This is a genomic window from Paenibacillus sp. KS1 (genome assembly GCF_001680695.1).
GTDB classification, from domain to species: domain Bacteria; phylum Bacillota; class Bacilli; order Paenibacillales; family Paenibacillaceae; genus Paenibacillus_B; species Paenibacillus_B suaedae.
Window position 1 is genome coordinate 1 of the sequence record NZ_MAIS01000043.1, and the last position, 49128, is coordinate 49128.

A 49128-nucleotide genomic window follows, 5' to 3' on the forward strand; every position below is an offset into this window, starting at 1 on the left:
ATAGGTTACTTCCGCCTTCTCAGGCGTGTAGCCTGGGATATCCAGAGCTTTCAACGTAATGGACTCGCCAATTTTACCTGAATGAGAAGTGTCATCGTTAGCGATGGACTTGCCCGTATCCTTATCGACGAACTTGATCGTGATAGGGAGTGCTGTCTTCTTGTAGAAGAAGGTATACTCGTTGTCCTTGGCCTTAAATGTGTATTGAACTTCGGCGTTCTCAGGCGTGTATCCCGGGATGTCGAGTGCCTTCAACGTAATCGTCTGTCCGTCGGTGCCGGAGAGCGAAGTATCGTCGTCAGCGATGGATTTGCCAGAGTCCTTATCCACATACTTAATTGTTAGCTTTTGTGGAGCTAGCATATATCCGAACCATACTGTTTTGTTAGGTTCCTGCAGTGTTAACGTTTCTTCTGTAGGGTCGGTGCCCTTTTTCAACACATAGTTATCAAGCTTCGGAGCAGGAACCTTGTACTTCGGCCCTATATCCAGCGCATCCTTCCCATTGACAGCGAAAGACTCGCTGTACAACTGCTCTGCAAGATCCACACGTTCGACAACCTTGCCGTCTGCGTTAATAGGCTCGCCTTGTTCATTAACCTTGTAGCCTTTAACAAGAATGGAGCCTTTGCCGAAGCTGACTTGAGGCACTTCAAAATCTTTTGTTGTACGTTGATGATTCACATCTGTATATTCCATGGTGGTTCGTCCGTTTGTCGGGTAATTGACATCAGCACTCGGATTTTTAGAAGAGTCCATTTTGATGGTATATGTCAGGGTTGCCGGACTTCCCTCTACGATGTTGCCAACGTCCCATACAAACGTTTCCGAAACTGAATCCCATTTCACCGTGCCTTGAGATGCTGTATAGTCTTGCTTTTCAACAGGTGCATTACCTTTGAAAATAAGGTTAAACATTTCACCCATCGGATCCTTGACTATAGCATTTTCAGCCGCGTAAGAAATTTTCCCTGCCAGTTCAGAGAAGACCTTCTCCAGCTCTGCGCTGTCAGACGGGTAATAGTTGTTTGCTGAAGCGCTGTTCTTTAAGACATATACAGCGTTAGCATCACTGCCGACCTCGAGCCCGATCGAATAAATGGTGATTCCTGCATCCTTGGATGTTTTGGCTTGAGATATCGTAGGAATTCCATTGTCCTTAACCGTATATTTATCTATCTTGTATCGATCTCCGAACAAGCCAGAGGATAAATCATAGCTGTTGCCGGAACCGATAGTCTTGGTGTAGTCAAAGTTGGAAAGTACAAAGTTATACTTGTTATTGGGCCATGAATAAGGAGCGGCTTTTTTTGCAGGAGAACTGAACGTTGGCGCACCGTCACTAAGCAGCACAATAAATTTATTTTTAGCTGAACTCTTTGTAGTTAGTAACTGATGTGCTGTGTTGAGAGCGCCTTGTATGTTTGTCCCTCCGGAAGCCGAGATACCCTTAATATTGTTCAGGAGCTTTTGTTTGTCATTCTGGCCAAGAAATCCGGATGATGTGTCCTCTGCGCTGGTGCTAAACGTGACAAGAGCAATTCTTGTTTTGACGTTGGACAAAAGCAGTGTGTTTACAAATTTCTCCGCTGCTTTTTTGGCATTGTCTAACCGTTTGTAGTTTTTCATACTGTCTGACTTGTCTAAGACAAGTACGACATCGGTGTCACCGGCTTCAACGTTCTTCCCTTCGGCGGTCAGAGTAATCTGCCACTCTCCTGGCGTCCCGGTTGGCTTCGCTGTCTTGCTTAATTTCACAGCACCTGGCTCTGGCCAAATTGGATCACGTGCGGCTGCATCTGCACTTTGCAGTGTGTGAGGAATAAACCCGAAGAACACGGCAAATACGCACAGCCATGTTACGGCCAACTTTACTCTACGTTTCATTCAATTCGCCACCTCATTTTTTCATTTTATTCCTCCCCTACCGAAGTGAGTCCATGCCTCCTCATTCTTATTTATATAGCTCAACGGACAGTTAATTCCGCCAGAACTTCATATAAATAAAAAAAGTCCAGCTGCAAGTAACAGAATTGTTAGTTGCAGCCGGACTATCATAGGTCGTACGACCGTTAGACTCCGAAGCTTTGCGGCCTAATCTTTCGATTAGTGTGCCCTATGTGATTGATCAATCATAACACTTCTTATTCAAGCGAAGATGACTGTAATCATAGGCATAGGGAACTATCAAGCTCAATATAGGTTACGAGGAACAATTTGTCAATGATAAGAAAATACTAGTTTGTATACATACTACAAGTATTAACCTACTAGAGTTGATTCATACCTGATAATAGATAATCAATCTATATGCCTCCAACTTTATAACTATTCATTGCTATCAGAATGGAAATAACGGATTGAATTGCTCCAATGCCCGTACGATAATGAGTAGAGCAGATAATCTAGCAATCGGCTTCAGGAATACCAAGGTGTGTCGAGTGAGACTGAATGAAGAGCAAATAGAGCTTAAGATTTTTGTAAGGATTGAGTAAGGAATTAGAGAGGAATGCCTCATACAATAAAGTCATCGGGAAGCACGCATTGAGCGGGAGGAGATACTGGCATGACGTATTTATTACGTACACATCATTTAACGAAGACGTTCCAAGGTAAAGAGGTCGTCTCGAATGTGAATATGAACATCCGTCAAGGAGAGATATATGGATTTTTGGGTCCGAATGGGGCCGGTAAGACAACAATTATGAAAATGATTACGAACTTAATTAAGCCTACAATGGGTCAAATTGAAGTATTTGGGGAAGCGCTAGCCCCCAAGTCGTATCATCTGCTGGCTCGGATGGGGACAATTATCGAATATCCTGTATTTTATGACAAGCTGTCGGCACGAGAGAATATGGAGCTGCACTGCGAGTACATGGGATATCACAACATGAAGGCCATAGATGAGGCATTGGAGCTGGTGAAGCTCAACCATGTGGGTGATAAAGCAGTTAAAGATTTCTCGCTTGGAATGAAGCAGCGGCTAGGGATCGCCAGAGCGATCACAACGAAGCCGGAGCTGCTTCTATTGGATGAACCTATTAATGGGCTGGATCCGATAGGGATTAAGGAAATACGCGATTTGCTTCTTATGCTGAGCAGACAATATGGTACAACGATATTGATATCAAGTCATCTGCTGGGTGAAATTGAGCTAGTTGCAGATACGATTGGTGTCATTAATAATGGTCGATTAATTGCAGAAGTGTCTATGGACGAGGTTCGTATGAAAAATAGCGAATATATTGAGATTGTGACGAATGATTGCACGCGAGCTGCGTTCCTGCTCGAAGATAAACTAGGCATACACAATCTACGAGTCATGGACGAGCGCATAATTCGAGTATATGATCCGAATATCCAGCAGGGTATGCTGACGAAGGAACTGGTCATGAACGATATCTTAATCGAATCGATCCATAAGAAAAACAGCTCCCTAGAGGAATACTTCTTATCATTGTTGGAAGGGGGCGATCATGTTGCGTAATTTGATAGGTTTGGAGCTTCGCAAGCATCGCATAGGAGGGTATATCCGAAACGCGATTATTGCAAATATTGTCGCGATTGCCATCTTATTCTTGATGTTATACAGTCCTAACATGATGGAAGAAGTTGTTTTCGCGGATTACACTGCCCTTTTTGTGGGTGTGGATTCATTTGTACGAATGATCTTTATCGTCTTTGCAGCAGTATTGATATCTCGGTTCATTATTGATGAATATAAATCAAAGACAATAAACATCCTATTTATGTATCCAATAAGTCGGAAAAAGATCCTCCTCAGCAAGTTGGCCATTATCGCCATCTTCACATTTAGCAATATTATTGTGTCTGAAATTGTGCTCAACGCGATCTTGTTGACAGCAAATGCAATTGTACCCATTATACAAGAGCCCCTGACTTTGTCGATAATTGGGGGAGGGGCATTGAAGTTGATCATGAATGCAATGGCTGCAAGCATTATGAGCCTCATTCCGCTATATTTTGGCATGAAAAAATATTCGACACCGACGACGATCATGTCTTCCTTGCTCATTGTTTCCATCGTGTGCTCGAATAATGGGGGAGTCTCGCTGAATTCAATCATTATCGTTCCGATCATCTTGGCACTGATCGGTGCATTCGTAATGTACATGACAATAAAGAAGGTTGAGCACGTAGATGTGGTTAATTAGTTGAATACGCTGACGTTGTCTGAGCCTGAGAAGACTTGGACAACGGGAAATTAAAACAAATTAAAAAACAGGAATTGCTATTTGGGTAACCATGTGGTAAGATGACTATATTCAAATTTGACCTGATTCACATATTGCAGAGGGTTATTTTGAAGCTAGAATAACCTTGTCCAATATGTGAATTTTATTTATTTATGTAAATAAGAGGTCATGTAAATTTTAGGAGGTATTTGTTCATGCAAACAGGTACAGTTAAATGGTTCAACGCAGAAAAAGGTTTCGGTTTTATCGAAGTTGAAGGCGGCAACGATGTATTCGTACACTTCTCCGCAATCACTGGCGACGGCTTCAAAACGTTGGACGAAGGCCAACGCGTTGAGTTCAACGTAGTTGAAGGCAACCGTGGACCACAAGCTGAGAACGTTGTAAAGCTGTAAGACACGAAATTACAATGCCCCAGACCTAAGGTTTGGGGCATTTATTAATTTTATGCGGCAGGGATGCCGTATGAATAGCAAAGAGCCGTCCTCAGGGGCGGCTCTTTGTGTTTCTGCTTCGCTTTTGTTATATTCGCAGCCACGCCATTTATTTGTCGATCTTTTTTGTTGTAGAGGCAGTATAGCGGGGATGAAGTATGTTATGCTATTGTTCGAAGCGAGCTTATGGCGGCTTCCTCTCGTATGACAATGGCAATCATATTGAGCCATTTCGGACAGATAAATATAGAGGCTGGTGGATACGTACAACATGGAACTATCCGAGATAACTTCTTATTTTACCGAAGAGCATTTGAAGGCGTTGTTGGAGCAATTCCGTTCCTTCGGGCCGCTGCCGGGCATATTACTGACGTTCATGAAGTCCTTTATCCCGCCGCTGCCTACCCTCGTTATTGTAGGTGTGAATGCTGCAGTATATGGGTTGTGGCTCGGATTTCTCTATTCATGGATTGGAATCGTGAGCGGCTGCATGCTGACGTTCCTCATTGTGCGCAAGGCAGCAGGCCACCCGTTGCTCGCTCGCTGGGCTGAGAAGCCGAAGGTGAAGAAGAGCATGCTGTGGGTGCGTCATAATGCATTCAGTTATGTCTTCTTGCTTAGTATTTTCCCAGTAGGTCCCTTCGTTCTTATTAATATGGTCGCGGCTGTTGCGCGCATGCGAATCCGCTCCTTCTTCATTGCGATTCTCTTTGGCAAGGCGCTCATGGTATTCTCCGTATCCTATATTGGTCACGATATACAACGATTTATTGATCATCCGCTGCAACTTATTTTTGTCGTCCTATTTATAGGCCTGTCTCTGTTGATTAGCAAAAAAATTGAAGCACGCTTCACGCGGCATACTTCTGATGAAGAAGGGCATATAGACGCTGCCTTAGAACAGCATAAGCAGTCAGTGTAGAAGGGCGATTAGGGTCTCGGCTGGAGGTAGAATGATTGCGCCCTTCCGTCTAGTCAACGTCGCAGCTGCATGTGAATGATGATCCCCGGATAACTCCGGGGATTTTTATTTGCGACCATCTGCAGTTGGCGTGAACCGTAGAGCCTGTATTATGTCATGAAGTGAAGGTGCCTTTTGCTTTGTTTACAATTTCCGTAATACGTGACTCGTGCTGCTCTAGCTTCTTTTTGGACTGATCGATTTGACGAATTAGGGAGACGAGGGATGTTAGCGACTGAAGTGAACTTTTGGCGTCTCCCTTCTTAATTGCTTGATTGAGCGATGACCATAGTGGCGTAGTGCGTTTCTGTAACTCACTAACCGTGCTTCGTTCTGATTTCATTTGGGCATTCACGGTATTGATGCCTGCCAGAATATCACGTACGCGTTTTACGAATTTCGATTTGCTCTCACGTGCCTTCTTTACTGCTTCTACCTTTGTTTTAATGTCCATTCTTGCTAATTGCACTGCGGCCTTCACAATATCGCGCTGCTTGCGCAGTATTTCTTTTTTGTCGTCTTTTTTGGAGCCCATGCGGGATAGCTGATCGTTCAGGAGCTGGTATGAAGCGAATAGCGGTTCGTAGCGTTGTCTTGTTTGCTTTAGAGAGGCTTCCAGTTTATTAATCTTGTCGGTATCCCAGTGTTGAAGCTTACTGCGTACATTAGTCAGGTTTTCTTTATTTTTTGCTTGCACCTGCTTCAGGGTGTTGTCTCGTTGCAGGCTCTGATTTTGCAAGGAAATGAGCTCGCTGTACATGGAGTCTATGGAGCTGGCTTGGGTTGGGGTAGCGGATTCAGCTATCTTGGTCAATGCGGTCTTCGCTGTGGGGGATAATTCCTTGTTTGCTGCATGCGATACAGCGGATAGCAATGGCTGTAGAAGCAACGCGGCGAGCAGTACTGCTGAGACTTGCCAACCTCTCTGTTTCATTTGTAAACCTCCTCTTGGTCGTTAACTTCAGGACAACAAAAAAACCCGCAAGAAGGGCATGATTGCCCATTCCTACGGGTGCTTCCGTCGCAAGAAATTACGATATATTATTTACATGTAAAATATAACCAAATGAATAGGGTCTTGTCAAGGTAGTCTGGATATCTGATTGGACAGAGAAGAGGCATCAACAGATGCATGTTGCAAAAATGTAAGTAAATGAGGGTGGATTGTCATATTAATCAATAGGTACTGTGAATGGCTCGTTGTATACTGGATACTATAGAAAACAGTGAATGTATGAAGAACTTCAAGTTACCCTACCCTTAGGAGGAATGAAATGATGATCGTAACGACAACACCATCGATTCAAGGCAGAGAAATTGTAGAATATATAGATATTGTAACGGGAGAGACAATCATGGGCGCCAACGTCGTACGGGACTTCCTTGCCTCTGTGCGTGATGTAGTAGGCGGTCGCTCTGGTGCATATGAGAGCAAATTGAAGGAAGCGCGTGTCATTGCGATGGAAGAAATGAAGGATGCGGCAAGACGACTTGGCGCCAACGCAATTGTCGGCATTGACGTGGATTATGAAGTGGTGCGAGAAGGCATGTTGATGGTTGCAGTAAGCGGTACGGCAGTCGTTGTTCGTTAGTACAAGCGCTAGAACATAATAAGAATAAATAAGAGGTCTGTGTCTCATTGTGAGCGCACAGACCTTTCGCTGTAAAAAAATGCGGCCAGCCTCAGTCCATAGACGGATGAAGCCAGCCGCGGACGTCGAAGCTGAGCGATTCTACTTCGTGTGGGCATAATTGGTGTTGTTCGTTAGTGTAGGGAGCATACGCGACGATTCAACCATTGTAGACTGGCAGATCGGGCAAATGGGGGTGTCGTCGAATGTGAAGTTCTCCCGCATCCAACAGGAGCAGCCGTCCTGACTGCATTGCCAGATGGATGTTTGCTCCTCGGGAACTGGCTCGGGTTGTTTTTTTGCATAGTACATGGTAGAACCCTCCTTTTATTTGTGCGCGCTGATGAGATGGGATAAATAAAAGCGCGGGCTGAATGAAAAGAACTGCCCCTATGGACAGCCCTTCTATTCACGGTTGACTCGGCAAGTTCCAAGTATGTCTGCAAGCGCAGTCGGTACAGTGAAAACGAATGTTATGCAGCTCACGAGCGTTTTCGCATGTTGCCGCTCTTCTATTATGTGAGTCGACTTCGAAAAATATGCGAAATTTTCTAATTTCTCATGATGTTGTAAATGAGTGAAGGAGGTCATGTCGATGGATTTCATTCCCGATCATCTTGCCCCGCATCTGCGTATTGTGTTCGTTGGTTTCAATCCAAGCTTGAGATCAGGGGCAACGGGGCATCATTATGCGAATCCACGCAATCGATTCTGGCAGATCATTTATCGAGCAGGTCTGACTCCGAGGTTGTTCCAGGCGGAGGAAGATGGCGATCTGATTGAATTAGGCTATGGATTTACGAATATTGTTGCCCGTCCGACTCGAGCGGCTGCGGAGATAACGGCAGAGGAGTATGCGGAAGGGCGCCAGCAGCTTCGTCAGAAAATTGAGATGTATAAGCCGAGGATCGTATGTTTTGTCGGAAAGGGTGTGTATGAGAAGTACAGTGGGCGTGCGGGCATCAATTGGGGTGTACAGGCAGATCCGGTTGTAGAGGGCGTATATGAGTTCGTCGCCCCTTCATCCAGTGGACTTGTCCGTATGAAGCTGGATGAGATTGTAAGCATCTATGCAAGACTAACAGAGGCACTTGATCCCGGTGGCGAATGATGAAGAATGGGCTTATATTTGATGCAGGGGACTAACAGGGAGTAAAAGCGAGCATTATTACAAGCGAACCGTTCTGTTTCATGAAGATGATGCTTCTTGCGGTCAGATGCGGCAGGAAGAGGGAACACCACATTTTTCTAACAAGAGTCTACTCCTTATACTTAAATAGGCTTAAATTGTGCACGTACAACAAGCGAGGAGTGACTTCTGTTTGAGTTACGAACAAATGTTAGATAGACGAAATGAACTGTTAAAGCGGAATATCCAGCAATACATTGCACAGGACAATCAGCACGGACTGAATTCACAAGAGCAATATTTGATGAATCATATGATTAAGGAGCTTCATCAGAACATGCATGATCTGCATGCTAGCCATAAATAAGGCAGTATGTAGGACTGTTGATGATATACGGGAATCGGGAAGAGAGCGTCTGCGTGAGCAGATGCTTTTTTTTGTGCAGGCTACGTACGGTTGAGGGGGTTGTCTGCTGCTTGAATCCGATTCAGCTCTGTGGTAGACTACTGTCACAAAATAAGTAGTCGGCTAAATAAATGAATGGGAGTTTATAGACAATGGAAGATACGTATTTGGATTCGTTAGAGGTGTTGCTGTCACAGGTTGTGCGGGCATACAACAATGAAATGATGAAGAAGGTGCAGGATGTGGGCATCCATCCTGGGCAGCTGCCGATGCTGTTTCTGCTTAGTGATCAAGATGGGCGGAGCCAGAAGGAATTAGTGGAGAAGGCGAAGATTAAGCCAGCAACGGTTACGGTGATGCTGAATCGTTTGGAGAAAGCGGGGCTCATCGAACGCCGTGCGGATGAGGAGGACTTGCGGGTTTCCCGCGTATATTTGCTGCCAAGAGGCAAGGATGCCGTAGGGCATGTGCAGGAGGCCGTGAAGGAAGTGGAACAGCAATGCTTCCAAGGATTCCGCGAGGAGGAGAAAATCCTGCTGCGTCGTTTCCTGCTGCATATGCATCACAATCTGTCTGCTCATGATGAAGAGAGGGTAGGCGAATAGAATAGCAGCCGCTGTTTGCTGTTAAAGGGTTTCTGCAATAAGGCTACGAGCCGTCCCCTCCTGCAGTTTGTATCATTAGTTGCCAAACTAACGTGAAAGGTGCGCTGTATTCATGAAACAGTTATTTGCTTATATCTTGCCTTATCGAAAAGCGGCTTTATGCGCGATGCTCCTCATGCTCGTTGAGGTCATATGTGATCTGATGCAGCCGACGCTAATGTCCCATATTGTAGATTATGGTGTAGTGAATCGGGATATGGGATATATCGCAAGAACAGGGCTCATGATGGTCGGCATCGCCTTTGTCGGTATTGCGGGTGGAATGGGCTGCGTTTATTTTGCGAGTATTGCTTCACAGCATGTTGGCGCAGATATCCGCTTAGCCATGTTCAAGAACATTCAGACCTTTTCCTTCGACAAGTTGGATCAATTCCATACTTCCTCTCTGATTACGCGCTTAACGAATGATGTCGTACAGGTGCAGAACGTCGTGCTGATGATGCTGCGCATGATGACTCGCTTTCCGCTATTGTTCATGGGAGGGATCGCGATGGCGTTCGCGCTGAACGCGCAGATGGCTCTTATATTCGTTGTAACGGTTCCTTTGTTGTTCGGGGCACTTATTCTTATTTTCCGCAAAGGTATTCCTCTATTCAAAAACGTCCAAACCAAACTCGATCGATTAAATGGTGTAGTGCGCGAAAATTTAGCAGGCATCCGTGTTATTAAAGCGTTTGTTCGCTCTTCGTATGAGCAGGAACGATTTGAGAAGAGGAACGCTGACTTGTCAGAAGTAACGGTGAAGGCTGCTCGAATTATGGCGCTTATGATGCCTGTTATGATGCTGGTTATGAATTTCAGTATTGTAGCTGTTCTATGGTTCGGTGGAATCAAGGTAGACGGCGGCAGTATGCAGGTGGGAGAAGTCATCGCCTTTACGAACTATATGATGCAAATTCTGTTCGCGCTTATGATGGTGGGGATGATGCTTATGATGCTGTCTCGGGCTAAGGTGTCTGCAGACAGAATATCTGAAGTGCTGAATACACAGACGGACATTTCAGATATCGCTGCTGTTCGTAACGTTGGACTGGAAGTGGAGCATGGGTCAGAGCATGCAATGGAACATCTAACAGAACATGAATCAGAACTAGCAACGGATTCAGCGGAGCACACCACAGCTTATTCTAAGGCATATGGCCAGCTTGTCTTCGATCAAGTTTCTTTCAGCTATACAGGTGGAGGAGGGCAGCCTGTCCTGAAGCGGATTTCTTTCACGGCGATGCCAGGGGAACGGATTGCGATTCTTGGCTCCACCGGTGCAGGCAAATCCACACTGGTGAACTTAATTCCACGATTTTATGATGTAACAGAAGGGCATATTCTGTTGGGTGGGACAGATGTTCGACATATCCCACTGCACAAGCTGCGGCAGCGGGTTGGTATGGTGCTTCAGGAATCGATCCTGTTCTCCGGGACAATTCGGGATAATATTCGCTGGGGGAATGCAGCAGCTTCCGATCAGGAAGTGCAGGCAGCTGCCGAAGCTGCACAAGCGGCTGAGTTCATTCAGAAGCTGCCGGAAGGTTACGACACGATGATCGGACAACGAGGCGTCAATCTGTCCGGTGGGCAGAAGCAACGCCTGTCCATTGCGCGAGCGTTGTTGAAGCGGCCGTCCATACTTATTCTGGATGATAGTACAAGTGCAGTGGATACGGGTACGGAGGCTCGCATGCAGAAGGCGTTCCGAGAGCAGGTGGAGGGCACGACCTGCCTCATAGTAGCCCAGCGAATCAGTTCCGTGCTGGACGCGGATCGCATCATGGTGCTTGATGACGGATGTGTGGTTGGCATAGGTACCCATGCAGAGCTGCTGGATAGCTGTGAAGTGTATCAGGATATTTATCGTTCCCAAATCGGAGAGGAGGCGGTATAGCGTGTCAGAGCAGAATTCCCGTATAGGACGGGAGCAAGAACGCAGTTCCGCTGACCATTCTGTCAAAATGATGGGTCACAAAGGGCCTGGATCAGGGGGCATGCACCTTATGGGCCCTCCTAAGCAGCCTAAGCAATCCAAGGCGACTATCATTCGACTGTGGCAGTATTTGCGTGCGGAACGCATGCCGCTGCTGGGAGTCTTCCTGCTTGTCGTCGCCAGCTCCGTGTGTGCACTGATTGGTCCTTATTTGATCGGCAAGTCTATTGACAGTCTAGGCATCGACTCAGGGACAACCGACTTCGCCTTGCTCGGATCACTTGTGTCTTGGCTGCTTATTGTGTATGCCCTAGGTGCATTAACCTCATGGATGCACACATATATGATGGCAAGCATCTCGCAGCGAACCGTTCAGGCGATTCGCAAGGATGTGTTCGTCAAGGTGCAGACACTTCCGCTCAAGTTCTTTGATGAGCGGCCGCGCGGAGATGTGATGAGTCGTCTGACCAATGATGTCGAGAATATCAACAACTCTCTGTCACAGAGTACGATTCAGATTTTCACCAGTGTCATAACGGTAACTGGCGCTATCGGCATGATGATTGCACTAAGTCCTGTACTGACATTGATTAGCTTAATTGTCGTACCGCTGGGGCTGTTTGTGACCCGCAGCATAGCGAAGCGAACGCGTCGATTTTTTACGGATCAACAGCGTGAGCTGGGAGAACTGAATGGATATATTGAAGAGATGATCTCGGGCCAGCGGGTCATCAAGGCATTTGGCCGCGAGGAAGAAGCAATTGCTGCGTTTGAGAAGAAGAATATTCAGCTGAGACATGTGGGTATCCACGCACAAGCCTTCTCTGGCTTCGTTCCTCCTCTCATGAATGCAATTAACAATATTAGCTTCGCATTAGTTGCGGCGGTTGGCGGCTATATGGCAGTTCAAGGCGCCATTACGATTGGAATTATTACAGCATTTCTCAATTATTCGAAGCAGTTTGCTCGTCCGATTAACGAATTGGCGAATCAGTATAACATGCTGCAGGCAGCGATTGCTGGTGCTGAGCGTATTTTTGAGATCATGGATGAACAGCCGGAGTATGCTGATCAGCAGACGACATTGCCATTAGAAGGCATGAAGGGGGAAGTTATTTTCCAAGATGTATCCTTCGGATATAAGCCGGATGTGCCGGTGTTGAAGGGGGTTATGCTAACTGCACGACCCGGTCAGACAATTGCACTTGTTGGTCCAACTGGGTCTGGTAAGACAACGGTCGTGAACTTGCTCATGCGCTTCTATGATGTTGATCAAGGCTCAATCCTTATTGATGGGCAAGATATTAGAGACATGGACAAGGAGGAGCTGCGTACCTCGATTGGCATGGTGCTGCAGGATACCTATTTGTTTGCCGGAACGGTTAGGGACAATATTCGTTATGGAAGATTAGAGGCAACGGATGAAGAGGTGGAGCAGGCTGCCAGACTTGCCAATGCACATTCGTTTATCGTGCGCCTACCTGATGGATATGACGCTGTGCTTACGGAAGACGGAAGCAACCTGAGTCAAGGGCAGCGTCAGCTGCTGACGATTGCGCGGGCTATCTTGGCGGATCCAGCCATTCTTATATTGGATGAAGCGACGAGCAGTATTGATACGAGAACAGAGATGCATATTCAGAAGGCGCTTCAGACCTTGATGAAGGGACGTACGAGCTTCGTTATCGCACATCGGTTAAGCACGATTCGAGACGCAGACCAAATTCTTGTTATCGAGCAAGGCCGTATTATTGAGCGCGGAACCCATGGAGAATTGCTGCAGCAGGAAGGGTTCTACTATCGATTGTATATGAACCCCCTTATTCAGGAAGTATCCTGATGCCCGTGATATCGAATGAATGACAGCAAATGAAAACTAAAGTGAGTTATGATAAAAGAGTTAGCAAATGCAGTACAGATAGTCAAGATAACTCAATCATTTGGGAGGGCTTCCTGATCCATCCAGGAGGCTCTTGTTTGTATACATATATATGGAAAATCGATTCACCTATCTTCGGTAGCAGGTTGATCGAGGGCTCTAAGGATGATACGATCATACTTCCGAATCCATGCGAGGTGTGCGTAAAGAGCAAGGTTCAAGATAAAGAAGAGGTGAGAAAGGTATGTTTACACATAGATTTGCACCCTATCAATATACAGGGTGGGGATCAGCAGCCCAACTGCTGTCCGAAGTGGAGCGTCACGCGCCGAAGCGGATATTGTGCGTGACGAGCAAGTCGGTATTTCGCAACGGTACGGTGGAGCGTGTACTTCAGCCGCTTCGTGAGGCAGGCTATGATATTGATATCTATACGGATACGATGCCGGAGCCGCCGCTTGCGGCAGGAGAGGCACTCGTTCGCTATACACGTGAAGGTAAGTTCGATCTTGTCATTGGCTTAGGCGGGGGAAGTGCGCTGGATTTGGCTAAGCTTGCGGCAGTTCTATCGCAGCATGAGGGAGCAGTTGCGGATTATTTGAATTTGAGCGGGACTCGTCCATTATCTGTACGCGGCCTGCCGAAGATTCTAATCCCGACGACATCAGGCACAGGCTCGGAAGTAACGGATATATCCGTGCTGTCATTGGAGACAACCAAGGACGTTGTTGCTCATGATTACTTGCTGGCTGATGCTGCGATTATTGATCCAGAACTGACCGTGAGTGTACCACCGAGAGTCACTGCAGCGTCGGGCATGGATGCATTAACCCATGCAATAGAGGCTTATGTATCTGTACACGCCAGTCCGACAACGGATGGGGTGGCGCTGCACGCAATTCGCTTAATTAGCCGTTCACTCGTTCGGGCGGTGAAAGATGGAACGAACAAGGAAGCACGGACTGAAATGAGCTATGGCAGCTATTTGGCTGGCCTCGCCTTCTTCAACGCGGGCGTGGGTGGTGTTCATGCGCTTGCTTATCCGCTCGGCGGACAATTCCATTTATCGCATGGCGAGTCCAATGCAGTTCTGCTGCCGTATGTGATGAATTATATTCGTGGTGCCTGTATGACGCGTCTTCGCCATATCGCAGAGGCAATGGGCGCGGATGTTCGTGAATTGTCCGATGCAGAGGCGTCCTGCCTTGCCATTGAACGGATGAAGCAGCTGATTGAAGAAACGGGAATACCGCAGACGTTGGATGCCTTCGAGATTCCTCGTGATGCACTGGAGTCACTTGTGCAGGATGGCATACAGCAGAGGCGGCTTCTTGCACGCAGTCCGCTGCTGCTAACAGAAGATGATATTCGTCGTGTGTACCTGTCTGCCTTCGAAGGTGTGCTGGCCGAGGCGGCACCGCTTCAGCAGAGTCATGATTCGTAGGTAATTCATAATGCAAACTATAGGGTCTGCTATTGTGAAGCCCACGCAAATTGCGAGGGCTGCGCAAGCAGGCCTTTTTGCGATGTGCTTTTGCGATGCACTTTTGTCATGTACTTTTGCTGCCTTTATTTCCGTTGTGAGGAACGTACATGTACGCAACAGGCTGGACGTGTATAATGAAGATGATATGTTTACCAGGAATGGACACTAACTATTCTCAAGTTGGAACACGACCGGATACAGGGGGAGAGGGCATGACGATGAAGCGAATCGTAGATGTTGCAGCGCAATTGGGCATTCCGCAAGAAGATGTGGAGCAGTACGGGAAGTATAAGGCCAAGCTTGGACAGGATGTATGGAATCGCGTAGCCGATCGGCCGAACGGGAAGCTCATTCTCGTAACAGCAATGAATCCGACACCGGCTGGTGAAGGGAAGACATTGACGACGATTGGATTGACCCAAGGTCTGAATCGAGTTGGACATAAGGCAGTTGCGGCATTGCGGGAGCCTTCGCTTGGCCCTTGCATGGGAATGAAGGGTGGCGCCACGGGCAGCGGCAAGGCGCAGCTCGTGCCGGCTGAGGATATTAACTTGCATTTTACCGGTGACATTCACGCGGTGTCATCTGCACATAGTGTGCTCGCGGCATTGTTAGACAACCATATCCATCAAGGGAACGCTCTGCGAATACACCCTTCCCGAATCATATGGAAGCGGGCAGTCGATATGAATGATCGTGCCCTTAGAAGTATTGTCGTTGGTCTTGGAGATGGCAATGGCGTTGTTCGTGAGGATGGATTCATGATTACGACTGCTTCAGAAGTTATGGCGGTTCTATGCCTGGCGGAAGATATGGATGATCTTCGCAGCCGCCTAGGACGCATTGTAGTGGCATTCAACGAAGAGGATGAGCCAGTTACTGCTGCGGACTTGAATGCAGTTGAAGCGATGTGTGCATTGCTGAAGGATGCCATTCATCCGAATCTGGTGCAAACAGGCGAAGGGGATCCAGTGTTGGTGCATGGCGGCCCATTTGCGAATATTGCGCACGGCTGCAGCAGTGTTCGTGCTACTCGCCTTGCGTTGAAGCTGGCGGATTATGTAGTGACGGAAGCGGGCTTCGGCGCTGATCTTGGTGCGGAGAAATTCATGGATATTAAGTGCCGCCAGACAGGCTTGTTCCCGTCGGCAGCCGTGCTTGTTGTTACGGTGAAGGCAATGAAATATAACGGTGGCGTATCCAAACAGGAGCTGGCCAGCGAAAATGTGGCGGCGGTTCGTGCTGGCTTCGTGAACGTACAGCGTCATATTGAAAATATAAAGCAGTTCGGCGTGCCACTGGTTGTCGCTGTGAATCGATTCGCGACAGATTCCCCTGCCGAGTTGGATGCGGTTATCGAGTTGTGCACACAATCGGGAGTGCGTGCGATCCTGTCTGAAGCATGGGAGAATGGCGGCGAAGGATGCCGCGCATTGGCGCAGTATGTTGCCGAATTGGCCGATTCCTCTGATGCTGAATCGCAATTCCAGCTGCTGTACCCGGATGAGTATTCCATTGAGGAGAAGATAGAAGCCGTCGTTACGCGTATATATCGCGGTGCGGGTGTGCATTATCAGCCTGCGGCGAAGCGTGCTCTGCGCAAGCTGGAGCAGCTTGGAGCAAGCCGCCTGCCTGTATGCTTGGCGAAGACGCCTTATTCCTTCTCCGATCGAGCAGGCCTGCTTGGTGCACCAGAGGCGTTCACTGTTGAAGTGAAGGATGTTCGCTTATCTGCTGGAGCTGGATTTGTCGTGGTGCACACGGGGCAAGTGCTTACGATGCCGGGAATGCCGGCACGGCCTGCTGCTGAGCGCATCCATGTGGACGCAAATGGGTCTATTTCGGGATTGAGCTAGGTTGGATGGGAACGAACCTTCGAATGTTCTCCTCTATCCATAGGAGAAGGTAGTTGGAGATAATTATTGTAGGAATCGTATTGAGCTCCCTTTCGTGAAGGGATATGATGGGGATAGGTTCAAGAAAGGGATGAACGTATATGGCGATAGCTGAGATTACTGTAATTCCAGTCGGCACAGGCTCTACAAGCTTGAGCAGTTACGTGGCGGGAATGCAGAAGGCGCTGGAGAGTGTTGAGGGCATAACCTATGAGCTAACTGCGATGGGAACCATCATTGAGGGGCCATTGGATCGATTGCTCGCAGCGGTGCAGGCACTTCATGAAAGTCCATTTGAGGCAGGAGCACAGCGTGTGTCAACTGTGTTAAAAATCGATGACCGCAGAGACAAGCCGTCCTCGGTTGCTCAGAAACTGCAGTCCGTACGAGAGAAGCTGCAGGACTGATAGGCAAATCGTTCAAATAGAGATAAGAAAAACACCCGGTAGGTAAGCGGATTTCGCTTCTTTACCGGGTGTTTGTGTGTAAATGGGAATGGAGCCTTCTTGTTCTTGTTATTGCTCCTCGCTCTCTACCTTGTGCAGTACATTAATGGTCTCTTTTGCATCAGTAGCAATGTCTGTAATGATACCGTCAGCTCCAAGGGTATAGAATCGCTCTACACTCTCTGTATCATTGACCGTCCAGACGTAAATGGGCTTGCCGCTCATTTTCGCTGAGCGAATGAGTCTTGGTCGGGCAAATGATTCTTCGACAACGAAGAAATCTGCTTCGAAGCGATTAAGCGGAGCGAAGGTGGCGAATATGACATACCCGACCGTCAGATCCGGTGCTGCCTTCTTCACCTTCTGAACCAGTTCGTAATCTAGGCTTTGCACAATAATTTGTTGTTCTGCCTTATGTTTGCGTATCGTGTTGACAAAGGTAGAGACCAAGTTCTTCTCATGACCATGTGTCTTGAGTTCCACGTTGAGCTTGATTTTCCCTTTCGTTCGCTCGAGTACCTCGTCGAGGGAAGGCGCGAAGTCACGGAATTCCCCTGCGCGCAGGGGAATTTGCTGCAACTGAGCGAGTGTAAGGTCGAACACATTCACATTTTTTCCGGATAACCGCTTCAAGTTCTCATCATGGATAACTGCCAGCTTGCCATCCTTCGTCTGAAGAATGTCAAGCTCGATATAGTCAGCCCCTGTTCGAATGGCGCCTTCGAAAGCGCCCATTGTATTTTCCACACCGGCAGTCACATCGCCGCGATGAGCCATGATGATGAATTTATCATTAGCCTCTCCCCAATCGGTCAATAAGGTCGTTGCCCCCCAGCCGATGGCGATAAGAATAAGAAGTCCGAATGTCGCCAGTGCAGAGCGATAGCGCCGCACAAGTGAACGCTGCATGTCGCGACCTTCCCAGACAGTGGCATCGACTCCGTCTGTATCAAGGTTCACCTGGTCTTGACCTTGATAACGCACATAGAGCAGTGTAATGACGGTAATGAACAATGGTGTCATAACTAGCGTTGCAATATACAAGCCTAGGCTGAGTGTAATGCCAAGCGTAATAGCTATGGCAGCCCCTTCGCTATCTACATCAGGAAGCAGAAGCCCCACTAGGATGAGAAGACAGATCAGGAGAATGAATAGGAGTAAGAAGATAATGACCCATTCAATCACGGCTCTAACTAATGACCACTTGCTGCGCCAGAACAATCGGCCGCTCTTGCGGACAGCATTCCAGAATTGATTCTTGCCTTCCAATACCATAATCGGCAGGGCATAAATGCAAATCAGATTCAGAATGAGAACGACCAGCGCGACAATGACTAGGACGATGGTTCCGATACTTGTCTTCATTAACTCACCGGTAATAAAGTTCGGTATCGCTACACTAGGCAGTAGTGATCCTCCAATGCCGGCATCAAGCAGTGGGAACAACAGCAGCAAATAAAGAGCCAGACCGAATATCCCAATGCGCCATAAGCCTGGCAATCGAGAGAGGGCTTTGAACAACACAGGCCTAATTCGTGCGCGTTTCTTTTGAATACCGTAATAGGCAATATAGACGAGAGCAGCGAACTCCGTGTAAATGAGCATCATGGCAATGGGGGCCATGAGCAGCAGACTGAGTAGGCCGTATCTGCTGAACACGAAGCGGAGCAGATCGTGATTCGCGGCCGCATTGAAGCCCCCGACATCTAGTATTTTGTTGAAAAGTATCGATAGAAGCGGGATGAATACGCCAATCGTCAGTAGTTTGTACACCAATTCAAATAGAAGAAAAGGACGGTAAGCATATTTCCACACCCCTATAATATCCCTTGTCATTCGAAAAGGAATGAAACGGGAACGGCGCTTATTGGTACGCTTAGCATTCATGATTTATGTTTTCCTTTTGTGTCAGTATCGTGCTACACGTTACATTATAGACCATGATCCCATTCTTACCAACAAGACGGCTGGGTGAGGGAATGCAGGCGGTTAGAAAAATATAGTTGATAGTGTATGTGGAAAGAATATACTCAATTCATGAAAATGGAGTTTTTATGTGTCCAATATACAGAATCAGCCCTCTCGTGCTTCCGACTGGAAGTGGAGAGGGCTGAACTTATGTTGAAGAGTAAGGATACATTTGACCTTTAGCGCTTAGAATGGCTTATACCCAGCCTCTTGCACGCATAGCTTCAGTAACGCGTTGAAGTGAAATCATGAACGCTGCCGTACGAAGATCTGTAGCGTATTCTTTCGCCAGATCACGAACGGCATTATACGATTTCACCATGTTCACTTGGAGCTTCTCCAGAACTTCTTCTTCACTCCAGTAGTAGTTCATCAGGTTTTGTACCCATTCGAAGTAGGATACTGTAACACCGCCGGCATTTGCCAAAATGTCAGGAATAACAATCGTTCCGTTCTTGTTCAGGATTGCGTCCGCTTCAGGAGTTGTCGGTCCGTTTGCTGCTTCCGCAATGATGCGTGCTTTGACGCGTGGAGCGTTCTCCTGTGTAATGACATTTTCCAATGCTGCCGGGATCAAGATATCGACATCCAGCTCAAGCAGCTGCTCGTTACTGATATGGTAGCTTGCGCCGTAATCGAGGATCGTTGCTTCGTCCTTCAACTGCTCTACACGATCCAGATCAAGGCCGTTTGCATCGTAGATACCGCCACGGGAATCGCTGACTGCCACTACTGTTGCACCGAGGTCTGTGAGCAGGCGAGCTGCAATACGTCCAGCATTACCGAAGCCTTGAACGGCTACCTTTGCGTTCTCCATCGGAAGTTTAATGTCTTCCAATGCAGATTGGATTGCATACACACAACCTTGAGCAGTCGCCGCGTTCCGTCCAAGGGAACCACCGATGATGATTGGCTTGCCTGTAATAACGCCTGGCGAGTTGTGTCCACGCAAGCGGCTGTATGTGTCCATCATCCAACCCATAATTTGAGGTGTTGTATATACGTCTGGAGCTGGAATATCGCGCTCTGGTCCTACGATGTCAGCAATTGCCTCCATGAATGCGCGGCTGAGACGCTCAAGCTCGCCTTTGCTGAGTGTGCGTGGGTCCACGATAACGCCGCCCTTGCCGCCGCCGTATGGCAAGCCAACAACACCACACTTGAATGTCATCCACATGGAGAGTGCTTTAACTTCGTCAAGTGTTACATCCGGATGGAAGCGAATGCCGCCCTTTGTTGGTCCTACTGCATCGTTATGCTGCGAGCGATAGCCTTCGAAGATACGAATTGAGCCGTCGTCCATTCTAACTGGGAAGTTTACGGAAAGAACACGCTTTGGTCTCTTCAGTAATTCGGTGACATGCTCGGGCAATTGCAATTTAGCTGCAGCTGCATCAATTTGCTTCTTAACGATTTCGTATGGGTTAAGTACTTCTGTTTGTTCGCGTTGTATGGTTTCCATGGGATTACACCTAACCTCTCTGCAATATAGGAACACTTTTCACACATTATACTGACAATGTGCGCTTTTTGAAATACGATTTGTCGCAAAAACGCCCACATCCGTAAAAGAAGATTTTACACAGGGTGATAAAATTTATTACATTAATATAATCTTTTATGGCCATAAAACCTTTTTATAGAAAAATTTTAACAATTTGAAGTGGCTGGTATGTATTTCAAGAGAGGACATTTTTCGCGCTCTATACGGGCGTATTTCAAATAATTATGATAATAACTAGGGAATTGTGCTTGGGGTGTCATCGGAAAATGTCTATATGAAGAGGACAAGCTATAAGGTGCTTAAAAGTTACGTTGGTTAATTAAACCATATTCTGATGGGTTTGATCTGCCAAAATGGGATTGGATAATGGAAATGGTACAAATTTATGATTGTTCGTCTTTTGGATAAATTACGTGGTTTCGGATAAAAAAGGAGGTGCCTGCTCGTCTGATTATTTCCGATCCGACGAAGAGGCACCTAATAAATGTATAAAAACGAGGATAAGAGACCTAAGGTTTACTCATTACGATACATGCTCAGTAGTGGGAAACGAGCCAATGTACTTGGCATCGGGACGGTAGATGACATTGTCTTTCGCCTGTTCGATCATATGGGAGGTCCAGCCGACGGTACGGCTTGCCGAGAAGGTTGGTGTGAACAACTCACTAGGCAATCCGATTGCACGCATAATGGCAGCTGCATAAAACTCGACGTTCGCATACAGCTTGCGCCCAGGCTTATATTCAGCGAGCAGTCGTACAGCAGTATCCTCGACGAGCTGAGCCAAATCGAGCCAATGGTCACTTTCCTCCATCTTCGCAATGCGCATTTTCAATGCTTCTGCTCTTGGATCGCGTGTCCGATATATACGGTGTCCGAAGCCCATTAACAGACTACGATTCTCCAACTGTTCACGCAGCCAGTCTTCCGCTCGATCAGCCGTACCGATCGCCTCCAGCATTTCCGTTACACCTGAAGGAGCACCGCCATGAAGCTGCCCCTTCATCGCCCCAAGCGCCCCCGTCAAAGCGGATACCATATCCGACTCTGTGGATGTGATAACGCGAGCGGTGAAGGTGGAAGCGTTCAGTCCATGCTCCATGGTAAGGATCATGTACGTTTCCAACGCGCTGGCATGGATATCGGTCGGAACCTCGCCTGTCAGCAAATATAGATAATGGGCTGCATGGCCTAGAGATTCGTTACTCGGTATCGAGTCCCATATAGGCAGCCCTTGTTGCTTGCGATACAAGTTCGCGATGATAGCAGGCATCATCGCCGTTAACGCCATCGCTTGTTCAATATGTGGAGCCCCTTCGTATACAGTTGTTCCTAGTACAGAAACTGCGGTTCGCAGCTGGCTCATCAAGTTCATGTCTGAAGGAAGCTGGTTCAAGCAATGGATGACAGGCTCAGGCAGCTGTCTGCAGCGCACCCAAGCCGCTGTGAAGGATTGCAATTCTGCTGAGCTTGGCAGTGTGCCATACCAGAGTAGGTAAGCAACTTCCTCGAAGGAATGCCGAATGGCAAGTTCTTTAGCATCATATCCGCGATATAGCAATATACCGGCATTGCCGTCAATGAAGCTCAATTCGGTTTCTGCTGCAACAACACCTTTTAACCCCTTGTCAACCATCATTTCCCTCCTCCTTTAATATGTATTATTATATACATGGTGTCTGATTAAAAATATTGAAACGTTTTTATTGATTTAATAGGGAATCTTAATCAATAGGGAGCCGATGACGATGGATTTGAAATGGATACAAACATTTGTGCACGCTGCTGCGCATGAGAATTTCCGTCGCACTTCGGAGGAATTGTTCATCTCGCAGCCGACGGTAACGATCCAGATCAAGCAGTTGGAGCAATATTTGGGCTCGCCTTTATTTAAACGAGTAGGACGCAGAGTAGAATTGACCGAGGAAGGCCGGCGATTTCTTCCGCATGCGAAACATCTGTTGTCCGTTCATGAGGAAGGTATGCAGGAGCTGCATCGCTTCAAGCAGGGCTATACTCGCAGATTGAATCTGGCGGTATCGCCGCTTGTAGCGGCATATCTCATCCCACATGTCTTGAATCGCTATGTGCATGCTAATCCTGATGTAGAGGTTCAAGTTCAGGTACTGGAATCGAAGCAAATTGCCGATGCGGTGCTGCAAGATCAGGTGGATCTCGGATTATCCCGAATGTGGGCAAGTGATGCGCGGCTTACCTGTGATATATTGGGGGAGGATGAGGTGGTGCTTGTCGCGCCGCATGATGGGCATGATGCAGAGACGGCTTCTCCGCTCCAGCTCGGAGATTTGCTGGCGAATCATATGCTGCTCACTTATAATCATCCTGAATATTGGGAGCCGCTTATGCAGGAGCTGCAGACGAGATATCGATACATGCGCACAATGCTTGTTACCCAAGTTCATGTAACGAAGAGGTTCATTGAAGAAGGGCTTGGTATTTCGTTCTTGCCTGAGATTACGATTCGCCGTGAACGTACGGAAGGAAGATTGCTTCAGGTGGATTGCTCGGAATTGATGCTGCCTACCGCAAGAACGTATGCGGTTATGAAGCACAATGTTACTGAAGGGCAGCGTTTCCTGGAATTTTTCCGTGGATTCATGTAAACAGGAGATCAGGCTGCTAGTGGTTGCCGTTGAACCGGGACGGTATTTAACGGTATGCTAGTGCCAACAATGTTGATAGTGGAAGCAGGAGGGTAATGGGTGTGACAAATATATTAATTGTCGACGATGATAAAGAAATCGCTGGCTTAATCGATATTTACTTGAAAAATGAAGGATATTGCACGCATAAGGCATACGATGGTGTGGAAGCATTGGACATCCTTCAGCATGAACCTATCGAACTGGTCATTCTCGATGTGATGATGCCGAGGCTGGATGGACTTGCGGTATGCCGCAAAATTCGGGAGAACCAAGCGACGCCAGTCATGATGCTGAGCGCTAAGTCGGAAGATATGGATAAGATCATGGGCCTTATGACAGGTGCGGATGATTATATGACGAAGCCGTTCAATCCATTGGAGTTGGTAGCGCGCGTAAAATCTCTGCTCCGCCGTGCTTATTTATTGAATTCGCAGCTTCAGTCTCAAGCGCAGCCGGTGGATGTTATTCGCATTCAGACGATGGACATTAATAAGTCGACCCATTCGGTGAAGGTGGATGGACAAGCAGTACATTTAACGAGTGTGGAATTCGATATTCTCTACTTAATGGCGAGCAACCCAGGAAGAGTATTCAGTGCGGAAGAGCTGTACGAACGAGTATGGAAAGAGAACTTCAATGGATCGCACAATACGGTGGCGGTTCATATCAGCAAGCTGCGGGACAAGCTGGAATCAAGCGGTGGCAAACTCATTCAGACCGTATGGGGAGTAGGGTATAAGATTGAAGACACCATGGTATAGTAGCCTTCGATGGAAGATGCTGTTCACCTTCATGCTAAGCATTATATTGGCATTGATAACAGCCTACCTCATGCTCGGTCTTGCTCTGTTTATGTACACTTACTTGCATATCGATCTGCTTAATAGTTTGTTTCGGGCATTGGAGCGAATGTTCGGAGTTGTTGTACCGCTCATTGTCGTTGGGTTGGCGCTGTTCGTCGGTATCTATTTTTTACTGAATCGCAAATTAATTAAAAATATGGAGCAAATTACAGCAACGGTTCAGCGTATGGCGGATGGCAATCTGGATGCCCGCTGCACCGTCTCCACGGATGATGAAATTGGCAGGCTTGCGGATAACATTAATCGTATGGCCGAACAGATTAAGCTGTCGCTGGAAGAGGAGCGCCTTGCCGAACGTACCAAAAATGAGCTGGTTACAAGCGTATCGCATGATCTTCGCACACCGCTTACCTCCATCATGGGCTATTTAGGGTTGGTTGAGCAGGATCGATATAGGGATGAAGTAGAGCTGCGGCATTATACGAATATTGCTTATGAGAAGGCTCAGCGCCTGAACGTCATGATTAATGATTTGTTCGAATATACCCGCATGAACGGCGGGATGACGCTGCATACGAGGCCGCTTAATATTGTAGAGATGGCTGGTCAGCTGTGTGTACACTATCGTTACCCGATGGAGCAGGAGGGTCTGACCATCTCGATGCACAGCGATGAGGATCAGTACTGGGTCGAGGCGGATCCAGATAAGCTGGTGCGTGTATTCGACAACCTGCTTACCAATGCGATGCGCTATGCGCCGCGTGGATCTGCAGTGGGAATATTTCTCCGCAAGCGGGGGGCTCGAATTATGATCTCTGTGCACAATAGCGGCGAGCCTATACCAGCTCATGATCTGCCGCATATTTTTGATCGCTTTTACCGTGTGGAGAAATCAAGATCGGAGCATTCAGGCGGTTCTGGGCTAGGTCTTGCTATATCCAAGACGATTGTAGAGCTGCATGGGGGAACAATTGAAGCGATAAGCAATCAGGAAGGCACTTACTTTGTCGTTGAGATTCCAAGCTCCGTGCCTCCATTGTATGAACAATAACCGAAGGCAGGTGAGCCTTCGGTTATTGTTCTACTTATGCTTCGTTATGGCAGTTGTCGTTATGGCTGGAGTACTTCGACATATGGGAGTTGCCCGATTCGTGACGTGGTGATACATCCCTGTTTGTATTGCCCATACGAGATTCACTCATTCGGGATTCACTCATACGAGAATCATTCATAGGGGAATCACTCATATGGGATTGTTCCATATGGTGTTGTTGCATGTCGTGAGCTGATGCTGTGCCGGATTCTGTCTCTCCCGCATCTGCGAGTCCCTCGTATACGGTATTGCCAAGCAAGAGGCTTCCTCCCAAGATGAGAACAGCGGCTAAGATGTTGCGTTTCATAAGGTATACCTCCTCGATATGTTACATATTTCACAATCATATGTCTATTATACCTGTTCGAGCCGATTAATCCCCCCTACTAAGGTCTAGAATTAATCAGATTAGTGCATATGGTATAAATTCCACATAACCTTTATACCGTCTTCTTCATATTTTCTTCATCTTTCATTCACTTTTCTTCATTTCTGCTTAGCACATTATTAAGTCCATTCGGTTATCCTGATACCTATCACGGGAAGATATGCGAATGCATGATAACAGGATAAGGGTGGATAATCGTGAGATTGAATATGAAAAGATGGCTGTTCACAGGCTGCATCGCCGCTGCCGGTATTTGGTTCATACTGCAACCTTACTCAGGACAAATCAAACAAAAGATATATAAAGTAGTGTCTGATAGCGTGCACACTGTAACTGGGCAGAATGTATTTGCTTCAGGAAGCCTGGATGCCCAGGCAGCGATCGTCATCAATCAAGATACAGGTGAAATTCTATACGGGATGAATGCTGATGATCGGCTCGCACCGGCCAGCACGACCAAAGTGATGACCGCGCTCCTCGCCATCGAGATGGCAGACATGAAGGAACAGGTGACCGTAGGGCAGGAGGTGCTGCTTGCCAAGCCGGGGGAGAGCTCGGCAGGGCTGCGCTTCGGGCAGCAATTGTCGTGGAAAGATTTGCTGGAAGCGATGATGCTGCCGTCCGGGAACGATGCGGCGAGAACGGTCGCCGTTCAATTGGGACGTCAGGTGCGCGCCGATGCATCCTTGGATACGGAAGAAGCGATCCGCGTGTTCGTTCAATGCATGAATGATCGGGCAGAGGAGCTCGGCCTTCGCAACACGCACTTTATGAATCCGCATGGATTGCACGATGCGAACCATTATAGTTCAGCACATGACTTGGCTGTTATTGCGAAGGAAGCGATGAAGAGCAAAGTGTTCCGCACTATTGTAGGCCAAACTACTGCTGATGTGAAGCTCGTGTCCGCAGATATGGAGAAGATCATGAAGTCGTATACGAATCGGAACCGGCTGCTGCAACAGGAGAGCGAATATTATTATGAAGGATCGACAGGCATTAAGACAGGATTCACCGATGAAGCCGGATACTGTCTAGTCTCCGCTGCCGAGCGCAATGATCACCGAATGATTACAGTTGTTCTGCATTCCGGTTCGAATAGCGTCTGGACAGATGCGAGAGAATTGCTCGATTATGGCTTTGAACAATATGCAGGATGAATATAATCTCGTAAACAGGAGTGGAATCGAAAATGACAATGGTAGAAGTGAGGAACTTAAGTAAGACCTATGAAGGAAAGGTAGCCTATCAGGCTTTGTCCAATATAAATCTAGGTATTGAGCAGGGGGAATTCGTAGGCATCATGGGGCCTTCCGGAAGCGGGAAGACCACTTTAATGAATATGATTGCAACCATTGATGCGCCTTCGTCTGGCCAAGTGTTGATTCATGGCAATAATCCCTTCCAATTATCTATGGAGAAGCTGGCTCTATTCCGCCGGCGCGAGCTCGGATTCGTATTCCAATCCTTTAATCTATTAAATACGCTGACCGTCAAGGAAAATATCGTACTTCCCTTAACACTGGACGGGGTAGAAGTGGAGAAATTGCACCGCAAGGCGAATGCGCTGGCAGAGAGGCTTGGCATTACTGCATTGCTGAACAAGCGAATTTACGAGATTTCTGGAGGGCAAGCCCAGCGCGCAGCTATCGCACGTGCGATTATTCACCAGCCGAAGCTGCTGCTGGCGGATGAGCCGACTGGAAACCTGGATTCGAAGTCATCGCGAGCTGTGATGGATACGATGTATCAGCTGAACAAGGAGGAGGGGACGACGATGCTGCTTGTTACGCATGATGCGATGGCGGCAAGCTATTGTGATCGCGTTGTCTTCATTAAGGATGGTCAGCTGCATCATGAAATTATTCGAAGAGGCAGTCAGACCATGTTTATGCGCAGCATAATGGACGTGCTGTCCGTGATGGGAGGCAATCCGAATGACGTTCTCACAACTAGCTATTCATAATATTGCTCGCAACAAGCGAATGTACGCTGCTCATTTCTGGAGCAGTACCTTCTCGGTACTGATGTTCTTCACCTATTCTTTGCTCTTGTTCCATCCCGATTTGAACGGCAAGATTCGATCTTCCAGTGAGACACTAAGCGAACTCGGGATGATGGGACTGCGTGTGTCGCAGGTTCTGCTGATCGTGTTTTCTTTCTTCTTCATCTTATATTCGGTAGGCTCGTTTCTTAAGACACGGAACAAGGAATTCGGCATTCTCATCATACATGGAATGTCTCCTAAGCAGTTCCGCAAGCTGGTGTTCATGGAAAATATGCTGATTGGCTGCGCCTCCATTGTGGCAGGCGTATTGTTGGGTGTCATTTTCTCGAAATTGATCCTCTCCGGGATATCTGAACTTCTGGCGATTGATAAAGGCTTAACGTTTTATGTACCATTGAAGGCGATAGGGACAACGTTTATCGCATTCTTGATCCTCTTCCTGCTGATATCGATCGTGACTACTCGGATGGTAAGGGTGCATCAACTCATTAATCTGCTCAAGGGATCGGACAAGCCGAAGCCTGAACCTAAGGCGTCGATAGGACTGTCGGTGCTAGCCGTCTTGCTCGTCGGAGCGGGCTATGCGACGGTGTTTTCCTTTGCAACAGGCATCACGTATTCGTTCCTTGTACTCCTGTCAGGGGTGGTGCTGACTGTAGTCGGGACGTATTTTCTGTTCACGCAATTCGCGGTATTTGCACTGCGAATGTTGAAGCGGAGCGAGCGGCTGTATTTCAAGAAGACGAATCTCTTGACGCTCTCTGAACTGGGATATCGGTTGAAGGATAATTCACGCTTGTTCTTTATCGTTGCTGTAATCTCGGCGGTTGCATTTACTGCGATTGGTACGTGTACGGCAATCGGCAATCAAGGGTTAGCGGAGATGACGAACCCGTATGCATTTACGTATTATTCGTATCAAGGGAATAAGCAGGAACAGGACCATGTAAGTCTGATTAAACAAAAATTGGAACAATCACAATTGCCTTATCGAGTTGGCGCAGCTACTTTGAAATTTGCAGGTAATGATGTCACGCTCATGAAGTTGTCCGATTATAACAAGCTGGCGACAGCCCTTGGATATGAGCAAGAAGCGATTACCGCTGATAATGAAGCGTTCCTTGTACCGACTTCAGTCATAGGGGAACGAGTATATAGTAAAGAAGGATTCGAAGAAGTTGTCCAACTGATAGAAGACACTACTCGATATGCCTTTCAAATTATGAAAGCTGTACCTCATCAAGTGCTGCCGCAGGATTATGGGATCATTCGGCTTGTTGTGGTAACGGATGATGCTTATGAGCAGATACCTGATCGGGATGAGTCTGGCCAGGAATCCTATACGGTATATGGATTTGCGGTAGAGCATTGGAGTAAGCTTGGGGATACAACAGAACAGCTAATGAAGCAACTGAACGCAGATCAAGAAGGAGAACAGAGCGAATCCATGAAGTTTCAGTTCAGGGCGCTGTATCCGCAGTGGGTAGCGGCCAAGCAGGCAAATGGATTACTGCTGCTCGTGAGCGTACTCATTGGTGTGGTGTTCTTCACCTTTGCCGCAAGCTTCTTATACTTCCGATTATATACGGATCGCAGTCGGGATCAGCAGCAGACCGAGATGCTGTCCAAGATGGGGTTGACTCGCAAGGAACTGAATCGCGTCGTGACACGACAGCTGCTGGTTATGTTCTTTTTGCCGCTTCTCATCGCAATCTTGCATAGTGGGGTTGCATTTGCAGCGCTGCAGCAGTTGGTTCACTTCTCTGTGGGGGAAAGTACAATTAAAGTGCTCGTTAGCTTCACAGTAGTTCAAATCATTTACTTCTTCGTCATTCGATGGCGCTACGTGCAGCAATTGCGCAGTGCGATGGTGTAAGACTGTACATTCTAAATAATCGTAGACTTCCTTATTGCACATTATTGCACAAAACCCCCTTGCGCTGGCCGCTTATTGCGATCAGATGCAAGGGGGTTTTGATCATAGGTATAGGGGTTGCAAAGAAAGGAAGAGCCCTGTAAGTCGGTGCTGCTCCCAGCAGTCTTTGCTTACAGTATATCTTACTTCACGCGAGAATTATTCTTCACGAATTCAATAATCTCATCAACATAACCGAATGCAAGAGCAGTAACCGTGTCAGCTGCGCCATAGTAAATCGCGATACGTCCTGTTGCTGCGTCCACAAGCGATGCACAAGGGAATGCAACGTTAGGCACGTCGCCTACGCACTCGTACAATGTGGAAGGCTGCAGCAAGTATGGTTCGCTGCGGTATTTTACTTTCCAAGGCTCATCCAGGTCGAGGATCGCTGCGCCGAATGCGTATACGAATCCGTTACAGGAGTTCAGGACGCCATGATAGATCATGAGCCAGCCTTCGCTTGTTTCGATTGGAATTGGACCTGCGCCAACTTTCTTGCTCTGCCATCCGCCCATGGGAGCCATTACGTGACGGTGACGACCCCAGAATTCCATATCAGGGCTCTCACTGTAGAAGATGTCGCCGAATGGTGTATGGCCTGTATCGGACGGACGGCTCACCATTGCATAGTTGCCGTTAATTTTGCGCGGGAACATAACTCCGTTGCGGTTGTAAGGCAAGAATGCATTTTCGAGCTGATGGAATGTCTTGAAATCATATGTGTATGCCACGCCGATTGTTGGGCCGTGGTAGATGTTGCACCAAGTTACATAGTAGCGGTCTTCGATCCAGCATACGCGTGGGTCGTAGCCTTCGATGAAATTGCCGATTTCCGGATCGTCACATTCAAATGTAAGCGGCTCATGGTTGATGTCCCAGTTAATGCCGTCTTTACTGAAGCCAGCATGCAAGCGCATGTAGCGATTGCGATCGTCGCAGCGGAATACGCCAGCGAATCCGCCTTCGAACGGAACAACAGCACTATTGAAGATACTGTTCGAGTTAGGCAGCAAATCGCGTGGAATTACTGGGTTCTGGCTGTAGCGCCACAATACGTCGCGATGTCCTTCAGGACGTTCTTCCCAAGGCATGTTCGGAATATCTGGACCGATGATCTTAATTTGGCTCATGATGCAAACCTCGCTTTGCGTAGTAAGTATGAAACCTGTGCTGTTCAAGTGCAGGTGACAGATGTTGAGACCAAAAGAATAGGTGAGAGCCTTGTTCTTTATTGATGTCGTGTGCAATGTCAACTGAACTTGTAACACAGCATGTGTCAATTGTCTCTCGAAACGCAATGACAGCGTTTCCGAATAACTAAAGAGTAAAACACTAAGGTTACAATGTCAAGTAAATATTGTGCATTTACCGTGCAAATAATGTGCAAAAACGTGTTACATATCGAATGTAGATGTGCAAATGTAAACTATATCAGACTGTGTACTGAATCGCGCCATTCTATCTCCACGCCGATGCGAATAAGCTCCTTCGGACGATGCGGATGGTCAATACGCCATACGATCTGTTCCCCGGCGCGCATGCCGAGCTCTTCCTTCGGTACATGCACGGTCGTGATGGCGGGATGAACAAGCACCGATTCGGCGATGTTGTCGAATCCGGTAATGGAGATATCCTCAGGTACGCGCATGCCGCTTGCCTTCACAATTTGCATGAAGTCGACAGCAATATTGTCATTCACACATACGAAGGCCGTTGGCTTATCCTCCATCCGGGAATAGGCTGCAGACAGTTCCTCTTCATTAAAATAATGACGCTTCATGGAGTTGATGATGCACCAAGATTCATTGACACTGAGCCTTGCTTCAGACAGCGCACGATTGAAGCCTTCCCACCGTTCGCGGTAGCTGAGGCAGGAGCCGATATCGCCTACAAAGCCGATCTTCTTATGTCCACGTGCAATTAGTTGTTGCGTTAGGGCATATACGCTATGGGCATTGTCTACGAGCATAATATCGCTGCCCAGCATGCCGAAGTTGAAGTCCGCATACGTATCGATGAACATCGAGGCAATGCCTGAACGTTCGATTAGCTCATAGTACTCCCTCAAGAAGGGGCCGATCATAATAACGCCAGCAGGCCGCTGCTGCACGAATAGAGAAGGCAGCTTCTGTTCGCGCTCTTCTTCCATGTCAACAATCGTCATCGCCAGGGAGTAGCCAGCTTCTTTCAAGGTTGTATTCAGCCCTTTGATGAAGCTAGACCAATAGTGGTTGCCCATATAGTCAGAATGAGTAAGCAGGGACACGATACGATTGGTCGAGATGATTCCTTCCGCAGCTTCGAGTTGATGGAATTTGGTATAGCCGAGCTCGACGGCCTTCTTCATGATGCGGCGTTTCGTGTCATCGCGCATGTCAGGATCGTTGTTCAACGCCTTCGATACGGTATTGCGGGACAAGTTCAGCGCGTCGGCAATATGTTGTTGAGTTACTTTGGATTGTGACATCTATAAATCGCTCCGATTACGAATGGATTGTGTCTAAATTAACGTTGTTACAAGTATATAGGAGGTTTACATTTATGACAAATGTAAAGTTGCAGCCGTGAGGATGGTTGGATAGCGGCATAGACTGCAACCAAACCGGAAAAATATGAGTATATATTCATATATAATTGGGTCGTTGGAACGAATTTTGAAATAGGGAGTTGGCATTACATGCGATCGTTTTTACAATGAGACAGAGAAGTGTGATTTCAGAAAATAACTCTCTGTTTTCAAGGTTTTTTGAAAAAAGATTTGTGTAATCATTCCTTTACCTGTGACCGATAACAAATTATATAAATATTTACATAAAGGAGTTACAGGGAAATGCATATTTCGGTGAAAAGCGAACAACAGGTGCAGCTGTATCGATCCATTTGGACAACAGTCTGGAAGGAGATGGGCTTTGAACTGGAATCCGCTGCACATCCATTGGAACAGGTCATCGTATTCAACGAGGCAGGGGTTGCTGTAGGAACATTCGAACTGAAGCTGTACAGTGAGAGTGCGCGTATGTTGAACGAGGTCGCTCCGTTCGCGGAACAGCCGGAGGTGATGAACGCCCCAGAGCAAGTGGCTGAAGTGGACAAGGTAGCTTTGCTGAAGGAACATCGTGGTCATAATATCGATCGGCTGCTATCTTCAATCGTTCATTACTCGCGCAAGCATGGGATCTTGCAATGCGCTTGTCTGCTGGAACCGGTATTCGCGCGTGCGCTGCGCGTATCATTCCATGTACCAATGCGCAAGGTTGGAAAGAAGATGTTCTATAAGGGGGACGATGTCATTCCTACTCTTATTCATGTCGGTGCAATCTGGCAGAATCCAGCCAAGTTCGACTGGTTAATCCCAGAACAGGAACAAGTGGAAGTTCACTCAATTCCTATCACCTGTTAGCCGATATAATAAGGTGTTGAAGTTAACGGAAATGCAGAAATGTTAAGGAATGGTTAACGAACTGACTAGACAAGCTGTTAACGACGATCACTCGATACATAGAAAGTTGGTAGATGACGTGAATGAACTAACGATTCTTGACAGGCGCAACCGCCTGTTTGTCAAGATCATATGGACAATGCTTGCGATTGGAATCATCGGGGATTTGGCTGCAGGTATTGTCGGGACCATGCTGTATGTGCTGATTGGTTTTGGCGCGGTGGCTTGTGGATTAGCGACGTTCTTAACCTATAAGCGCATTGGCGTAAAGTATGTGATGTACTTAATTCCGGTGTTTCTGTGTTCGCTTGTCCTGCTGCTGATGAAGTCGGATCCGAATCCGATCTTCAGCACGTATTTGTTATTCTATGTCGTAATCAGCTTGATGACTTTATATCAGAATTATCGTCCTATCGTCTTTACCGGCGTAGTCAGTATGATAATGACGGTGTACGTATTCTATGATCCATTCCTGAATGAGAAGCTGTTCACGCGAGAGCCGCTCCTCTATTTGCTTATGTATCTGCTCTTCGTGACGATTGCACTCAGTGCTTCGGCGGTGTTCAGTCAGAACTTGCAGCGGCAAGTGGCGGAACGGGGAACGGAAGCGCTGAAATCGAAGGAGCAGGCGATAGAATTGCTTGGACAAATTCAATCTTCGGTTACGATGCTTAATGAATTCAGTCATGAGCAGAAGCTGCGTGCAGAATCGACAGGAACGATCTCGCGTGAAGTTACAGAGACATTCGCGCAAATATCGACAGGCTTCGAACAGCAGACGATTAGCCTGCAGCATATCGGAAGCTCTGTGGAATCCGTGGAGCGCTCCGTTAGTCACGTTGCGAACGGAACGAATCAATTGGAGCAGGTTGCATCAATTACACTGCACTTGGCTGAGCAGGGCAGTGGTCAGATTGACACCCTTGTCGGTGAGATTAACCGTGTGAAGCGTACAGTGGAACAGACTGTGCAAGTGATGGACGCACTGAATGCGCAGACGGAGCAGGTCGGCGATATTGTCAGTACCATTAGTGATATTTCCGCACAGACGAACTTTGCTGTCCTTGAATGCGGCGATTGAAGCTGCGCGAGCAGGCGAGCATGGCAAGGGCTTCGCAGTGGTGTCGGGAGAGGTTCGCAAGCTGGCTGACCATGCGAAGAAAGCGACTGAGGATATTGCAACTATATTGGAAACGATACGAACTCAGATCAGTGCCGCAGCAGAGCAGGTACAGCGTGGACAATCTGCCGTCGTATCCAGTGTAGAGGCTACGGGGCAAGTGGAGCAGATTATGCGTACGATTACGGATAACACCGACCAGGTGAACCGTCAGTCGGAAGCGATGCATGAAGCCGTTCGCGACCTTCAGACACAGTACTCCAATATGGCACACGGTGTTGTGACGATTACGAACAGCACGGAGGAGCATATGGCCTCTGTGGAAGAGGTGCTGGCGAATATGGAGCAGCAGCATATGGATATTCAGGTGCTTGTTGATGGATACAGCCGATTAGACAAGCATGTCAGTGATTTGAAGCGTCTGTCCGAAGAAGAATAAATAGATGAAAAAAAGGGCCTATCAGAGAGTACAATCTGATAGGCCCTTTCTGTATGATTAAGGGAAAGCAGGTAGGTATAATCTTCCGCCCAGATTGATGGAGGTCAGGTATGGAGAGGGGAATGCAAGTATGTGGATGAAGCATCGGGGAGAGGCGAGCAGGATTAGAGTCATGCTGTTCGAAATGTATACGCTTACAACGAGTGGGTTAGCTGTTGTGCTGCGACCGATTCTTGTGTACAAGAAAGGCGGGATGATGGCAGGAGCTGTATGCTTATTGCTGCTGATCGGATGCAGTGGGCAGGTAGGACAGTCGAAGGTGGCGGAACAGCGTTCCTTGCTGCCTAAGGTTACGGTTGTATTGAATAGTCTTGGCATAGGGTTCCCAGAACCGTTGACGGAGAACGACAATCCGTATGTAACCGACATCGAGGTGAAGACGGGTCTTCAAGTAGAAGTGATCATCCCCCCATCACATCGGTATGAGGATCGCGTCGGTGTCATGATGATGTCGAACCATATACCAGACCTGATCAGCATTACGGATGCGAATTGGGTCTCCTTTTACGCACGGAAGCAGATGCTAACACCGCTCGACCACCTGCTTGCCCGATACGCGCCAAAGCTGAAGGAACGGATTCCTCCTGAAGTGTGGGAACAGGTGTCCTTTAACGGCCAGATATATGCGATTCCGAGCCTGCATGAGGGAAGGGGGCAGGAGATGATGTATATTCGCAAGGATTGGCTGGAACAGCTCGGACTTGAACCACCAGCTACTCTTGCGGAGATGGTAAATGTGATGCGTGCCTTTACTTCGCTCCGTTCGGACGACAATGGGTTGCACGATATTTATGGTACCAGCTTCATTGAAGAGTTGGGCCGCACCTCACCGTGGTTCGGTGCATATGATGTGCAGCTCAATCAATGGATGGAACGGGATGGCCAGCTCGTATATTCCAATGTGCAGCCAGAGATGAAGGAGGCCCTTGCCTTCATGCGCACGATGGTTCAGGAGGGGCTCGTAGATCCATTGTTCCCGATTCAAACACAGCGTGGACTGGAGAGGCAGGTTGTGGATGGGAAGCTGGGTCTGTTCACGGGAACATGGTACGATACCCGCGGTGTGCTGGAGAGGAGCAAGGCGCGGGATCCGCGTGCAGAATGGATCCCCCTACCTTTCCCGAAGGGGCCTGGAGGAAGTGGAACCTTTGCGCTGCCTCAAGTACGAAGCTATCAAGTAATCCCTGCTACCAGCTCTCACGCGGTGGAGGTGCTGAAGCTGCTTACCTATATCGGCGAGGAGGGGAGGGATACCCTCAAGCTTGGATTCGAGGGAGACGTGTGGGCTTGGAAGGAGGGGAAGAGGGTGACCAATATGGAGCGCCATAATCAGGATCATTATCGCGGACTTTATGCTAATTTGGCAGATATGCCTGATGAGGATTACACTCGATCCCGGCTGGATTCGTTAGGAATTCAATACCAGTTGTACGATAATCTTCGATTTACATCCATGCATGCACGTCCGAGCGCTTTCCGTTCGCTGCCGACACCGGCGATGACAAGATATGCACCGTTATTGTTGAAGAAGAATGATATGCTCATCGACATTATTCTTGGCAATCGACCACTTGAGGACTTCGACAGATACGTGTCGGAATGGATGAATGAAGGCGGGCGTGATATGACGAAGGAGGCCAATGACTGGTATCACTTCAGTCGCAACCAGATTGGAAGTGAGCCACCGCCCATTCAGTCTGAACGCAGTTCTAAGCACGGAGGGTGAGTCCTAATATGCTGAAAATGATACGTGACCAAATTCGCCAACGGATTCAGTGGCGATTAACCATCTATTTTGTACTTATTCTGATCCCTCTGCTGTTGACCGGCTGGTTCTCCAACAAGCGCTCTCAGGAGCTGCTTCTGTCAGAGACGACCGCTCGTACCGAAAGTGCAATGCATGCCCTCATGGACAATATTGAGCTCGTGCTTCAGAACGTGGAAGAGCTGTCCGCGGTGCTGTCAACCGATACGGAGATGAACGATGCGCTTGCACATGCGAAGCGGAAGCTGGAGCCGAAGAATGTCATGGCATTCGCCGATCTGAAGCATAAGCTGGCCAACTTTCTATCGATTCATCCGATGTTCTCGCAAATTGCTGTATATCACGATCATTCCAACTCCGTGATTTCTACGCTTCATGGCGTGCTTCCGGTTGATCGTGCGGATGAACGCATTTGGCTTCGACAGCTGCTTAATGGACTGGGGACTGGCATTGTATTCATTCAGCCGGACGAACGAATTGGGGCGGGGAAGCCGTTCGGTCAAGCGTTTGGAGCGGATAGTCTGGCAGTCGTTCGGGCGATGGATATTTACAACCCGAATCGAGAGCGTCATGCGCTTATTATTAGCCTGAACATGGGGCGCTTGCAGCAATATATCCGTTCTGTTACGCCATCGCCACAGGCAGAGCTGCATCTATATACGGCAGATGGGAAATGGGTCACAGGAACGGCTAAGCAGCCTGAATCCTATCAGGATTACTTGGCACGTGCAGAAGCGAATGATCAGGTGTTAATTCAAGCCGCCTCGCCTTATTACGGCTGGACATTGACACTGGCTCAGCCGAAGAGGGAACTGTTCGCACAGTCCTACCAGCTGGAGTATTACGCGGTGTTTATGATTGCGCTGAGCATTGTCATTGCCCTCGTTATGGCTTATAGCATCTACACGAGCATTGCTGCTCCTATGCGGAAGTTAGCTCGGGGCATGAGGGCGATGACGAGCGGCAACTTAGATGTGAGGCTGAATTCGACGCGGCAGGACGAATTCGGTATCGTGACCGACCTATTTAACCACATGGCATCGCAGCAGCAGCACCTCATTCACGATCACTACGAACAGAGCTTGCGGCTTGCCAATACAGAGCTGAAGCTGCTCCAATCCCAGATCCATCCCCACTTCTTATACAACACCTTAGATTCGATCTATTGGATGGCCCAGCATGCTGAAGCTGAGGATATTTCCGAGATGGTACTTCACTTATCCCGATTCTTCAGGCTAAGTCTGAGTAAGGGCAAGGATGTAATTACCGTGAAGGACTGTCTGGAGCATTTGCACGCTTACATACGAATCCAGCAAATCCGGTTCTTAGACCTATTCCATATGGAGTACGATATTGAACCGCGCTCAGAGGAACTTCCGCTCGTGAAGCTGCTGGTGCAGCCCATTGTCGAGAATGCCATCATACATGGCTTGGAGAAGTCCTCGCAGCAAGCAGAGATGTTGCTGCGCATTGTAGTCCGAGTAGAGGAGGACACAGAAGGGAGAAGACTTACAATTAGGGTTATCGATTCTGGAACGGGTATGACGGAGGAAATGTGCGCCCAATTGCAAGCTGAACTTTCTGCTGTATTGCGGCAGCCGACAGAGCATGGTGTGGTGGCGAGCGACCACACAGGTGCTGGTTATGGACTTCGAAATGTCGCGGCACGAATCCGCTTGAATTACGGTCAGAATGCAAACATTCATATTGATAGTGTATGGGGTGGGGGGACAACGGTAACGCTCGTGCTTCCCTTGTCCGAGCCATACGTGGGGAGACAAATTGAAGATCGGTCGAGGACGGCAGGTTAATGCTTAATGCTTGATGCCTAATGCTGCTAGGCAGCCTTCAGTTTTCGCTAGTTGATGAAGCAAAGAATGCCTTCATTTCGAATCGTCACCGAGGAGGAGATTAGATGAACCTATTGATTGTGGAGGATGAGCTGCGGCTCCGTCAAAGCTTAACTGAGCTTATGCCTTGGGAGAGGGCAGGGATTACGGAAGTAACGGCAGCCGCTACCCTAGAAGAAGGGAAGCGGTGGCTGCAGTTGAAGCGTCCGGACATTTTACTTGTAGACATTCAGCTGCCGGACGGAGATGGCTTATCCCTCGTGAGGCAAGCGTCGGAGTGGAATGTTGAGGTGAAGGCGGTGGTGCTCAGCGGTCATGATCACTTCCCTTATGCTCAAGAGGCGCTATCCATGGGGGTGAAGCAGTATCTATTGAAGCCGGCGGGACAGGATGCCATCCTGCAAGCAGTTGCCGCTGCAGTCTCGGAGCGCCGCCAAGACATTCAGCGGCGGCATGATGCCGATATGCTGCGTAAGCAATGGCACAACTACTTGCCGATACTGCGTCAGCGCATCTTGCGCCAAGGGCTGGATGGCAGCTTGTCGACGGCCTCGCTGCTAAGGAGAATGACAGAACTCGGTATCGACTTGCAGGAAGACGAGCGCTACGCAGTGATGGTAATCGATCCTGATCCTTACCCGCAGGAGCGGGTGCAGGCATTTGGAGGCGATCAGGGTCTAATGCACTTCGCGGTCGGCCAAGTCGTGGAGGAAACGATGACAGGGATGGAATACGGCTCTATGCTATTATGCCGCGAAGCAGACGGCCCGCTCGCCATCCTATTTCGCTATCCACCCGCTGCGCTCTCTAGGGGCATGGCAGAGGAGCATAGAAGGGTAGAAGCATCTCAAGCAGCAGAAAGTCATTGCGAGAGATCGGATGGAGAACTGATGATTGGCATTCATGCACTGGCAGGCAAGATGCTGGAGTATATCAAGACTTCATTGAAGCTTACGGCGAGTGCGGGCATCTGCTCGGCGTGCGGGCGGCTGGCTGACGTGCCGCGGCTGTATAAGGAAGCGGACTTCGCGCTCCGTCAGCGGCTCGTTCATGGTGGCGATATTGTCATTCCGTACCGCAATCACGGACTGAGAGCGGCTGAAGATGTTTCGGCCGTAACGATACATACGGAGCAGTGGGAACGGGAACTGGATATTGCCTGGAACACTGCCGAAGAGCAGCAGGCAGCGGAACTGGCCGAAGCTTGGATTCGCGCAGTATGTGCGATTCCAGAGGCAGAGGCATTTAAGGAGCAGATGATGTTCCTGCAATCGTGGATCATTATGTGGCTGCGCAGGCAGGGGTGGTCAATGGCGGAGGTAATGGGAGAGGATGCAAGATGGTTCCGTCACACCGCCGAACTGCGAACGAAGCAGGAGTGGAGTGAGTGGATGCGAAGTGTCATGCGACGCATTGGCGCGGAAGCAGGCATGGTGCGTCGTCGCGGCGGCAATCGCTTGGTATCGGAAGTGAAGGAGTTAATCGAGAATGAACTTCATACAGAGCTAACCCTGCAGGAGGTGGCGGATCGGCTGTTTATTAATGCCTCGTACTTGAGCAGGCTGTTCAAGCAGGAGATGGATCAGCCCTTCTCGTCTTATCTCCTTATGCGCCGCATGGAGCGAGCCAAGGAGGCACTCTTTCAAGGGGAGCGGGTATATGAGGCAGCACAGGCGGCGGGATTCCGCGATGTCAGCTACTTCACGAAGGTATTCCGCAAATATTGGGGGGTTACGCCGAGTGACTGGAAGCGGGGTTAACGGGCTGCATAGGCTCAGTTGAACCTGACCTCACGATGGAAATCATTTTACCAGAAGAAGTCATGGCTCTCCCGTGTTCGATTGCAGCCAGATGCCGTAGGCTAGTAGCAGATGCAGCAAACAATGAATGCCAAGTGCTCATGCCACGGAAAGGATGGGAGCTATGGATAAGCTGGAATTGGACAATGCTCCACGTTTGTCTTCACGATCATACGGGCGAAAGTTGTGGAGCGACATTCGGAAGGACTGGGACTTATACATTGCACTTTTGCCAGGGATCGCCTTTCTTCTCCTGTTCAAGTATACGCCGATGTATGGGGTCGTAATTGCGTTTCAAGAATTCAAAAGTTTTTAGCGGAATAGAGGACAGTCCTTGGGTAGGGTTCTCGCACTTCGAACGACTATTTCAATCACCGAAGTTCGTTCAAGTGTTTTGGAATACGATTATCATTTCGGTTCTGAAAATTGTACTTCTCTTCCCACTGCCAATTCTGCTGGCAATTCTGTTGAATGAGCTTACGAAAATGTGGTTCAAGCGTCCGGTACAAACGATCATTTACATGCCTCATTTTCTGTCATGGGTTATCGTTAGCGGACTCTTTATGGATCTGCTCTCCATCAATGGGGGGCTTGTGAATCGAATCATTGAGTGGTTCGGCGGAGAGCCGATCAAATTCTTCCTCGACAACAGTGTCTTTCGCTGGCTGCTCGTCGGCACGGCGGGCTGGAAGGAAGCAGGCTGGGGAACCATCGTATACTTGGCCGCCTTAAGCTCTATCGATCCACAGCTGTATGAAGCAGCCAAGATCGATGGGGCAAATAAGTTCAGACAAATTCTGCATATTACACTACCAGGGCTTGTTCCCGTCATTCTCCTTATGTTCATCCTGCGGCTCGGGAATATGCTGGAGGCTGGGACGGAGCAAATTCTCGTCATGTACAATCCCGTCGTCTACAATGTGTCGGATGTTATCGGCACGTATGTATATCGTACGGGTCTAGGCGAGCAGAATTACAGCTTCTCAGCTGCTGTGGGGCTGTTCGAATCCATCGTAGGCTTCGTGCTCATTATTGGTGGAAACGCTCTCAGCCGGCGCTATTTGAATCGGGGTATCTGGTAATGAGAGAAGTTCAGCATACAGCTCTCTTGATGTCGCAAGTCGCCGCTTATTTGGAACCTGAACGTAAGAAGGAAGGAGGTCTGGCATAACATGAGACGCCAATTGACTGCTTCGCGGAGAACAAGAACGGCCATTCGAATGTCGGTAGGGGAGCGCATCTTCCATGTGTTGAACTATCTGTTTTTTGCCCTTGTGTCGTGGACGACATTGTTCCCATTTCTCAATTTGATTGCGAAGTCGCTCAGCAGTGAGGAAGCGGTTATGTCAGGGAGCGTGTCCTTGTTCCCGATTGATATTCAGTTCGGAACGTACTTATATGTGCTGCGCGACTCTCAATTCATGAATGCTTTCCTCGTATCGGTCACAATTACCGTGGCGGGAACGGCTCTCGGTCTGTTCATGACCGCATTAGCCGCATATCCCTTATCCAAGCCGCGTCTGCGCGGACGCAAAATATTCATCTTGATGTATGTGTTCACCATGCTGTTCAGCGGTGGTCTTATTCCTACGTATTTGCTCATGCACCGATTGAATCTGATCGATACACTGTGGGTGCTCTTTCTGCCGAGCATGGTTAGCGTGTTTAATATGCTGATTATTAAAAACTACTTCGAGTCTCTGCCCGATGAGCTGGAGGAATCGGCCAAGATGGACGGAGCATCGAATCTGACAATCTTGTTCCGCATTACGGTTCCATTGTCGCTGCCGGTGTTCGCTACCATTGCACTCTTCTTTGCGGTAGGCTTCTGGAATGATTACTTTGCCTCGATGATCTATATCAATACGGCAGAGCTGAAGCCGCTGCAATTGTACTTGAAGGAACTGCTTGCGCATTCCAATATCACATATCAGGATGGCGGGCATGTAACGAATATTGATGCGGTCATGAACACGACGCCTCAGGCTATACAGGCCGCTTCGATTCTTGTTGCAACCTTGCCCATATTGCTGGTATATCCGTTCCTGCAAAAATACTTCGTGAAAGGGGTGCTGATTGGTTCCGTAAAAGGGTAATGCGGTGAAGATATTTCGGGGGACATCCAAAAGAGCGGAGGTATGTTCATGCAACGTAAACAGGTATGGATATCATTGATTTCGATTGTGATGGTCTTGTCACTTCTCGGCTGCAACAGCGCCGGTTCAGGGCAGGGTGCGTCAGGAGGAGAAGGCGGCAAGCAGCTCCGTCAGCTGATGCAGTTCGATCGCTTCGAGCCGAATAGCGATCCGGTAGCCGTGTACTTGAAGGAGAAGACGGGATATTCCGTGAAGTATGAGATGCTTCCTGCGGAAAATGCCGACGAGAAGCTGAACCTGCTCATGGCGAACAAGGAGTCTTATGATATTATGAAGCTCGCTTCAGCCCAATACTATCAGCTTGTATCGTCTGGTGCGCTGGAGCCGCTGGATGATCTGATTGAGAAGTATGGAACGAATATGAAACAGGTTATCGGCCCAGATTCTTGGAATGGTGCCCGTTATGACGGCAAAATTTACGCTATTCCAGAAACGGGCGGAGGCGGAACCTCATCGAATGCGCTCGTCGTCCGCCAAGATTGGCTTGATGAACTGGGTTTGAAGATGCCGACGAACCTGGATGAGCTGGTGACGGTGCTGAAGACATTCAAGGAGAAGAAGAATGTAATTCCGCTGACGGGAGGCAAGATCCCTGTACATCCGGATATCGCCAGTGTGTTCGGCTTAACGACGGCTTGGTTGGAGCGGGACGGCAAGATCATTCACGCGGTTGAAGCTCCAGAGATGAAGGAATACTTGAAGTTCATGAATACGCTGTACAAAGAGGGACTAATCGACTCCGAGTGGGGCATTAATACGGCGGATAAATCGATTGAGAAGATGGCAAGCGGCAAGGCTGCCATGTATAGTCCAGGGTGGTGGATTGCTCCGAACTTGGAAAATGCACTTGCGAAGAATTTCCCAGATGCGAAGCTTGCGATTGTGCCGGTATTGAAGGACAAATCGGGGAAAGCGCGTGTAGGCACGCCGGGCAATACGATTAATTATTACATTGCAATTCCGAAGTTCGCGAAGAACAAGGAAGAAGCGGTGAAGTGGCTCGACATGAAGTTTGATAAGGATATTTTCAAGGGGATCGCTATCGGTGAAGAAGGCGTACATCACAAGTTTGAAAATGGAGCCTACTCGCCGATTCTGCCGAAGTTCGCAGATGAGCGTACAAATGCAAGCTCATTCTTGACGGGTGTGGACGAGAAGAACTATCCGATCTACTGGCAGGCGAGATTGAAGAAAAACCCAATCGTAGAGAACTACTTCAACACATTCCAGAAAAATGCGGAGGGCCTGTTAATCGCTGATCCACTCGGTTCAGCGCCTCCAATGCCGGATATCTCGAAGAACGTGCAGCGGTTGAACAAGTATCAAGAGGACACGTTCATTAACTATATTAGCGGAACGGAATCGCTCGACAATTATGACCAGTTCCTCGCGGAATGGCATGCACAGGGTGGGGCGGATATGGTGAAGGCAGCGAATGATTGGTATGCGAAGCGTTAAGCATGAATAGACGAATTAGATGATTTAGATGAGTAAGTCAATAAACATTCCGGCAACTAGTTAAATAAGTATTCAGAATAAGAGGCGAGATCGAATAACTAGGTGGCATGCTGAAATGCAAATATTCGTCTGCGAGATGTGAACACAAGCAAAAGGGGATGGCCCGAGATTCAAGGGCCATCCCCTTTTGGATGTTTGGCGAGGCATGATACTGTATTCTTACGAGTTGATAAAGAAACTTATAATAAGAAACTTATGATAAATAACTTACTAAGAAACTCGTGATGAAGGGAATCATGCTGCGGGAAGAATCGATGCCTGCTTCCTTATCCGCTTATACGGGCCTTGTAGAAGGCCATTGCAGTTCAATGCCGAGCTGCTGCAGCTGCTTCTGGAAGGCGCTAAGATGCTTCTCGTCACTGCGCACAGCGCGCGGCACAATACCTTGATTCAGTGCATATGCAGCCAGTGCGCCAGCTGATTCGCCAATGTTCCATTCTGCTGGATGCACGCGGTAACAGCCGTTGGTAATATGTGTCGTTCCGATATTTTTGCAGGCGGGAATCAGATTGTCCATGCGAACCGGAAGCAAGCTTCCTAACGGGATTTGGAACGGCAAAGAGGAGATGTCAATATAGTTTTTGCCTCCGGTCGACGGATGAAGGTCAATCCGATAGCATCCGATGCCGACGGAATCAGCAAATGTCTCAGCAGGCTGACCAGGACGACAGTCGGTGGCAATGTGCTGCTCGAGCACAGTGAATTCCGCTTGAATCCGTCTTGATTCCCGTACATAAGGATACATGGCGAATCCGTCTTCTGTGCCAGCGACATCCGGCCGCAATCGCAGACCCGGGTAGCCGATGCCTCCGTCAGGACGCGGTGCTTCTGTCTGCAGCCAGTACAAGAGCGATAGGCTGAGCTGCTTGGCATCGAATAGGCTCCGCTGCTTCTCTTCTTCGCTTACATCGATAATCGAACCAAGCCAGTAGTCATTCTGCGGCCAATTGACGACCGACACCGGAGTAGGGAGTACTCCTGACGATTGATCATACAGCGACGGGTTCGTAATTTGCCGATAATGGAACAGTGGGAACTTCCCTGTCTCCCAGAAGAGGGAGTAGGTGATGGGTTCCAGCGTCGTTGGCTTGACTGCCGTCCAGCTTAGAAGACGATCCGGCCAGAACGAAGGCTGATATTGGCTCCAGAAGTCATAGCGTGCAGGCTTCGGAATCGTATAATCTCCGTCCTTGTCGTAATCAACGGCGTAGCAGTAAGTGAAGCCCTGCATATTCTGCGGTTCAGGGTCGCCCGGCACGGCGTGCGGTTCGCCGGTATCACGCTGCGATTCTGCACCTGTGACATACTCTGTTCCCGAGAGGGCAAGCAAGTCCCCGCATTCGGTTGCGTCGAGGAAGTATGCTCCCGTTAGGACATATTCGTTGCCCGCTGCATCCTGAGCGGTTACCGCATGGATGCGGTCGCCATCAACCTCAGCATTGGTGGCGCGGCATTGTGTCAGAATGGTAAGCTGTCCGCTGTGCACGTAGGGGAATAGCATCGACTCCAGCACAGACAGAGCTACGCGTGGATCATGGCAGAGACGGCTTACAAGGCCGCTCCCAGGGTTCAGCTCCGGGTTCGAGCGAGCATTCATGGCCAATGGGAGATGTTCGCGATAGTAGCGGCGTATTTCATTGCGGAATTGCCTGTATGTCTGCGTGCAGCCGAATTGTTCGATCCACGGATGCTCGTCTGGCGGAACCAGTTGGCTTGTCAATTGTCCGCCGATACGGGCGGTCTCCTCCGTCAGTACCACTGTCTTGCCCAATCGACAAGCGGAGAGAGCAGCTGCACAGCCTCCTACACTTCCACCAATAATAACGAGCTCGGCGTTCTTCTCCATATTCGGTGAGGGTGACACTCGATCAGCTCCTTCGCAATATTTTCCAATTATTGCTTACCCCAATAAGTATAGGAAAGAAACAGATCGCTTCCCATAGAATCTGATTGCTATTGTTGGTAGATTGAGTGCTAGTATTGAGTGAAGTAGGAAGAATATGTGGATTGGTGTTTACGGTTCCGGGTCGATCCGTTCCTAAAAAAGTAGACACGCGAGGCGGAAAGAGGGATGCGCCACGCGTGTCTATATGTTCAGAAGGGGGATTCCTCATGACATAAGGAATTCGTTATTTCGTTATTGCTTGATACGTTGTTCGATCTTCGCTGTAATGTCTTTCTTTTCTTTCATGTATTGCTCCACGACTTCGTATAGGGTCACTCCTGTATCAAGTGATTTTTTATCCTTAAACATGGCATAACCGTCGCCACCGGCGATTAAGAAGTCATTTACAGCTACGCGGTACGTTTTGTCGGCTTCCACCGCTTTGCCGCCAACCTTCACATCCGATACACGACTTCCTTTTGGCTTTTTGATGTCGAAGGAGAATGTAATACCAGCAACTTGAGGGAAGCGGCCGGAACCAGCTTCGATCTCGCTAACGCCATTTTCCAAGGCTGCTGTCAAATCACTGCCCTTCGCCTCAACAACAGCAAGTGTATTCGGGAATGGGAGCACATCATACAAGTTGCGCTTCGTAATATCGCCCTTCATGATGGTTGTGCGAATACCGCCTGAGTTCGTAATGGCCAGATCGGCTTCGAATCCAGGCATTGTACGAGTGCGCGCCAGCATGGCATCTGCTACTAAGTTGCCCATAATCGTCTCCTGCTTCCGCACTCTTGCACGATCACCGTCTAGATCTACGCTTGCAGTAGCAATTTTCTCGTTCAATAGGGAGTCGGTTTCTTTCTTCAGAGATTCAACAATGGCAGCTACTTCTGGGTCTGGCTTCGTCGCTTCATCGTACTTGATCAGTCCACCAGAGAAATGAACCAAATCCTTGCCGTGGTAGTACAGATCAACACGGCCAAGCGACTTCGCATATTCCCAGTCCTGCACAATATACGTACCGTTGACGAGTTCAGGCTGATCCACTGGTGTATGCGTATGTCCGCCTACAATGATGTCGATGCCTGGAACCTGCTTGGCCATTTCACGGTCATAGGATATTCCTGTATGGCAGAGGACGATGACATGGTCAGCTTCCTCGCGCAGCTTCGGTACCCATTCCTTCGCGACTTCGATTGGATCCTTGAACGTTAAGCCCTTGACGTTGTCAGGGTGCGTAACGATTGGTGTATCTGCTGTAACCAATCCAAGAATAGCGAATTTCTTGTCGCCGAACTGCTTCATGACATACGGCTGCAGCAGGTTCTTCCCTTGTGCGTCGAATACGTTCGCAGCGAGTACAGGGAATTTGAACATTTTGGTCAGTTTCGTAAGCTGCTCGTAACCGAAGTCGTACTCGTGGTTGCCGGACGCCATGAAGTCATAACCAAGTGCGTTAGCCAGCTTTGTTGCGTTTTCCCCTTTGGACAGGTTCACATAAATTGTACCTTGAATCATGTCGCCTGCATCCAGCACCATAGAATTCGGGTTCTCTGCACGAAGCTCTTTCATTAACGTAGCGAGCTTAGCGTAGCCCATTTCCTTCGCTTTCTCGTCTTCTAACATATGTCCATGCGTATCGTTCGTATGTCCGAGCGTAATATGTGTCGTAATGGCATCGCCGAGTGCTGTGAAGAACTGCTCGCGTGTCACCGTATCTCCTGTCACTGCTACATCAAGCCCTGCCTTCTTCGCTACAGCTTGCAGTGTCGCAGCAGGAACCGGACGATGGAGCTCTTTCCATTGCGCTGCATCCACGATCTTGTTCTGCTTCGCCCAAGTGAGCGCTTTGGCTGCCCAGCCTTGGATGGATGGATCAATGGCTTTCACTTCTTTTTCCTTGTCTTGTACGCGGGCAATCATCGCCACTGCTTCAGCAAGTGTGACTGGGCGATCAAGCGCCAGGCCATCATTGGATCCGGTTATGTAGCTTTTCGATTGCATCCATTCCAGGTGGTTAATTGGATTCACAGGAGCTGCAAATAATGATCCAGCGAATAGAGTACTAATCAATGTTGTCAGAACTGCGGCAGTACCTAGCTTTTTCTTGTTCATAAACGGACCTCCATGCTTGCTTCATATTTGAAATGTATATGTAATAGATATGAGTGATATATGTATCGTAGGACACGGGGGTTGGGAGATTGTTAACTAGAACCTAAGAAATTGTAAATTAGATAAAAAAACACCCTTATCTCATGACAGACAAGGGTGACTGTAATATACAAAGTATAAACATCCGGCGATTCAGATATGCCGCTCGCTCGCATCTGTATTTCCTAATCAGAATTCGAGACTACATTTCTAATCCATATTCAATATTCAACACATACGCTGGTTTCTAACAGACACTCAAGCAGCAAACAGTCACCAGCCTACAGCCGCCTACAGCTCGTCGAAGCCGTTGTCATCGCCGACCTTGCCGTAAGTGCGGGACTTCGCTTCGAAGAAGTCGGTCTTCGTGGCATTCAAGGCTTCGTCCGAGAAGGGCTTAATCCACGGCATGCAGTTTACGTCAACGCCTTCATACAGCTTCTCCATACCGATAAGGCTTAACCGGCGATTGGCAATGTGCTTAATGTAATCCGACAATTCACGCAGATCGATGCCGCGTACCTGCTTGAGCGTATAATGGGCCCAGTTGGTTTCCAATTGTACAGCACGGTCAATCGTATCGTACACAAATTGGCGGTTAGCCTCGGTATTCAGCTCTGGGAAGTCTACAAGCAGCTGCTTGAACACCTCACCGAAGAAGTAGCAATGCTGGTTCTCATCACGCTGAATGTATGAGATCATTTGGCTCGTCGCCATCATCTTCTGATCCCGGGCTAAATTGTAGAAGAAAGCGAACGTACTATAGAAGAAGATTCCTTCCAATATCAGATCCGCTACGAGTGCTTCAAAGAACGTCTGAGGTGTTGAATTATCGCGGAATGTCTGATAAATGTCCGCAATGAATCGGTTCCGTTCAAGCAGCACACGATCATGTTTCCAATATTCGAAGATATCCTTCTGCTCTTGCTCGGATACAAGAGAGGACAGTACATAGGAATACGATTGGTTATGCACGACTTCCTGCTGCGCAATGATAGCCGATATGGCTTCTAGCGATGAGTCAGTGAAGTAGTTCTTCACATCACCGACGAACATCGTCTGCATGGAATCGAGCACAGCAAGCAGCGAGATATTGATTTTAAATGCATGCTTCTCTTCTTCGTCTAACAGCGGGAATTGCTGTGCATCTTTCGCCATCGGAATTTCATCCGCAATCCAATGGTTTTGAAGGAGAACTTTGTACAATTTATACATATGCGGCATACGAATGTCGTTCCAATTCAATATGCCGGAGCATTCGCCTAGAATAATTCGTGTCGATTGATTCGGTGCTTCTGTATTGAAGATGAGCTGCCGATTCAGCTCACGATCTAACAATGTCATAGAACTCTTCCTCTCTATACACTTTATTCCCCGTGCACAATCATGCACAAATTGGTTGCTGTCAAAGTCAACCAGTAGGAAGGGCTGTGCTGCTGTATGTAACGTTCAGTAGCCCTTCCCGATTTTATGAACGGATTTCCGTAACAGTGCGTGTTCAAAAAGGCCGGTTTTCAGC

General features: G+C 48.3%; 39 protein-coding genes, 1 pseudogene and 1 riboswitch. Of the genes and pseudogenes, 28 read left to right on the top strand and 12 right to left on the bottom strand.

Features of this window, described 5'->3' with window-relative positions; translation table 11 throughout:
- On the bottom strand, positions 1-1887 hold a 1887-nt coding region (locus BBG47_RS15465; protein ID WP_139070706.1), incomplete at its 3' end, for a VWA domain-containing protein.
- A gap of 151 nt (positions 1888-2038) precedes the next feature.
- Positions 2039-2126, bottom strand: a riboswitch (cyclic di-GMP riboswitch).
- 440 nt (positions 2127-2566) lie between these two features.
- On the opposite strand from BBG47_RS15465, the gene BBG47_RS15470 reads away from it, so the two are divergent.
- From BBG47_RS15470 to BBG47_RS15485, 4 genes are all read left to right on the top strand, one after another.
- Positions 2567-3490, top strand: a complete 924-nt coding sequence (locus BBG47_RS15470) for an ABC transporter ATP-binding protein (protein ID WP_065292433.1) — start codon at positions 2567-2569, stop codon at positions 3488-3490.
- The gene (locus BBG47_RS15475; protein ID WP_083189338.1) at positions 3480-4178 is read left to right on the top strand and encodes an ABC transporter permease; all 699 of its coding nucleotides are present in this window, start codon (positions 3480-3482) and stop codon (positions 4176-4178) included. The genes BBG47_RS15470 and BBG47_RS15475 overlap by 11 nt, the downstream gene beginning before the upstream one ends.
- A 236-nt stretch (positions 4179-4414) precedes the next feature.
- Positions 4415-4615, top strand: a complete 201-nt coding sequence (locus BBG47_RS15480) for a cold-shock protein (RefSeq protein WP_005543633.1) — start codon at positions 4415-4417, stop codon at positions 4613-4615.
- A 310-nt stretch (positions 4616-4925) separates the two neighbouring features.
- The gene (locus BBG47_RS15485) at positions 4926-5576 is read left to right on the top strand and encodes a TVP38/TMEM64 family protein (protein WP_021255720.1); all 651 of its coding nucleotides are present in this window, start codon (positions 4926-4928) and stop codon (positions 5574-5576) included.
- Positions 5577-5730: 154 nt separating this feature from the next.
- On the opposite strand, the gene BBG47_RS15490 is transcribed toward BBG47_RS15485, so the two are convergent.
- Positions 5731-6549 carry a hypothetical protein gene (locus BBG47_RS15490; protein WP_065292434.1) on the bottom strand — a complete coding sequence of 273 codons (819 nt, stop codon included), beginning with the start codon at positions 6547-6549 and terminating at the stop codon, positions 5731-5733.
- Between the two features lie 343 nt (positions 6550-6892).
- Here BBG47_RS15490 and BBG47_RS15495 point away from each other — a divergent pair, with 343 nt between their 5' ends.
- The gene (locus BBG47_RS15495; protein ID WP_021255722.1) at positions 6893-7207 is read left to right on the top strand and encodes a YbjQ family protein; all 315 of its coding nucleotides are present in this window, start codon (positions 6893-6895) and stop codon (positions 7205-7207) included.
- 141 nt (positions 7208-7348) lie between these two features.
- On the opposite strand, the gene BBG47_RS15500 is transcribed toward BBG47_RS15495, so the two are convergent.
- Positions 7349-7558, bottom strand: coding sequence for a cold-shock protein (locus tag BBG47_RS15500; RefSeq protein ID WP_021255723.1), 210 nt, complete (start codon positions 7556-7558; stop codon positions 7349-7351).
- 283 nt (positions 7559-7841) lie between these two features.
- Here BBG47_RS15500 and mug point away from each other — a divergent pair, with 283 nt between their 5' ends.
- The 8 genes from mug to BBG47_RS15535 all read left to right on the top strand — a co-directional run bounded on the left by mug (position 7842) and on the right by BBG47_RS15535 (position 17031).
- Complete coding sequence (gene mug / locus BBG47_RS15505) at positions 7842-8357, top strand: G/U mismatch-specific DNA glycosylase (RefSeq protein ID WP_065292435.1); 516 nt, start codon at positions 7842-7844, stop codon at positions 8355-8357.
- A 211-nt stretch (positions 8358-8568) separates the two neighbouring features.
- Positions 8569-8742, top strand: coding sequence for a hypothetical protein (locus tag BBG47_RS29940; RefSeq protein ID WP_005543625.1), 174 nt, complete (start codon positions 8569-8571; stop codon positions 8740-8742).
- Between the two features lie 191 nt (positions 8743-8933).
- Complete coding sequence (locus tag BBG47_RS15510) at positions 8934-9386, top strand: MarR family winged helix-turn-helix transcriptional regulator (RefSeq protein ID WP_021255725.1); 453 nt, start codon at positions 8934-8936, stop codon at positions 9384-9386.
- 112 nt (positions 9387-9498) lie between these two features.
- Complete coding sequence (locus tag BBG47_RS15515) at positions 9499-11325, top strand: ABC transporter ATP-binding protein (RefSeq protein WP_065292436.1); 1827 nt, start codon at positions 9499-9501, stop codon at positions 11323-11325.
- 67 nt (positions 11326-11392) lie between these two features.
- A complete protein-coding gene (locus BBG47_RS15520; RefSeq protein WP_083189341.1) occupies positions 11393-13204 on the top strand; it encodes an ABC transporter ATP-binding protein in 1812 nt (603 codons plus the stop codon).
- A 283-nt stretch (positions 13205-13487) separates the two neighbouring features.
- Positions 13488-14687, top strand: a complete 1200-nt coding sequence (locus BBG47_RS15525; protein ID WP_021255728.1) for an iron-containing alcohol dehydrogenase — start codon at positions 13488-13490, stop codon at positions 14685-14687.
- A gap of 260 nt (positions 14688-14947) precedes the next feature.
- On the top strand, positions 14948-16585 hold the full coding sequence (locus BBG47_RS15530) for a formate--tetrahydrofolate ligase (RefSeq protein ID WP_065292455.1): 1638 nt from the start codon (positions 14948-14950) through the stop codon (positions 16583-16585).
- Positions 16586-16725: 140 nt separating this feature from the next.
- The gene (locus tag BBG47_RS15535) at positions 16726-17031 is read left to right on the top strand and encodes an MTH1187 family thiamine-binding protein (protein WP_021255730.1); all 306 of its coding nucleotides are present in this window, start codon (positions 16726-16728) and stop codon (positions 17029-17031) included.
- Between the two features lie 108 nt (positions 17032-17139).
- Here BBG47_RS15535 and BBG47_RS15540 read toward each other — a convergent pair whose 3' ends face one another.
- From BBG47_RS15540 to BBG47_RS15550, 3 genes are all read right to left on the bottom strand, one after another.
- On the bottom strand, positions 17140-18957 hold the full coding sequence (locus BBG47_RS15540) for a glycerophosphodiester phosphodiesterase (protein ID WP_065292437.1): 1818 nt from the start codon (positions 18955-18957) through the stop codon (positions 17140-17142).
- A 277-nt stretch (positions 18958-19234) separates the two neighbouring features.
- Positions 19235-20500 (bottom strand): Glu/Leu/Phe/Val family dehydrogenase, encoded by a 1266-nt coding sequence (locus BBG47_RS15545; RefSeq protein ID WP_021255732.1) that lies wholly within the window; start codon positions 20498-20500, stop codon positions 19235-19237.
- A 565-nt stretch (positions 20501-21065) separates the two neighbouring features.
- Complete coding sequence (locus tag BBG47_RS15550; protein WP_083189339.1) at positions 21066-22178, bottom strand: citrate synthase/methylcitrate synthase; 1113 nt, start codon at positions 22176-22178, stop codon at positions 21066-21068.
- Between the two features lie 112 nt (positions 22179-22290).
- On the opposite strand from BBG47_RS15550, the gene BBG47_RS15555 reads away from it, so the two are divergent.
- The 3 genes from BBG47_RS15555 to BBG47_RS15565 all read left to right on the top strand — a co-directional run bounded on the left by BBG47_RS15555 (position 22291) and on the right by BBG47_RS15565 (position 25062).
- Positions 22291-23166, top strand: coding sequence for a LysR family transcriptional regulator (locus tag BBG47_RS15555; RefSeq protein ID WP_065292439.1), 876 nt, complete (start codon positions 22291-22293; stop codon positions 23164-23166).
- Positions 23167-23261: 95 nt separating this feature from the next.
- Positions 23262-23969, top strand: coding sequence for a response regulator transcription factor (locus BBG47_RS15560; RefSeq protein WP_036667607.1), 708 nt, complete (start codon positions 23262-23264; stop codon positions 23967-23969).
- The gene (locus BBG47_RS15565) at positions 23950-25062 is read left to right on the top strand and encodes a sensor histidine kinase (RefSeq protein WP_065292440.1); all 1113 of its coding nucleotides are present in this window, start codon (positions 23950-23952) and stop codon (positions 25060-25062) included. The genes BBG47_RS15560 and BBG47_RS15565 overlap by 20 nt, the downstream gene beginning before the upstream one ends.
- A gap of 34 nt (positions 25063-25096) precedes the next feature.
- Here the strand turns inward: BBG47_RS15565 and BBG47_RS15570 are convergent, their stop codons facing one another.
- The gene (locus BBG47_RS15570) at positions 25097-25411 is read right to left on the bottom strand and encodes a hypothetical protein (protein WP_065292441.1); all 315 of its coding nucleotides are present in this window, start codon (positions 25409-25411) and stop codon (positions 25097-25099) included.
- Positions 25412-25689: 278 nt separating this feature from the next.
- On the opposite strand from BBG47_RS15570, the gene BBG47_RS15575 reads away from it, so the two are divergent.
- From BBG47_RS15575 to BBG47_RS15585, 3 genes are read left to right on the top strand one after another with little or no spacing between them, the layout of a single operon-like run.
- On the top strand, positions 25690-26652 hold the full coding sequence (locus BBG47_RS15575; RefSeq protein WP_065292442.1) for a D-alanyl-D-alanine carboxypeptidase family protein: 963 nt from the start codon (positions 25690-25692) through the stop codon (positions 26650-26652).
- 32 nt (positions 26653-26684) lie between these two features.
- Entirely contained in the window at positions 26685-27458 is a 774-nt protein-coding gene (locus BBG47_RS15580) for an ABC transporter ATP-binding protein (RefSeq protein ID WP_065292443.1), read from the top strand.
- A complete protein-coding gene (locus tag BBG47_RS15585) occupies positions 27430-29376 on the top strand; it encodes an ABC transporter permease (protein WP_065292444.1) in 1947 nt (648 codons plus the stop codon). The genes BBG47_RS15580 and BBG47_RS15585 overlap by 29 nt, the downstream gene beginning before the upstream one ends.
- Before the next feature lie 182 nt (positions 29377-29558).
- Here the strand turns inward: BBG47_RS15585 and BBG47_RS15590 are convergent, their stop codons facing one another.
- Both BBG47_RS15590 and BBG47_RS15595 read right to left on the bottom strand, forming a co-directional pair.
- On the bottom strand, positions 29559-30548 hold the full coding sequence (locus tag BBG47_RS15590) for a glycoside hydrolase family 130 protein (protein WP_021256311.1): 990 nt from the start codon (positions 30546-30548) through the stop codon (positions 29559-29561).
- A gap of 296 nt (positions 30549-30844) precedes the next feature.
- On the bottom strand, positions 30845-31885 hold the full coding sequence (locus BBG47_RS15595; protein ID WP_065292445.1) for a LacI family DNA-binding transcriptional regulator: 1041 nt from the start codon (positions 31883-31885) through the stop codon (positions 30845-30847).
- A 363-nt stretch (positions 31886-32248) separates the two neighbouring features.
- Between BBG47_RS15595 and BBG47_RS15600 the strand changes: the two genes are divergently transcribed.
- The 9 genes and pseudogenes from BBG47_RS15600 to BBG47_RS15635 all read left to right on the top strand — a co-directional run bounded on the left by BBG47_RS15600 (position 32249) and on the right by BBG47_RS15635 (position 43504).
- Positions 32249-32818 carry a hypothetical protein gene (locus BBG47_RS15600; protein ID WP_065292446.1) on the top strand — a complete coding sequence of 190 codons (570 nt, stop codon included), beginning with the start codon at positions 32249-32251 and terminating at the stop codon, positions 32816-32818.
- A gap of 49 nt (positions 32819-32867) precedes the next feature.
- Positions 32868-33938 carry a methyl-accepting chemotaxis protein gene (locus tag BBG47_RS30735; RefSeq protein WP_254659834.1) on the top strand — a complete coding sequence of 357 codons (1071 nt, stop codon included), beginning with the start codon at positions 32868-32870 and terminating at the stop codon, positions 33936-33938.
- Positions 33874-34416, top strand: coding sequence for a methyl-accepting chemotaxis protein (locus BBG47_RS30740; protein WP_254659835.1), 543 nt, complete (start codon positions 33874-33876; stop codon positions 34414-34416). The genes BBG47_RS30735 and BBG47_RS30740 overlap by 65 nt, the downstream gene beginning before the upstream one ends.
- Before the next feature lie 130 nt (positions 34417-34546).
- Positions 34547-36202, top strand: a complete 1656-nt coding sequence (locus tag BBG47_RS15610; RefSeq protein ID WP_083189340.1) for an extracellular solute-binding protein — start codon at positions 34547-34549, stop codon at positions 36200-36202.
- 8 nt (positions 36203-36210) lie between these two features.
- Positions 36211-38052 carry a cache domain-containing sensor histidine kinase gene (locus tag BBG47_RS15615; protein ID WP_065292447.1) on the top strand — a complete coding sequence of 614 codons (1842 nt, stop codon included), beginning with the start codon at positions 36211-36213 and terminating at the stop codon, positions 38050-38052.
- A 104-nt stretch (positions 38053-38156) separates the two neighbouring features.
- Positions 38157-39851, top strand: a complete 1695-nt coding sequence (locus BBG47_RS15620) for a response regulator transcription factor (protein ID WP_065292448.1) — start codon at positions 38157-38159, stop codon at positions 39849-39851.
- A 163-nt stretch (positions 39852-40014) separates the two neighbouring features.
- Positions 40015-40972 (top strand): annotated as a pseudogene (locus BBG47_RS15625) (ABC transporter permease).
- Positions 40973-41062: 90 nt separating this feature from the next.
- On the top strand, positions 41063-41986 hold the full coding sequence (locus tag BBG47_RS15630) for a carbohydrate ABC transporter permease (protein WP_065292449.1): 924 nt from the start codon (positions 41063-41065) through the stop codon (positions 41984-41986).
- A gap of 48 nt (positions 41987-42034) precedes the next feature.
- Positions 42035-43504 carry an extracellular solute-binding protein gene (locus BBG47_RS15635; RefSeq protein WP_021256302.1) on the top strand — a complete coding sequence of 490 codons (1470 nt, stop codon included), beginning with the start codon at positions 42035-42037 and terminating at the stop codon, positions 43502-43504.
- A gap of 334 nt (positions 43505-43838) precedes the next feature.
- On the opposite strand, the gene BBG47_RS15640 is transcribed toward BBG47_RS15635, so the two are convergent.
- The 3 genes from BBG47_RS15640 to BBG47_RS15650 form a co-directional block, all read right to left on the bottom strand.
- On the bottom strand, positions 43839-45410 hold the full coding sequence (locus BBG47_RS15640; RefSeq protein WP_065292450.1) for an FAD-dependent oxidoreductase: 1572 nt from the start codon (positions 45408-45410) through the stop codon (positions 43839-43841).
- A gap of 291 nt (positions 45411-45701) precedes the next feature.
- A complete protein-coding gene (locus BBG47_RS15645; RefSeq protein ID WP_065292451.1) occupies positions 45702-47570 on the bottom strand; it encodes a bifunctional metallophosphatase/5'-nucleotidase in 1869 nt (622 codons plus the stop codon).
- 330 nt (positions 47571-47900) lie between these two features.
- The gene (locus tag BBG47_RS15650) at positions 47901-48932 is read right to left on the bottom strand and encodes a ribonucleotide-diphosphate reductase subunit beta (protein WP_174809660.1); all 1032 of its coding nucleotides are present in this window, start codon (positions 48930-48932) and stop codon (positions 47901-47903) included.
- Positions 48933-49128: the final 196 nt, after the last annotated feature.

Bases quoted from the DNA above. Each gene is read 5' to 3' on its own strand.
- BBG47_RS15470 (WP_065292433.1), top strand. From the start codon at position 2,567: ATGACGTATTTATTACGTACACATCATTTAACGAAGACGTTCCAAGGT.
- BBG47_RS15475 (WP_083189338.1), top strand. From the start codon at position 3,480: ATGTTGCGTAATTTGATAGGTTTGGAGCTTCGCAAGCATCGCATAGGA.
- BBG47_RS15480 (WP_005543633.1), top strand. From the start codon at position 4,415: ATGCAAACAGGTACAGTTAAATGGTTCAACGCAGAAAAAGGTTTCGGT.
- BBG47_RS15485 (WP_021255720.1), top strand. From the start codon at position 4,926: ATGGAACTATCCGAGATAACTTCTTATTTTACCGAAGAGCATTTGAAG.
- BBG47_RS15490 (WP_065292434.1), bottom strand. From the start codon at position 6,549: ATGAAACAGAGAGGTTGGCAAGTCTCAGCAGTACTGCTCGCCGCGTTG.
- BBG47_RS15495 (WP_021255722.1), top strand. From the start codon at position 6,893: ATGATCGTAACGACAACACCATCGATTCAAGGCAGAGAAATTGTAGAA.
- BBG47_RS15500 (WP_021255723.1), bottom strand. From the start codon at position 7,558: ATGTACTATGCAAAAAAACAACCCGAGCCAGTTCCCGAGGAGCAAACA.
- mug (WP_065292435.1), top strand. From the start codon at position 7,842: ATGGATTTCATTCCCGATCATCTTGCCCCGCATCTGCGTATTGTGTTC.
- BBG47_RS15510 (WP_021255725.1), top strand. From the start codon at position 8,934: ATGGAAGATACGTATTTGGATTCGTTAGAGGTGTTGCTGTCACAGGTT.
- BBG47_RS15515 (WP_065292436.1), top strand. From the start codon at position 9,499: ATGAAACAGTTATTTGCTTATATCTTGCCTTATCGAAAAGCGGCTTTA.
- BBG47_RS15520 (WP_083189341.1), top strand. From the start codon at position 11,393: ATGATGGGTCACAAAGGGCCTGGATCAGGGGGCATGCACCTTATGGGC.
- BBG47_RS15525 (WP_021255728.1), top strand. From the start codon at position 13,488: ATGTTTACACATAGATTTGCACCCTATCAATATACAGGGTGGGGATCA.
- BBG47_RS15530 (WP_065292455.1), top strand. From the start codon at position 14,948: ATGAAGCGAATCGTAGATGTTGCAGCGCAATTGGGCATTCCGCAAGAA.
- BBG47_RS15535 (WP_021255730.1), top strand. From the start codon at position 16,726: ATGGCGATAGCTGAGATTACTGTAATTCCAGTCGGCACAGGCTCTACA.
- BBG47_RS15540 (WP_065292437.1), bottom strand. From the start codon at position 18,957: ATGAATGCTAAGCGTACCAATAAGCGCCGTTCCCGTTTCATTCCTTTT.
- BBG47_RS15545 (WP_021255732.1), bottom strand. From the start codon at position 20,500: ATGGAAACCATACAACGCGAACAAACAGAAGTACTTAACCCATACGAA.
- BBG47_RS15550 (WP_083189339.1), bottom strand. From the start codon at position 22,178: ATGGTTGACAAGGGGTTAAAAGGTGTTGTTGCAGCAGAAACCGAATTG.
- BBG47_RS15555 (WP_065292439.1), top strand. From the start codon at position 22,291: ATGGATTTGAAATGGATACAAACATTTGTGCACGCTGCTGCGCATGAG.
- BBG47_RS15560 (WP_036667607.1), top strand. From the start codon at position 23,262: ATGGGTGTGACAAATATATTAATTGTCGACGATGATAAAGAAATCGCT.
- BBG47_RS15570 (WP_065292441.1), bottom strand. From the start codon at position 25,411: ATGAAACGCAACATCTTAGCCGCTGTTCTCATCTTGGGAGGAAGCCTC.
- BBG47_RS15580 (WP_065292443.1), top strand. From the start codon at position 26,685: ATGACAATGGTAGAAGTGAGGAACTTAAGTAAGACCTATGAAGGAAAG.
- BBG47_RS15585 (WP_065292444.1), top strand. From the start codon at position 27,430: ATGACGTTCTCACAACTAGCTATTCATAATATTGCTCGCAACAAGCGA.
- BBG47_RS15590 (WP_021256311.1), bottom strand. From the start codon at position 30,548: ATGAGCCAAATTAAGATCATCGGTCCAGATATTCCGAACATGCCTTGG.
- BBG47_RS15595 (WP_065292445.1), bottom strand. From the start codon at position 31,885: ATGTCACAATCCAAAGTAACTCAACAACATATTGCCGACGCGCTGAAC.
- BBG47_RS15600 (WP_065292446.1), top strand. From the start codon at position 32,249: ATGCATATTTCGGTGAAAAGCGAACAACAGGTGCAGCTGTATCGATCC.
- BBG47_RS30735 (WP_254659834.1), top strand. From the start codon at position 32,868: ATGGTTAACGAACTGACTAGACAAGCTGTTAACGACGATCACTCGATA.
- BBG47_RS15610 (WP_083189340.1), top strand. From the start codon at position 34,547: ATGTGGATGAAGCATCGGGGAGAGGCGAGCAGGATTAGAGTCATGCTG.
- BBG47_RS15615 (WP_065292447.1), top strand. From the start codon at position 36,211: ATGCTGAAAATGATACGTGACCAAATTCGCCAACGGATTCAGTGGCGA.
- BBG47_RS15620 (WP_065292448.1), top strand. From the start codon at position 38,157: ATGAACCTATTGATTGTGGAGGATGAGCTGCGGCTCCGTCAAAGCTTA.
- BBG47_RS15630 (WP_065292449.1), top strand. From the start codon at position 41,063: ATGAGACGCCAATTGACTGCTTCGCGGAGAACAAGAACGGCCATTCGA.
- BBG47_RS15635 (WP_021256302.1), top strand. From the start codon at position 42,035: ATGCAACGTAAACAGGTATGGATATCATTGATTTCGATTGTGATGGTC.
- BBG47_RS15640 (WP_065292450.1), bottom strand. From the start codon at position 45,410: ATGGAGAAGAACGCCGAGCTCGTTATTATTGGTGGAAGTGTAGGAGGC.
- BBG47_RS15645 (WP_065292451.1), bottom strand. From the start codon at position 47,570: ATGAACAAGAAAAAGCTAGGTACTGCCGCAGTTCTGACAACATTGATT.